The organism is Mesorhizobium sp. M5C.F.Cr.IN.023.01.1.1 (assembly GCF_003997585.1).
GTDB lineage: Bacteria > Pseudomonadota > Alphaproteobacteria > Rhizobiales > Rhizobiaceae > Mesorhizobium > Mesorhizobium wenxiniae.
Map to the genome: position 1 here is coordinate 1 of NZ_RZSU01000059.1, position 41,322 is coordinate 41,322.

A 41,322-nucleotide genomic window follows, 5' to 3' on the forward strand; every position below is an offset into this window, starting at 1 on the left:
GATTTTAGTCGCCTCCGCCTTCAGCGTAGCGATCCTTCCAACACCCCTCATCCGACCGAGCTGAGCCTGTCCTCGGGCTTGCCGGAGGCAAGACCCGTGGGCTCGGCCACCTTCTCCCACAAGGGGAGAAGGGGAGTCGGCACCAGCTACTTCAGCACCTTCCCGTCGGCCGCAAACCGGTAGGTCTTTGCCGGATCCGGCGTCGCATAAAGCGTGGCTCCCGGTTCGGCGTTGTAGGCGCCAAAAATGCGCACGGTGATCAGCCCGGCCTTCTCGCAGTCGAGATAGAGGTTGGTGTCGGCGCCGAGATGCTCGGCATGGACGACCGTGCCTTTCCAGGCGCCGGATTTCGCATCGACGGTCAGGTGCTCGGGACGGACGCCGATGGTCTTCGCCGTCTCACCAAGCCTGGCGCCGTCGACGAAATTCATCTTTGGTGAGCCGATGAAGCCGGCGACAAACTCATTGGCCGGCGAATTATAAAGCTCCATCGGTCCGCCGATCTGCTCGATCTTTCCGGCGTTGAGCACGACGATCTTGTCGGCCAGCGTCATCGCCTCGACCTGGTCGTGGGTGACATAGATCATCGTCGCCTTCAGCCGGCGGTGCAATTGCGCGATCTCCAGCCTGGTGTTGACGCGCAGTGCTGCATCGAGGTTCGACAAAGGCTCGTCGAACAGGAAAAGCTTGGGCTCGCGCACCACGGCGCGGCCGATGGCGACGCGCTGGCGCTGGCCGCCTGACAGCTCGGCCGGCCGCCTCGAGAGATAGGGTTCCAGCGACAGCATCGAGGAGGCGATGCCGATGCGGCGGTCGATCTCGGCCGCCGGCGTGCCCGCCTGCTTGAGGCCGAGGCCCATATTGTTCTTCACCGTCAGATGCGGGTAGAGCGCGTAGGTCTGGAACACCATGGCGATGCCGCGTTTGGCTGGCGGGGTTGCGGAGACGTCCGCCCCGTCGATGACCACGCGGCCCGAGGTCGAATCCTCCAGCCCGGCGATGACCCTGAGCAGCGTCGACTTGCCACAGCCGGAGGGGCCGACGAAGACGACGAATTCGCCATCGGTCACTTCGAGGTTGATGCCCTTCAGCACCTCGACCGGCCCAAAAGCCTTCTTCACATTCTCGATGTTCAGCGAGCCCATGGCGTCGTTCCTGTTCTAGAGATTGACTGGTCTAGAGTCTGATTGGGGCGCCGCTGCGAACGCTCTCGTCGGCGGCAAGGCAGACGGCGAGCGACTTCACCGCGTCGTCCATATGGCGGGTGAGGTCCAGATCCTCGCGGACCGCTCTGAGCAGAAAAGCCTGTTCGAGGTCGCAGAGATCCTGATGGCCGGGTTCGCCTTCCATCGACAGTATCTCATCCGGCTTGGCGAACTTGCCGTCCGCGCCGGTCGCCGCACTGTGCAGGCGGATGGTCGAGGTCTTGGTATGGGTGTCGATGTCGTCGGATTTGACGCCCTCTTTCATGACGATCGACACGCAGCCATTTGGCGAGATCACGTCCTTCACGAAGAAGGCTGTCTCCGAGATCATCGGCCCCCAGCCGGCCTCGTACCAGCCGACCGAGCCGTCGTCGAACAGCACCTGCAGGTGACCGTAATTGTACATTGTGGGTGCTATCTCGTTGGTCAGCCTCAGCCCCATGCCGCGCACCTCGACCGGCCGGGCGTCGGTAATCTGCAGCATGACGTCGAGATAGTGCACGCCGCAATCGACGATCGGCGACGTCGTCTGCATCAATTGCTTGTGCGTCTCCCAGCTATGGCTTGAGGATTGCTGGTTGAGGTTCATGCGGAACACGTAAGGGCCGCCGAGCTTCCGCGCCTCGGCGATCAGCCTGATCCAGGACGGGTGATGGCGCAGGATGTAGCCGATCACCAGTTTTCTGCCGTTGGCCTTGGCCGCGGCGACGACGCGTTTGGCATCCGCGACCGTCGTCGCCAGCGGCTTTTCGACGAAGACATCGCAGCCGGCCTCCAACGCCCTCACCGCATAGTCGGCATGGCTGTCGGAATAGGTGGCGATGCAGGCGACATCGGGTCTTTCGTCGCGCAGCGCCTCGTCGAAGGAGCGCCTTATATCATAGGTGGAAAGCTCGGCCGGCAGCGGCACGTCGGAACGGTTGACCAGAGCCGCGATCTCAAAGCCCGGATTGGTGTGATAGGCAAGCGCATGGCTGCGGCCCATATTGCCGAGGCCGCCGACGACGACGCGAAGAGGTTTTTCGGCGCTCACTTGACCGCTCCCGAAGTAATGCCGCGGATCAGTTGCCGCGAGAAGATGACGTAGAGGATCAGCACCGGCATGATCGCCAGCGACAATGCGGCCAGGATAGCGTTCCAGTTGGTGACGAACTGGCCGAGGAACAGCTGGGCGCCGAGCGTCACCGTCTTGGTCTCCTCCGACGGCGCCAGGATCAGCGGGAACCACAGATCGTTCCAGATCGGGATCATGGTGAAGACCGCGACCGTCGCCATCGATGGCCGGACCAGCGGCAGCACCAGCCGGAAGAAGATGGTGTATTCCGACAGGCCGTCGATGCGCCCGGCATTCTTCAGATCGTCGGACACCTGCTTCATGAATTCCGACAGGATGAAGACGGCCAGCGGCAGGCCTTGCGCCGTATAAACCAGGATCAGCGCCGTCAGCGTGTTGACCAGCCCGCTCGCCACCATCAGCTGCAGGATGGCGACGGTGCCTAGGCGGATCGGGATCATGATGCCGAGCGCCAGGTAGAGTCCCATCAGCGAATTGCCGCGGAAGCGGTATTCCGACAGCGCGAACGCGGCCATCGCGCCGAACAGCAGCACGAAGAACAGCGAAGCGACGGTGACGACAAGGCTGTTCTGGAAATAGTGGATGAAATCGCCCTGCCCGATCACGGTGGTGTAGCCGATGAGGTCGAAGGTTTTCGGGGTCGGCGGCGCCAGCGGTGTACCGAAGATCGCGCCGCGCGACTTGAACGAATTGACGATGACGATGATCACCGGAAACAGCGCGATCACCGTGTAGGTCAACAGCACCGCATGGGCGCCGATGGTGCGGGGCAGGGAACTGGTTGCCGTGCTCATGTCTGGCGCCTCAGAACTGGTAGCGACGCAGACGCGTCTGGATGAGGAAGAGGTAGACGCAGACGCCGCCGAGGATGATCAGGAACATCATGGTGGCGATCGCCGAGCCCATATTGGGGTCGCCGATTTGCAGCTGGAAGCCGAAGAAGGCGCGGTAGAGGAAGGTGCCGAGGATATCGGTCGAATAGTTCGGCCCGGCCAGCGCGCCTTGCGCGGTATAGATCAGGTCGAAAGCGTTGAAATTGCCGACAAAGGTCAGGATCGAGATGATGCCGATCGACGGCAGGATCAGCGGCAGCTTGATCTTCCAGAATTGCGACATGCCGGTGATGCCGTCGCATTCGGCCGCTTCGATCACCTCGTCGGGGATCGACAGCAATGCCGCATAGATCAGCATCATCGGGATGCCGACGAACTGCCACACCGAGATCAGGCTGAGCGTGGTCAGCGCATATTGCTCCTTGCCCAGCCACGGCGTGAACAGGCTTTTGAGGCCGACAAGATCCATCAGATTCGGCGCCACGCCCCACAACGGCGACAGGATCAGCTTCCAGGCGAAGCCGACGATGACGAAGGACAGGATCGTCGGCACGAAGATGGCTGTGCGGTAGAAGGCGGAGAATCTCAGCCGCGGGCTGGACAGCAGTGCAGCCAGCAGGACGCCGATCGGATTCTGCACGACCATGTGAATGATGAAGAACCAGACGTTATTGCGCAGTGCGTTCCAGAAATTGACCGACCAGTTGGGATCGCCGAACAGCCTGCGGAAATTTTCGAACCCGACGAAGACCTGAGCCTGGTCGATGTTGCGAAACAGCGAGAGCTGCAGCGTACCAGCCAGCGGCAGGATCATGATCGCCGTATAGACCAGCACCGCCGGCGCCAGGAAGACGACGATATGCCAGCGGAACGGTCGTTTCGGTGCTGCGGCCATGCGTTCGGTCCCCGCCGATCAGGTTCTTGCAATTGCCGCCATAGGGTGCGGCGCCTCTCTCCCCCTCGAGGGGAGGGTGCCTCGCGAAGCGAGGCGGGTGGGGTCGGCCGAGGCAGTGCGCCATCGTGTTTTCGATCGCGCCTTCCGGCAACGATCAGGTCGCAGCCTGCTTTCACCGACCCCCTCTGTCGCCTTCGGCGACATCTCCCCCTCGAGGGGGGAGATAGCGCTTCGCCGCGCTCTTACTTCGCCGGCTTATACCAGCTGTCGAGGCCGTCCTGCAGCTTCTTGGCGGCAGCTTCCGGCGTGACCGTGCCGTTGATGACGTTGGCCGATTCAACCCACGTCTCGTTCTCGAGGTTCGGCGTACCGCGCCCCAGGATCTGGTAGGTCGAGCGGATCGTCGACTTGCACTTGTCGCGCCAGGAGACGAATTCCTGGGCAAGCGGATCTTCCATCTTCACCGGGGTGGAGTTCAGGCTGAAGAAGCCCGGCAGCGCGTTGGCGTAGATGGTGGCGAAGTCAGGCGAAGCGACCCAGGACAGGAAGGTCTTGGCCGCATCGGCATTCTTCGAGGCTGCATTCAGGCCCATACCGATGTCGGTGTGGTCGGAGATGTAGCAGGTGTCGCCGGCCTTCTCGACCGGCGGCGGAAAGGCGCCCATCTTGAACTGCGCCTGGGTGTTGAACAGGCCGATTTCCCACGAGCCGGCCGGGTAGATGGCGGCGCGGCCGAGCGTGAACAGGTTCTGGCTGTCCGGATAGGTTTGCGCCTCGAAGCCGTCGCCAAGATAGGGCTTCCACTTGGCAAGTTCTTCATACGGGGCGACCCACTGCGGGTCGGTCAGCTTCTGTTCGCCCTTGATCAGCGCTGTCCGGCCATCCTCGCCTTTCCAGTAGTTCGGGCCGATGTTCTGGTAGCCCATGGTCGCTGCTTCCCAGAGATCCTTGGTGCCCATCGCCATCGGGATGTAGGTGCCGTCGGCCTTGATCTTGTCGAGCGCGGCGAAGAATTCGTCGCGGGTCTCCGGCACCTTGATGCCGAGCTGGTCGAAGGCGTCCTTGTTGTAGATGAAGCCGTGGATGACCGAGGCCATCGGCACGCAGAACGTCGCCTTGCCGTCGTCGGTCTGCCAAGCTGACTTGGCCACCGGAGAGAAGTTCTCCATGCCAGGCAGCGCCGACAGATCGGCGAGATTGCCCTTCTTGAAGAGTTCCAGCGACTTGTCGAACGGGCGGCAGGTGATGAGGTCGCCCGCCGAGCCGGCGGCGAGCTTGGCGCCGAGTGCGGCGTCATATTCGGTCGGCGCCGACGGCGCGAACACCACCTTGATGCCCGGGTTCTTGGCCTCAAAAGCCGGAATCAGCTTGTCCTTCCAGATGGCAAGGTCGTCGCCGCGCCAGCTTTCGATGTTGAGCGTTGCGTCCTGGGCGTAGGCCATTCCGGCGGAGCCGAGAATGCTGGTGCCGAGAAGAAGTGCCGTCAGTAGTTTCGTTGTCATGCTCAGTCTCCCTGTTGACCTTTTTCAGGTTCGGTTTTGAGAACAGAGGCTTTCTGCCCCATGCTCCCCTCGATCGCGGAAAGCGCCGGGCGCAGCTTCTGGCCGGTTCCTTCCAGTATCTTCTCGGCCGCATCGGCGCTGGCGGCGCCGGCGGCGAGCAGAATGGCAGTCTTGACGCCGCCGCCGCTCTTCTCGAGCAGGCGCGCCGCATCGTCCCTGTCGCGCCCGCTGATGGCGGCGACGATGCGTGCGGCGCGGTCGCGCAGCTTGATGTTGTCGGCCATGAGGTTGACCATGTAGCCGTCATGCACATGGCCAAGATGGATGGCGGCCAGCGTCGACAGCATGTTGAGCGCGATCTTCTGGGCGGTGCCGGCGCCCATGCGCGTCGAGCCGGCGATCAGCTCGGGCGGCGTTTCGAGCAATATGGCGATATGGGCCAGCCGAAGCAGCGGCGCATCCTTGTTGTTGGCAATGGCGATGGTCGCCGCGCCGCGGCGCCTGGCGTCCTCGATCGCCCTGACGGCATAGGGCGTCGAGCCGCTGGCCGAGACCGCGATCAGGCAGTCGCCCTCGCCCAGGCCGGCAGCGGCAACCGCGGCCGAGGCTTCATCGGTGTCGTCCTCCGGCCCGCCGGCCAGTGTCTGGAACGCATCGTCGCCACCGGCGATCAGGATGGCGATACGGTCGCGCTGAATGCCGAAGGTGCCAGGCAGTTCCAGCGCATCGGCCAGCGCCATCAGGCCCGAGCTGCCGGCCGCCGCGTAAGCGAGCTTGCCGCCGCTGTTCAGCCGGCTGGCGATGATTTCGGCCGCTTTGGCGATGGCGGGAATGGCGCCGTGCACCGCCTTGGCGGCCTCGATCTGCGCGTTGGCCAAAGAGGAAAGGATGGCGTCAGGAGCCTGGATGTCCAGCCCCTCGGCATTCTGGTGAAGCGCTTCGGTGCGCGTTTCGGCCATCCGCTTTCCCTCCAATCCAGAAAACAATACCAAAAAAATACCACTTGTCCACATGCATTAGCGATTTCCCTGCCTCGGAACTGGCTTCCTGGCAAATTGCGCAGGTTTTTCAATCATCTACGGCTTAATCTTTTTGAAACGGAAATTAACCCTTGGCTATTGGTATTTTATTGGTATTATCCGCCCGGAGGAGAAATCGTGTGAATCTCGTGCTTGGCATCGATGGCGGCGGCACCAGCTGCAGGGCGGCTCTGGCAACAGTGGACGGCACCGTCGTCGGCCGCGCCAAGAGCGGTGCGGCCAACATTCGTACCGATCTAACCGGCGCCAGGGCCAACATCGTCGAGGCGGCAAAACAGGCCTTTGTCGCCGCCGGACAAGACCCCGAAATGATCCCGCAGACCCCGGCCATCCTCGGCCTCGCCGGCGCCAATGTCGGAACCTACAGGCAGCAGCTCGAAGCAATCCTGCCGTTCAGTATCAGCCGTGTCGAGACCGACGCCGAGATCGCCCTGGAAGGCGCGGTCGGCTCCGGTGACGGCGCCATGGCCATCCTCGGCACCGGCACCGCCTATATGGCGCGCAGACAAGGCAAGTCGCGCGCCATCGGCGGCTGGGGATTCCAGGTCGGCGACCAGGGCAGCGGCGCCCGCATCGGCCGCGACCTGCTCGAACAGACACTGCTCGCCTATGACGGCATTCGCCAGGGATCGCCGCTGACACAGGCCATACTCGCCATCTTCCGCGACAATCCCGAGGATTTGGTCGAGTTCACCACCAACGCCAAGCCCGGCGATTTCGGCGGCTTCGCGCCCAAGGTCTTCGAGCATGCCGAAAAGGGCGATGTCGTCGCCAACTGGATCCTCGACAAGGCGGTCGCCGATGTCGAGGCCGCACTTGGCGTGCTCGATCTCGGCAGCAACGATCCGCTCTGCTTGCTCGGCGGACTGGCGCCGCTCTATGCACCACGTCTGTCGGCGCGCTACCGGGCGCTGCTGAAGCCGCCGCTCGACGATGCGCTGGGCGGCGCGGTGCAGATGGCGGTTCGTGTATTCTCGAGGACTGCGGAGGCGGCACGATGAGCGAAGCCGCCGACCAGATCTTCGCGACCCTGAAACACTCGGCGCAAAGCGGCGCACCGCTCTATCTGCAGCTCAGGAAGAGCATCGAGGACGCGGTCAATCGCGGCCTGATCGGACCGGGCGACGCGCTGCCTTCCGAGCGCGACATCGCCAGCAAGGCGGACATTTCGCGCGTCACCGTGCGCAAGGCGGTTCAGGACCTGGTCAAGGGCGGCATCCTCGTCCAGCGCCACGGCTCCGGTACCTTCGTCGCGCCGCGCATGGAGCGCGTCGAGCAGTCGCTGTCGCGGCTGACGTCCTTCACCGAGGACATGGCGCGGCGCGGCATGGCTGTCCGTTCAGCCTGGCTCGATCGCGGCCTCTATGCGCCCTCGCCGGACGAGATGATGGTGCTTGGCCTGTCGTCGAACGAGCTGGTGGCACGCGTGGCGCGCCTGCGCATCGCCAACGATACGCCGTTGGCGATCGAACGCGCCGCACTGTCGGCCAGCGTGCTGCCGGACCCGGCAGGAATTGGGTCGTCGCTCTATGCTGCGCTGGAAACAACCGGCAATCGACCGGTTCGGGCGGTGCAGCGCATCTCCGCCGCCAATCTCGGCGACGATGACGCGCGCCTGCTCGAAGTGCCGCCAGGCATTGCCGGGCTGCACATCGAGCGAATTTCCTATCTGGCGAGCGGCAAGGTTATCGAATTCACCCGCTCCATCTACAGAGGCGACGCCTATGATTTCGTCGCCGAACTCCGGCTGAGCGGGCCGGGCGAAGAGGGCCGGCCATGAGCGCGACGAGCAGCCAAAAGGGTGACACCCATATGCGGCGCGAGATCGAGGAGATCCCGGAGGCCACCGCGCGCCTGCTCGACGGCTCGGCAGCGGTGCTGACGGAGGCCGGGCGCGGCATTCGCGAGCGCGATCCGCAGTTCGTCGTCACCGTGGCGCGCGGCTCCTCCGACCATGCCGCCACCTTCATGAAGTATGCGGTGGAGCTGACCGCCGGCCTCGCCGTCGCTTCGGTCGGCCCATCGATCGCCTCGATCTATGGCGCCAAGCTCAAGCTCGGCGGCTCGGCTTGCCTGGCGATCTCGCAGTCGGGCAAGAGCCCGGACATCGTCGCCATGGCGCAAGCCGCGAGAGCCGGCGGTTCGCTGACCGTCGCCATCACCAACACCGCCGATTCGCCGCTGGCGCGGGCCTCCGATTATGCGATCGACATTCTGGCCGGCCCGGAACGCAGCGTCGCGGCGACGAAGACCTTCGTCAATTCGGCCGTCGCCGGCCTCGCTTTGATGGCGCATAGCACCGGCGACGACAAGTTGCTGGCGGCGCTCGCCCGTTTGCCGGAACATTTCCGCAAGGCGATCGCCTGCGACTGGATGGCGCTGGCCAGCGCCCTTGAGACGCCGAAATCGCTGTTCATCCTAGGTCGCGGTCCGTCCGCTGCGATCGCCAATGAAGCGGCGCTTAAGTTCAAGGAAACCTGTGCCATGCACGCCGAGGCCTATAGTGCTGCCGAAGTGATGCATGGCCCGCTGGCACTGGTCGGGCCTGATTTCCCGGTGCTGGCGCTCGCCGCCCGCGATGCTTCCGAGCCGTCGGTTGCCGAGGCCGCCGACAGCCTGGCGGCCAAGGGCGCGGCCGTCTTTGTGACCTCGGACAAGGCGAAAAGCGCTCAGCACCTGCCGCATGTCGCCACCGGCCATCCGCTGACCGACCCGCTGGCGCTGATCGTGTCCTTCTATGGCTTCGTCGAGGCCTTTGCCCGCCATCGCGGCCTCGATCCGGACACGCCGCCCAATCTGCGCAAGGTGACGGAAACCATATGAGCGACCGTTTTGCCCTGACTGGGGCCCGGATATTCGACGGCGACGACTGGCACGACGATGCCGCGCTTGTCGTGCGTGACGGCCTCGTCGAAGCCATCGTTGCCGTCGGCGCCGTTCCATCCGGTGTCGAGTGTATCGAAACCGGCGGCGGCATGCTTGCGCCGGGCTTCGTCGACCTGCAGGTCAATGGCGGCGGCGGGGTCATGCTCAACGACCATCCTGATGTCGCCTCGATCGAAACCATCTGCCGGGCGCACGCGCCGTTCGGTACGACCGCGCTGTTGCCGACGCTGATCACCGACACGCCTGCCATCACCGCAGCGGCGGTTGCCGCCGGAGCCGAGGCCGCACGGCAAAAGGTGCCGGGTTTTTTGGGGCTGCATCTCGAAGGCCCGCATCTGTCGATCGCCCGCAAGGGCGCCCATGACCCGGCGCTGATCCGGCCGATGCTGGATGCCGACCAGGCGATGCTGATTGCGACGCGAAGAACTCTGCCGGTGCTGCTGACCACGATCGCGCCGGAATCCGTCGACACCGTGCGTGTTTCGGCGCTCGCCGAGGCCGGCATCGTTGTCAGCCTCGGCCATTCCGACACCGGCTATGCCAAGGCGCGCGCGTTCGCCGATGCCGGCGCAACAATGGTCACCCATCTGTTCAACGCCATGAGCCAGATCGGCAATCGTGAGCCGGGGTTGGCGGGTGCCGCCATCGATACGGACACGTTGTTTGCCGGCATCATCGCCGACGGCATCCATGTCGATCCCGCCACCATGGCCATCGCGCTGCGCGCCAAGCAGGGTCCGGCACAAATTTTCCTGGTCACCGACGCCATGGCGACGATCGGCACGGATATGACCTCGTTCACGCTGAACGGCCGCACCATCTACCGCAAGGACGGCAGCCTGCGGCTAGCCGACGGGACACTGGCGGGCGCCGATCTCGACATGATCTCCGCGGTGCGCTTCGTCCACCGCGTCGTCGGACTGGACCTGTCGGAGGCGCTGCGCACGGCTTCGCTCTATCCGGCGCAGGCGATCGGCCAGTCGCACCGGCTCGGGCGTTTTGCCAACGGCACCGCCGCCGATATCGTTGCGCTGTCGGACGAATTGGACGTCAAGGGCGTCTGGATAGAAGGCGACAGGGTTTTCGGGGTCGGCGCCAACTGGGTGTAACCTTAACGTCAGCCGGCTTTGGCCGGAGCGTAGAGGTCCTTGTAGGTTTCGCGCAGCAGGTTCTTCTGCACCTTGCCCATCGTGTTGCGCGGCAGTTCGTCGACGAAGATCACCTGCTTCGGGTGCTTGAATTTCGCCAGCCGCCCGGCGATGGCGCCGACGATCTCGGCAGCGGTGATGGTCGAGGCCGGCGTCCGCACCACGATCGCGGTGACGCCTTCGCCGAAATCCGGATGGGCAACGCCGATGACAGCGCTTTCGGCGACGCCGGGCAGCGCGTCGATCTCGCTCTCGACCTCCTTCGGATAGATGTTGTAGCCGCCGGAAATGATCAGATCCTTGCCGCGCCCGACGATGTGGACATAGCCGTCGGCGTCGATCAGGCCGAGATCCCCGGTGATGAAGAAACTGTCTTCGCGGAATTCCGCCTTGGTCTTTTCCGGCATGCGCCAATAGCCGCCGAAGACATTGGGGCCCTTCACCTCGATCATGCCGACCTCGCCTTGGGCAAGTGTTTCGCCGCTCTCGGGGTCGGCGATGCGCAGCGCGACGCCGGGTAAGGGGAAGCCGACCGTGCCGGCGCGCCGCTCGCCATCATAGGGGTTCGACGTGTTCATGTTGGTCTCGGTCATGCCGTAGCGCTCGATGATCGAATGGCCGGTGCGCTGGCGCCAGGCCTTGTGCGTATCGGCCAGCAGCGGCGCCGACCCGGAAACGAACAGGCGGATGTTTTTCGCCGCTTGCCGATTCAAGCCGTCCTGCTGCAACAGGCGCACATAAAAGGTCGGCACGCCCATCAGCGCCGTGGCCCGCGGCAGCAGCGAGACGATGCGGGCCGGGTCGAACCTGGTTTCGAACAGCATCGAGGCGCCGGCCATCAGAATGACGTTGGTGGCGACGAAGAGGCCATGCGTGTGGAAGATCGGCAGCGCGTGGATCAAGACGTCTGCGGCGGTGAAGCGCCACTGGTCGACCAGAACCCGCGCATTCGAGGCGAGGTTCTCATGGCTGAGCATGGCGCCTTTCGAGCGGCCGGTGGTCCCCGACGTGTACAGGATCGCCGCAAGATCGTCCGGCCCGCGCACCACGTCGTGGAAATCCGAAGACTGCCGCGAGGCCTGATTCAGCAACGAGCCTTCGCCATTGCCGCCGAGCGTGACTGCGACAGCGCCCGATCTCTCCGCCAAGGTTCCGATATCGGCTGCCCGTGCCGGATCGCAGACGACCAGTCGCGGCTCGGCATCGCCGAAGAAGTATTCGAGCTCGGTCAGCGTGTAGGCGGTGTTGAGCGGTAGGAAGACCGCACCGGCACGCAGGCAGGCGAGATAGAGCAGGACCGCCTCGGGGCTCTTCTCGACCTGGACGGCGACGCGGTCGCCGGGTTCTACGCCCAATTGCAGAAGCGCATGTGCCAGTTGCGCGGACTGCGCCAGCATATCCCCATAGGTGATCGAGCGCCCGTCATCCGTCTCCATCAACAGACGCTCGGGCTCCGGCATCCCGGCGCGGAAAGCGTCGAACAAATGGTTGCTCATGCATCCCTCCGAGGCTGGGCAAGCGCCGGAAGCGGAGGTGCGGCCGGTCTCGCCGGTTTCGGCATCAGGCGGCGCACAGCGGGCGCGGCCGCCACATCGTTCCTGGCGGCGAACAGCTCGTGGTTCTTCTCGATATCGTCGAGCTTATAGCGATAATTGACCATCAGGCCATGCGCCTGACGTAAGGCGCGGGGCGACAGGTCGCCGAAAAGGTCGATGCGCTCCAGCCGCGCGCCATTGCCGAGATGGAACCGGGCGACCGGATCGATCACCTTGCCGGAGGCGGTGCGGGCTTCGAGGAAATACTGCGCCGCAAGAGGAAGCAGGGCCTGGCCCACGCGGTCGCGCACGGTAGCATCCGCGTGCCAACCCTGGTTGGCGACGAGGTCCAGCACTTCGGCGGCGGAGGGGATGGTTTCGGCCTGCTCGGCCAGCCAGCGGGCAAAGCCCGGCACCGGGGACAGTGTGACGAAATCGGTCAGGCCGGGAAGGTCGCGGCGCAGGTCCTCGACCACCTGCTTGATCAGGAAGTTGCCGAACGAGATGCCGCGCAAGCCCTCCTGGCAGTTGGAGATGGAATAGAACACTGCCGTCGTGGCCTGCCGTGGCTGCACCAGCGGCCGCTCGTCGGCAAGCAGTTCGGCGATTGTCGTCGGCATCGCCCGGGTGAGCGCGACCTCGACGAAGATCAGCGGCTCGTCACCGAGTTGCGGATGAAAGAACGCATAGCAGAGCCGGTCGTCGGGTTCGATCCGGCGGCGCAGATCGTCCCAGGTGTGGATGGCGTGCACCGCCTCGTAGCGGATGATTTTTTCCAGAATGTTGGCTGGCGTCGACCAGTCGATCCGCCGCAGCACCAGGAAGCCGCGGTTGAACCATGACGACAGGAGGTGCGTGAAGTCGGCATCGACGATGGCGAGATCGGGCGATGTGGGCAGCCAGGCAAGCAGATCCTGGCGCATGCGCACCAGCGTCTCGATGCCGCCGGGCGCCAGGTTCAGGCGACGCAGAAGCTCCTGTCTTGCCGGTTCGGCGGCATCGTGCAGGGTAAGTGCCGAGCGATCGTCGGGCGCGGCGCAATAGGCATCCACCGCGGCGGCAAGCTTGGCATGATCGGTGCCGAAACGATCGCGCAGCACATGCAGGAAAGCCAGCCTTCCGTCGGCGCCGAGGGTGCGCCAGCGCTCAAGGATTTCCCGGGCATAGGCGACGCCCGATGCCTCGCCCTGACTGGAAAGCAGACGGGCGCACAGACGCCCCAGGCTGTCGGCCGAGACCGGCTCGTCACCGCGAACGAGGTTCAGCATCATCCGGCCGCGATCGGCGATGGTGTTCAGCAGGTCAGCGAAGAAAGGGCTGCGGTTCATCGATCCGACCGTCGAAGAGGCGCCCTGCGGGAAGGTCCGAAGAGGCATGAGGGTGAGACACTAGAATATGGGACCGTATGTCAGGAGCACAAGCGCACCGGCGTCGGCCAACGAATTCCTGACCGGCTGACGAGACGGCGCGTTCTGGTAACGACGCCGGCAGCGTCAGCCGGCCGCCCGGTCGGCCGCTGTCCTGATCGCCTCGATGTTCCCCCGATAGGCTTCAACGCTGCCGCCCTTGAAGATGGCTGCACCGGCGACCAGCACGCTGGCGCCGGCGGCGGTGACCAAAGGTGCCGTTTGCGGCGAGATGCCGCCGTCGATCTCGATCCGGATCGGCCGATTGCCGATCAGCGCCTTCACCCGCTTCACCTTGTCGACGACCCCCGGAATGAAGGCTTGGCCGCCAAAACCCGGGTTGACGGTCATGATCAGGATCAGATCGAGCCGGTCGAGCACATATTCGACCGCCGATTCCGGCGTCGCCGGATTGAGCGACACGCCGGCCTTCTTGCCGAGGTTCCTGATCGTCTGCAGCGAACGGTCGAGATGCGGCCCGGCCTCGGCATGCACTGTAATGCCGTCGCAGCCGGCTTCGGCGAAAGCCCCCAGATAGGGGTCGGCCGGCGCGATCATCAGATGGCAGTCGAAGAAGGCCCTGGTGCGGTTGCGGATCGCCTTAATCACCGGTGGGCCGAAAGTGATGTTGGGCACGAAATGCCCGTCCATGACGTCGAGATGGATCCAGTCGGCGCCGGCCGCCGCCACCGCCTCGACCTCGTCGCCGAGCTTCGAAAAATCCGACGCAAGCACCGATGGCGCGATCAGGGTTTTTTTGCTCATGATCCGGCCTTTCCAGGCGCCCGAGGTTGCGGGCGCATCGTCTGGGTCGACTGCTAGACCATGATCCCGAAAAGGGGAAGCCGGTTTGTTCCTGGCGCTATGGCGTCCGATGTCGGCGCCAAGGCCGGCGGGGCCTTGTGGGTGCGAATGGTTAGTTCAATATGCTGTTGCGCGCCGGATTCTGCTGTCGTGGAATTCGTTGCTTTTGCCTCGGCACAAGCTGTTGCAGGATGTCCGGGTTCAAGAGGTTCGGATTGATCTCCAAGCCCGGCCTTCTGCGGATCGGGGTGCATTCCGGAAACTGGCCGACCGTCCCGACCGGGCAGCGCCGGTTGATTATCGGTTGGCACCGGCCGTTGATCAGCCGTGAGCCAGGCGCACACTCCAACTGCGGCCGGCGGCATGCGCCTCTGATCACCTCGGTCCCGCGCGGGCAGACACAAGCGCCGCGCTTGTTGTGGACCTGGCCCCGGATGGTGCACTGTTCAACGGTCGGCTTCTTGACGATCGGCACGCAGGCCCTGCCCTGCAGTTCCGTCCGTCTCGGGCAGACGCAGTCGCCGTTCTTGGTGCGGATCTGACCGGGCAGCAGCTTGCACAGGCGTGCCGGCGGCTCGTCGGTCGACACGCACCTGCGGTTCTCCAGCTTGGTTCCGCGCGGGCAGGCACAACGCCCGTCGGTGGTCCGGATCTGGCCCTTGAGCGGCAGGCAGCGCTCGTTCGGCTTCGGTATGATGACCGTGCCGCCACCCGACGAGCACTCGCCGTTGCGGAAAGTGGTGCCTTCCGGGCAGACGCACCGGCCGGCGTCGTTCATGACGAGGCCGGCCGAGCACTCCTTCTTCACCTCACGCTTGATGGTGAAGGGATGGCAGGCATAGGCCTTGCGATCGCCCTGCACATTGGCCGGGTCGCGGGAGAGCACTTCGCCCGCACCTCGCACCGGCGTGTCGGGGGACAGCACGCCGACGCAGTTCTGGCCGCTGACGGTGCCCTGCAGATTGGCCAGGCGGCCGTCGTCGGGAATGATTACGGTCACACGGTGAACGTGGCCTTCCCCGGCGCCAAGCGTCAAGTTGGCGATGCAGGACGCAGGCAAGGTCGCCGGTTCCGGTTCGCAGCCGAAGGGCGGGTCGATCGATGTGATGGTAATGCCTTCCAGCCGGCCTAGGCCTTCGACGCCGATCGCATCACCGATCCGAACCGGACCGGAGAAGGCGTTTTGCCCATCGTTCGCGATGGTGATCTCGAATGAGCAGGGCCGGCCGATCCGGCACTCGGCATCACCGGTCTTCTCGACACGGATGGTCGAGACGCCGCCACCCTTGGCGCAGGCCCTGCCGATCGGATAGACGATGTCGTCTCCCGGCGCCGGGCCGTAGGAGCCGCGTGCGCAGTTCTCGAACGCGCCATTGCCGGCAACCGTCACATCGAAGTGGCGGCTGGTTCCGGGCGACATGACGGCGCCGGGAATCTGGCACGACAGCGTATTGGCCGGAACCGGTCCGCACGCCCATTCCGCGCCGTCAGGGATGACGGTCTGGATCTGCACGGGCGCTCCGCCGGCGACCAGCGTCGCGGCATCGTTGACCCGCACCGGGCCGGTGGGGGGAGCGGTGCCGGCGCTGATGACGGTGATGCGGCAGGTGACGGCCGCAGCACCGGCCAGCGCTCCGCCGCACAGCTTGGTGATGCGCATGGCCGGCTTGCCGCCATCGGGATGACGGATGCGTTGCTTGGCGCAGGCCCGGTTGTTGGTGAGGTCGCTCTCACCGGGGATGGCCTTAACCTCAGCGCAGTTCTCGACGGTGTCTGGACGGTAACCGGCCGGCATCACCGCCTTGACGAAGATCGGCGTCGACGCGCCCGGCGGGAGCACGGTGCCGACATTGTCGCAACGGAACTGGCCGGGGCCGTTCGGTCCGCATGTCCAAGGCGGGGTAGGGCCGAAGCTCGATGATGCCGGCGCGCCGCCCAAATAGGTGTCGGTGACCGTCAGCGGCCCGTCATAGAGCACGCTGCTGTTGTTGATGATGTCGATCACGAAGGTGCAGACACCATCGGCCGTGCAGACCGGGGTGCGGGCGCGCTTCTTCAGAATCAGATCGACCTTCTTTTCCACCGGTGGCCGGCAGTCGCGGTCACGGTCGCCACGCCGGCAGATCGGGATCGAGGCGCAGCCGCGGTCGTTTTGCTGGCTGCCGAACAGCGGCTTGCCGCCGGCCCCATAATTAAAGGCGGCACAGTTGCGCAAGACGCGGCCTTGCCAACCTGCGGCCGGCTTGAAGCCGAGCTTGAGGTCGACGGAGGCACCCGGGTTGAGCGTGGTCGCTGGATGGGTGCAGGTCATCGGGGTGGCCGCCGGCGCACAGGCCCAGGGCGCATTCGGTCCTGAATCGAGTGTGGAGCCGGCCGGCAAGATTACCTCGTCGAGAACGATCTTGCCGTGATACGGCCCGGCGCCGACATTGGTGATCCTGATGGTGAAGTCGCAGCCGCCACCCATCGTACAACGCGGGACATCGGCGCGTTTTTCGACTTTCAGATCCGGTTCCTTGTCCTTGGGCGGGCACCTCTTGTCACGTGGAATGACGATTTCGATCGTCTGCGTGCAGCACAGGCCCCAGCCCTCCTCCGGGCCGGCATAGGTTTCGATGCCGGTGACGACGAGGTGGATGACGTCGCCGGGTGAGGCACCGACGATCTTCCAGTCGAGCACACCGCCGCCCGCCGGCACCAATTGCGTGTCGGGGACGATGGTGATCCCGGGTGTCGTCGTCGAAAGCTGCACCCATTTGCCACCCATCTCGGCGCCGACCGGCATGTGATAGATGAAGGCGCCGCCGCCGGGTACGCAATCGACCGTGCCTCGTTCCACCTTGAAGCAATCCTTGCCGGGAGGTGGTGGCGGCGGGTTGCATTTGGTCAAGTCGATCTTGATCGAGGTTTTTTCGCCGGTGAGGAAATTGCCGTCGTCCGGCTTGGCCGAGTCCTGCGACGGGATGATGGTCCCGGTGCCGGGTCCGACAGTCATCTCGATAACGCCCTGATTGTCGATGGTCGCCGGCGAGGCAAACGCCGCATGGTCGATCCTGGCGGTGATCTGGAAATTGATGATGCGCTCGTTGGGGGCGCCGACGCCGTCGAGATCGGAGGCGGAGATCCGGAAATCGGAAACACCAGCCGTATCGTTCGGGTTTGCCGACGTGCTGATCGAGGCACCGGGCAGCGGTCCGCCCGACGCATCCGTGCCGTCGCCGGACACATGCACGCCGACGATCCGCAGGCCATGCGGAAGCTGGTCCTTGAAGTCGATCCTGGCATTTTCCAGCGCGGCCACGAGGCCTGGGTTGGCAAAAGCCTGCGGCTTGCCGCGCAGGCCGAAGCTCAGGGAATATACGACATAGTCGCAGCCTCGTTGTCTGCCTTTCTTGGTGAAGAAAGGCACGACCCGGCCGGGCCGCGGATTGACGATGCGCGGATTGTCGAGGTCGAGCCCGAAATCCGGACTGGCGGTTTCGAGCGGACCGGAACGGGCGGGCTTGTCGATGTCGGCCCGGCTGGTCTGGACCGGAACCACGTCCTGGGCGAAGCCTTGCGCCGGGGCCAGCATGGCGACCGCGATCCCCGCTGCCATCAGCCAGCGCGCACCGCGCCTGGCGAGTGACAGCGGTTTCATGATCGTCGCAAGCGGGGAAATTGAAATGCTCATCTCCCCCTCCTCAACGTTCGCAGCTGACGGCTGGGGTTCTGAGCGGCACGGTCATCTTGCAGCAAGGGAAGTAGCCGCCCCTATCGCGGTCGGACTGCCTGTAGAAGCAGAGCCCGACGTCGACCGTGTCGCCAGGATAATGGCCGGTGATGCCGATCGTGTAGGCCGTGCCGGGAGCGTGCGATTGGGGTGAAATCACCCCGACGTCTGATGTCCTGGACAAAGCCTTGATCGAATCGCTGCCAAAGCCGGCAGGGTCGCGGAGATGGAGCTCGGCCTCGAGGCCGGAGGGCGTGCAGAAGTACCTGACATCCTCGACGTCGAGGCAAGGAGGCACGCCACCGGGGGGCGGAAAGTCGGGCGGATAGAAAGGCGGTAGGTAACCGCCGCCCGGTATCTGCTCGTAATAGCCGGCACGGCCCTCGCAGGGGTGCCAGACCTCGACGTCGCCGACATGAGCTTCAACCTCGGGGTCTTCGAAATAGCCGTCGAAGTCGACGAACCATGAGCCGAAGGGCGGGATGTTGGCCGGCCTGACCAGCGCCGTCGGCGTGATCTGCACGCCGTGCATGGCGAGCGGCCCGCCGCCGGCAAGCTGTTCGGCAAGTGCCGGGTTATCACGCAATTTGTCGCCGGTCTTGACCAGCGTCTCAGTGCAGACTGAAGTGTCGAGATTGCCGTCAGCGTCATAGCCATATTGCAGGTCGAGGCCGCCGGCCGACTGCTGGTTGTCCTCGGGGAAGCCGATTACATAGTCCTGCGGCATTTCCACCCAGATTGATTCAGTCGCCGGATCGTCCGGGTTTTCGCGCCAATAGCGGATGACCTCCCCTTCGCCGGAATCGGCGAACCGGCTGTAGTCGTAGCGGTTTTCCACCGGGCCGCGCTGCGCCAGGTACATGAAGCCGCTGATATCGAAAGCGATATCGGTGACGACGTGGTCCTTGTCGGCCTTGACTGTCAGTTCCCAGCGCGGGTCGCCGGCAAAGCTGCCGTCGCGGGCGATACCCACCGACCAGATCTCGGCCTTTTCACCAACCGAATAATAGAGCCGGGCGCCATGATAGGCGACGGACCAGACGCGGCGCTCATCCTGCGTATAGCCCCAGCTGTCGGGGTCTTCGCTGTCGAAGGCAGCGCCCTCGATGTCCATTGCCGAGCCATCGTCGGCAAGCGGGGCTAGCCGGTGCGCCGGGCGCCCGGCAACGCCGTGGTCGAACGTGTCGACCAGGGCTCCGTTGGCATCGATGCGATGGATGAGACCGGTGTCGAGGTCGCTGGCGAAGAACTGGCGGTGGATATTGTCGAAGGTGACGTCGCCAATGCCGGGACCGCTGTTGGTGTCGATGTCGGCGAATTTGCTCACTTGGCCGGTAATGCCGTCGATCTTCCAGATCGTGCCCGGTCCGCCGCCGTTCTCAGTGCCGAACTGGCCGTCCATGAAGGTGGCGCCGGCAGCACCGCGACGCTGCCGCTCGGGACGACCGTCCGCATCTTCGTCTGATGTGACAATGCGGATGCCGTGCAACGAGGTGGCCCCGGCATAGAGGTTCGGAATGCCTGAGGGAGCGCCATCGCGGACACCGTCGTCATAGGTGATGGCGAACACCTGGCCGATCTGCCCGGCCGTCACTTCGAAGGGTGGCGGCGTGAAGACGAGCTGGCCGGAGGCCGGCCCGCCCAGCCTCGAAACATCGAAAACGCGCAAGGTTGCACGCGTCGTGTCGATAAAGGTTTCGTCGACCGGCTCGACGCCCGGCGGCAGGCCTTCTTCGAAATTGGGGTCCTCTGCGAAATTGGAAACCTGTTCGAAATCAGGAATGACGGTACCGGAAAATCCGGTCACCGCCATTGAGCCTGGATGGATGATCTGCGTTTCCTGCGCCTGGACGGCACCGCCAAACCACAGGGTGGTAGCGAGCGCCAGCGCCAGAAAGCCGCTGGCTAGTTGCATCGCTTGGCGCAAACGGCCAGCACGAGAGCGCACGAACGCGCCGTGGTCGCAAGACATAGGATTCCCCCCGCGGGCGACGGGAGAAACATCCGGCGTTTCCGCGCAAATCAGGGCAAGGCGCGGCGTTCCGGCACGTTTTTCCCTGATCGAATTGTCTGCTTTCCTCGTAGTCACGATATGCCGGCACTTACGCGTGGTCAACGGAATCAGCGGAAAACCTGGCGTATCGACCCCGTCGTAAAAGCGGTGGTCGCGCCGAGTTCCCGGAGACCGCGAAGGCTCTGGATATCCAGTCATAGGGCTTTCCTTTCCAGGGCCGCACCATGCAGCGCACCTTGGTGTCGGTCGCGAACGGATGCGGAAAGGTTCATGGGAGCCATGGCCGGAGAACCCCGGCCGGCCCAAGAAAAGGATGTTGGATGCCTTGCGCAGAATGCTTGCGCGCCGCGCAGCCTGTTCTTATATACGCGCCAAGCCGTTCGGCGCCGGAATGCCGGTTGCCGAAGCGGAATTTCTTGTGAACAGGGGCTTTCGTCGGAACGCCTGTACGGGTCCTGAGAGCCTGCTTAGCGGAGAGATTAGAAAAATGGCAAAAGTAATCGGTATCGATCTGGGGACCACCAACTCCTGCGTCGCCATCATGGACGGCAAGGAATCGAAGGTCATCGAGAATGCGGAAGGCGCGCGCACGACCCCTTCCATCGTCGCCATCAACAGCGACGGCGAGCGCCTCGTCGGCCAGCCGGCCAAGCGCCAGGCGGTCACCAATCCCGAAAACACCATCTTCGCGGTCAAGCGCCTGATCGGCCGCCGCTATGACGATCCGGTGACGGAAAAGGACAAAAAGCTTGTCCCCTACAAGATCGTCAAGGGCGACAATGGTGACGCCTGGGTCGAGGCCGGCGGCAAGAAGCAGTCGCCCAGCCAGATCTCGGCAATGATCCTGCAGAAGATGAAGGAAACGGCGGAAGCCTATCTCGGCGAGAAGGTCGAGAAGGCGGTCATCACCGTTCCGGCCTATTTCAACGACGCCCAGCGCCAGGCCACCAAGGATGCCGGCAAGATCGCCGGCCTGGAAGTGCTGCGCATCATCAACGAGCCGACCGCGGCCGCACTTGCCTACGGCCTCGACAAGAAGGAAGGCAAGACTATTGCCGTCTATGACCTTGGCGGCGGCACGTTCGACATTTCGGTGCTCGAAATCGGCGACGGCGTCTTCGAGGTGAAGTCGACCAATGGCGACACCTTCCTCGGCGGCGAGGATTTCGACATGCGTCTGGTCGAATATCTGGCGGCCGAGTTCAAGAAGGAACAGGGCATCGACCTGCGCAGCGACAAGCTCGCCCTTCAGCGCCTCAAGGAAGCGGCCGAAAAGGCCAAGATCGAGCTGTCGTCGACGACGCAGACCGAGATCAACCTGCCCTTCATCACTGCCGATGCCACCGGTCCCAAGCACCTGACGCTGAAGCTGACGCGGGCGAAGTTCGAGAGCCTGGTCGAGGATCTCGTCCAGCGCACGATCGATCCCTGCAAGGCGGCGCTCAAGGATGCCGGCCTCAAGGCCGGCGAAATCGACGAGGTCGTCCTGGTCGGCGGCATGACTCGCATGCCCAAGATCCAGGAGATCGTGAAGCAGTTCTTCGGCAAGGAGCCGCACAAGGGCGTCAATCCGGATGAGGTCGTCGCATTGGGCGCCGCCATCCAGGCCGGCGTGCTGCAGGGCGACGTCAAGGACGTGCTGCTGCTGGACGTGACGCCGCTGTCGCTTGGCATCGAGACGCTGGGTGGCGTGTTCACGCGGCTGATCGAGCGCAACACGACGATCCCGACCAAGAAGAGCCAGGTGTTCTCGACGGCCGAGGATTCACAGTCGGCCGTGACCATCCGCGTCTTCCAGGGCGAGCGTGAAATGGCCGCCGACAACAAGGCGCTCGGCCAGTTCGACCTGGTCGGCATTCCGCCGGCGCCGCGTGGCGTGCCGCAGATCGAGGTCACGTTCGATATCGACGCCAACGGCATCGTCAACGTCTCGGCCAAGGACAAGGGCACCGGCAAGGAGCACCAGATCCGCATCCAGGCGTCTGGCGGCCTTTCGGACGCCGACATCGAGAAGATGGTGAAGGACGCCGAAGCAAATGCCGAGGCCGATAAGAAGCGGCGCGCACTGGTCGAGGCCCGCAACCAGGCCGAGGCGCTGGTGCATTCCTCGGAGAAGTCGCTGAAGGAGTATGGCGAGAAGGTTTCCGAGGCCGACCGCACGGCGATCGCCGATGCGATCGCGGCGCTGAAGACTGCTGCCGAAGGCGACGACGCGGCCGAGATCGAAGCCAAGACCCAGGCCCTCGCCGAAACCTCGATGAAGCTCGGCCAAGCCATGTACGAAGCTTCGCAGAAGGAAGCCGCGGAGGCTGACGCCAAGGCGGATGCCGCCAAGGACAGCGACGTGGTGGATGCCGATTTCGAGGAAATCAACGAGGACGACGACAAGAAGAAGTCGGCCTGAGCGGTCTGACGGCAGATTATCGCAGAAAGCCCGGCACAAAGCCGGGCTTTTTTGCAACTCTGGCCCGAAAAAGTGCGGGCCTGATCGAAAAAATGCGAGCAAGCCCGCGTCGACACTGGCATCCAGGCGCCATCGCACCTAAATCGGAACAGCGTGCCGGCAAACGACGCAACAAAGCTTCAAGACGTTGAATATCCGGACTGCAGGAAAAGATGAAAGCTGATTTCTACGAAACGTTGGGTGTGAAAAAGGGGGCCGACGAGAAGGAGCTCAAGAGCGCTTTCCGCAAGCTCGCTATGCAGTTCCACCCCGATCGCAATCCCGGCGACCATTCCTGCGAGCACAAGTTCAAGGAAATCAACGAAGCCTACGAGACGCTGAAGGACCCGCAGAAACGCGCGGCCTATGATCGTTTCGGCCACGCTGCCTTCGAACAGGGCATGAATGGCGGCGCACAAGGCTTCGGCGCTGGCGGCTTCGCCGACATCTTCGAGGATATTTTCGGCGACATGATGGGCGGGCGCCAGCGCCGATCCTCAGGCGGGCGCGAGCGCGGCGCCGACCTGCGCTACAATATGGAAATCACGCTTGAGGAGGCGTTTACCGGCAAGACAGCACAGATCCACGTGCCGGCCTCGATCTCCTGCACAGAATGCTCCGGCAGCGGCGCCAAGCCCGGCACCCAGCCCGTCACCTGCTCGATGTGCAATGGCCATGGCAAGGTGCGCGCCACGCAAGGATTCTTCTCGATTGAGCGCACCTGTCCGCAATGCCAGGGGCGTGGCCAGACCATCAAGGAGCCGTGCCCGAAATGCGCCGGCCAGGGCCGCGTAACCGAGGAGCGCTCGCTGTCGGTCAACATTCCGGCCGGTATCGAGGACGGCACCCGCATCCGCCTTGCCAACGAGGGCGAGGCTGGCCTGCGCGGCGGCCCGTCGGGCGATCTCTATATTTTCCTGGCGGTCAAGCCGCACGAATTCTTCCAGCGCGACGGCGCCGATCTCTACTGCAAGGTGCCGATCTCGATGACGACGGCAGCGCTTGGCGGTTCCTTCGAGGTGGCGACGCTGGACGGCACCCAGACGAAAGTGAAGGTGCCGGAGGGTACCCAGAACGGCCGCCAGTTCCGCCTCAAGGGCAAGGGCATGCCGGTGCTGCGCCAGCACAATGTCGGCGATCTCTATATCCAGACCGCGGTCGAGACGCCGCAGAACCTTTCCCGCCGGCAGCGCGAGTTGCTGGAGGAGTTCGAGCAGCTTTCCTCGAAGGATAATTCGCCGCAGTCGAGCGGCTTTTTCGCCCGCATGAAGGACTTTTTCGAAACCTTCGGCGAGCGCTGATGCCTATTCTCGCCAATCCGGTGTAGAGTGCAATCAAGGCGAGGCTTACCTAGCGTCCTCAACATCTTATACCGGCGTCCGCCTTGCCTTGAACCCCGTAGCTGCTAAGTAGCCTCTCGGGGGAGCGTTCAGGAGAACTTGCATGGCACATGGTCCCGGACTGCGAAAGGCGCTGGCGGAAAAGTTCGACGACGAACTGAAGTTCTTCAAGGGCTGGATCGACAAGCCGAAGGCGGTCGGTTCGATCGTGCCGACCAGTTCCATCACGGCCCGCAAGATGGCCTCCGTCGTCAACCCGAACTCGGGCCTGCCGGTGCTCGAAGTCGGGCCTGGCACCGGCGTCATCACCCGAGCCATCCTCGCCCAGGGCGTAAAGCCTGAAAATCTCTACGCTGTCGAATACTCCCCCGATTTCGTACGCCATCTGCGCCAGCTCTATCCCGGCGTCAACGTCATCGAGGGCGACGCCTTCAATCTCGATGCGACACTCGGCGACAAGAGCGGCCTGACCTTCGATTCGGTCGTCTCCGGCGTGCCATTGCTCAATTTCCCGGTCGCCCAGCGCATCGCCTATGTCGAAAGCCTTCTCGACCGCATCCCGACAGGCCGCCCGATAGTGCAGCTGACCTACGGCCCGCTGTCGCCGATCCCGCCCGGCCGCGGCGACTACACGGTCGAGCATTTCCATTTCGTCATCCGCAACATCCCGCCTACGCAGCTGTGGATCTACCGGCGCGCGGCGCATTGATCAGTATTTGGGATTTGAGACGTGCCTGGCCTATACCTGTCGGCTGACAATGGGGGCCAATGGCAGTGATCCCGAAAATTCTCGTCTTCGCCGGCTCGATTCGCGCTGGCGCCTACAGCGGCAGGACCGCCGATGTGGCGCAGAAGGAACTCGCCCTGCAGGGTGCCGAGGTAACCCGCATCTCGCTTGCCGACTATCCGCTGCCGATCCTCGACGAGGATTTGGAAAAGGAGGAAGGCATTCCCGAAAACGCCATCAAGCTTGCCCAGCAGATCGCCGGCCATGACGGGCTGCTGATCGCGACGCCCGAATATAACGGCTCGATTCCGCCGCTGCTCAAGAATACCATCGACTGGGTGAGCCGGGTGCGCACAGATGGCGGGCGGTCGTTCAGGCCGTTCACAGGCAAGCCCGCCGGCCTTTGTTCGTCTTCCAAAGGACATTTCGCCGGGGTACGCTGCATCAACCATTTGCGCGCCGTGCTGGTGCGCTGCCAGATGGAGGTGGTGACGCCGGAGTGCTCGGTGCCGGAGGGCGGCAATGCCTTCGACGAGGACGGGAATTTCAGGGACGAGAGACTGCACAGATCGATGGAGCATCTATGCCGCACGCTGATCGAAACCTCGCGCATGCTGTCGACGCGGATCGAGGCGTGATCCAGCAACGCGCCAGCACCATGCAAGACAGGCTGATCGTCGGCCTCGACGTGCCGACGCTGAAGGAAGCCGAGAAGGCGGTGCGCGAGCTCGACGGGATCGTCTCCTTCTACAAGATCGGCTATCAGCTCGCCTTCGCCGGCGGCCTCGATTTCGCCCGCGAGCTCGCCAGCGGCGGCACCAGGATCTTCCTCGACATGAAGCTGCTCGACATCGACAACACGGTGGCCAAGGGTGTCGAGGCCATTGCCAGGATGGGCATGACCATGCTGACGCTGCACGCCTATCCGAAGACGATGAAGGCAGCGGTCGAGGCCGCCAGGGGCAGCGATCTCTGCCTGCTTGGCGTCACTGTGCTGACCTCGATGGACGAGCAGGACGTGATCGACGCCGGCTATGAACATGACCCGCATACGCTGGTGCTGAGGCGCTCCGAACAGGCGCTGCATGCCGGCATGGGCGGCATCGTCTGCTCGGCCGAAGAAGCGGAAGCCGTGCGCCGGATCGTCGGGCCCAACATGGCTGTCGTCACGCCGGGGATACGGCCCAAGGGCAGCGACCATGGCGACCAGAAACGCGTGGTGACGCCGGCGCAGGCGATCCGCAACGGCTCCAGCCATCTCGTCGTCGGCCGGCCGATCGTCGGCGCCGCCGACAGGCGAGCGGTCGCGGAAGCGATCCTTGACGAAATGCGCTCGGCCTGACAATTCGGAGAAGAAGCATGCCCAAGGGATACTGGATCGCCCGCGTCGATGTGCGCGATGCGGAAGGCTACAAGGACTATGTCACTGCCGCCAAACCGGCTTTCGATCGATTCGGCGCCATTTTCCTGGCACGAGGCGGTGCGCATGAAAAGGCAGAAGGGCCTGGCCGCGACCGCAACGTAATCATCGAGTTTCCGTCATTGGCTGCGGCGCACGATTGCTATCACTCGCCGGAGTATCAACGCGCCGTGACGATCCGCCAGAAAGTAGCCGACGGCGAGATCGTGCTGGTCGAAGGGGTTTAGTTCGACCGCCGCGGCGCGCGTGGTCTCATCGGAAATGCAGGCGAGCATGCACCTGCAGCGATCAAACCGAATGCAGGATGTAAAGCTTGCGCGTTTTCTCGTGGATGGTCCATTCGCCCTCCCAGCCAAGCGGCAGAACAAGCAATTCGCCGGGTCCGACATTTTTGGCCGCGCCCTCGGGACCGTGCAGCGTCACGCGGCCTGAGACGATGTGGCAAATCTCGGAATTCGTGTCGCGGCGCGCGGTGAACCGGCCCTGCGAACATTCCCAGACACCGACCTCGATCTTGCCATCATCCGAAGTCCAAAGCGTGTTGGCTGCTTCCAGCTGATGGCCTTCCACCGAGGTCGGTTTCGGCTGAGGCTCACCGAGGTCGATATGCGCAAGGTGGGCGAAGGTCTTGAAGTCGATCATGCTGTATATCCTCGAGGTGACGCGGTTCAATGCCCGGTGATGCGGTCTGCCAGGGCCGCTAGCCGCGATGTGCGCGGCAGCCCCTTTGCTTCCCGCTCGTCGGCAATCCGATAGAGCTGATACATGGAATGGACGCCCAGCCAGCGCAGCGGCTCCGGCTCCCATTTGCGCACGGTTCGATTGACCCAGGGAAGCCGCGTCAGCTCGGTGTCGTTGCCCAGCACAAGATCCCTCAATGTGCGTCCCGAGAGGTTCGAGGTGGAAACGCCGAGGCCGACGTAGCCGCCTGCCCAGCCTATTCCGGTCTGCTTGTCAAAGCCCACTGTCGTGCACCAGTCCCGCGGCACGCCGAGCGTTCCACACCACGCATGGTCGAGCTTGAGCCCCTTGGTCTGCGGCAGAAGCGTCGTCAGTATCTTGTGCAGCTTGTCGATCGTCGCCTGCTGGGTGACGCCTCGAACGTCGGTCTTCGAGCCGAACCGATAGGGCACCCCGCGCCCGCCCATGGCAATGCGTCCTTCACGAGTGCGCTGGGCGTAGCAGTATGTGTGTGCGGCGTCGCCGAGCACCTCGTAGCCATCCCAGCCGATTTCGCTCCATCGCTTTTCGGATAACGGCTCGGTGACCACTATGGCGCTGTTGAGCGCCAACCAAAGTCTCTCGTGGCCGGCGATTCCCGCAGTGAAACCCTCGGTCGCCCGCACGATCTTTTCCGCGCGCACCACGCCTCGGCTGGTTATGACCTTGCCTTTTTCGATCGACAGCACGGTTGTCTGTTCATAGATCGGCACACCGAGGCGCTCCACTGCCTTGGCGAGCCCCTGCACCAGCTTTGCGGGCTGAACCCGCGCAACCTTCTTGATGACGAAGGCGCCGCGCGCGTCGTGCACCGCTATGCGCCGACGCATCTCGGCTGCATCGATATACCCCACACGTTCGTCAGTCAGCTCCCAGGATCTGGCATGGGCATACATCGCCTTGGCGCGCTGCTCCTGCGCCTCGTTGGTAGCGACCAGCAGTTCGTCGGTACGGCGAATGTCGGCGTCGATGCCTTCGGTTTCCGCAACCGATATGACCTCGTTCACCGTGCCCGTCATTGCCGCCTGCATGGCGATGACTCCAGCGCGCGAGGTTGCCTTCTCATATTTTTCGCGCGACCATGAGAATCCGCCGGACAGCCAGCCGCCATTGCGTCCCGAAGCACCGAAGCCGGCGAACTCCTTCTCGACGATGACAATGTTGAGGTGGGGCGCTGCCTGCTTCAGATAGTAGGCGGTCCAAAGGCCGGTATAGCCGGCGCCGACGATGCAGACGTCGGCCATGATATCGCCCTGCAGCGGCGGCCGATAGCCGGGCACGCCGCCGATGTCGGCATACCAGAATGAAACGTCGCCGTTCTTCTTCACGTCCATTGTCGAGGTTTTCCCAGATAGGATTCAGGTCAGCGTGAAATCGGCGTTTTCATCGTCCGCCAACAGCTTCACGTCGCTGCCCGCGAATACGAGATCAACCTCGTCGCCGATGGCGAAGGTCTCGGCGTCCAGCGTAGAGCGCACGATCGCCTTGGAGGTGTCGGCCAGTACGACCTCGTATTTGGAGCCCGATCCGAGGTAAATGGCCTCTCCGATGCGCCCGGGCAGGGTGTTTCGATCCTGTCCGCCCTTCCCCCGCCTGGCGAGGCTCAGCTTCTCCGGCCGCAGCAGCATCACGGGTTTGGCGCCATCGGAAAGGCGTTTGGCGGCGGCCACTTTTCGTCCGGCTATGTCGATGGCGGTCTCGTCGCTGGAGGTGGAGGCCGCGCCACGCAGTATCGTCGAGTCGCCGACGAACTTTCCGACAAACAAGGTCTCGGGCTCGTCGTAGAGTTGGCGGCCGGTGCCGATCTGCTCGATGCGCCCCTGGTTGAACACGGCGATGCGGTCCGAGAGGACCAGAGCCTCCTCCTGGTCGTGCGTGACGTAAACGAAGGTGGTGCCCAATTCGCGGTGGATCCGTTTGATCTCGAGCTGCAGCCATTCACGCAGCTTCTTGTCGAGCGCGCCGAGCGGCTCGTCCATCAGGAGCAGCGGTGGGTCGAATACGATGGCACGCGCCAGCGCGACGCGCTGCTGCTGTCCGCCGGAGAGTTCGCTGGGGAAGCGGTGGCCGAAATCCGCCATCTTCACCATGTCCAGGGCCTTGCGCACCCGGGCCTCGCGATCGGGATTGGCGATGCCGCGCAAGGTCAGCGGATATGCGACGTTCCTGCTGACCGTCATGTGCGGGAACAGCGCGTAGTGCTGGAAGACCACGCCGATGTTGCGTTTGTGTGCCGGTACGCCGATGACGCTCTTGCCGCCGACATCAAGTGAACCCGAACTGACTTCGGTGAAGCCGGCGATGACGTTGAGCGTGGTCGTCTTGCCCGAACCGCTGGGCCCGAGCAGCGTCATGAACTCTCCCGGTTCGATGCGCAGCGAGACCTTATCGAGAGCGATGAAGCTGCCATAGTGTTTGCTGACGGATTTGAGATCGATGGCTGCGCCGCGGGTCGATGGTGAGGCCATGTCAACGTTTTCCCTGTCTCGAACCGATCAGCAGCCCCGCCCCGATCACCAGCGACGTCGTGATGAAGAGCAGCGTGCCCACCGCCGCAACAGTGGGATCGGCGTCCCGGGTGATGCTCGAGAAGATCTGGACCGGCAGTGTCTTCAGGTAAGGGCTGGTGATGAACAGCGCGACGATGATCTCGTCGAATGAGGTGACGAATGCAAACAGCAGGCCCGACAAAATGCCCGGTGCGATCAGCGGCAACGTCACCGTCCTGAACGCCGTCAGCCGGGTCGCGCCGAGGCTGGCCGCAGCAGTCTCCAGCCGTTTGTCGAAGACTTCCAGGCTGGCGGAGACGGCGATGATGACGAACGGAACGGCGAGCATGGTGTGGGCCAGCACGAAGCCGGTCATGGTGCCGACCAACCGCGTATCGAGATAGACCGCGTAGATTCCGACGGCGAGCACCACCCCCGGTACGACCATTGGCGTGATCAGCAGAGCACGCAGGACGCCGCTGACGCGGCTCTTCATGCGATCGAGGCCGAACGCCGCCAGCGTGCCGATGACGGTGGCGAACACCGCCGTGACGACGGCGACCTTGAGCGAACCGACCAGGCTCGCCGACCATTCGGGGTTGGTGAAAAAGTTCTGGTACCACTGCCAGGAAAAGCCGGATGGCGGAAAGGCCAGCGACTTCTTGTCGTTGAACGACATCGGCACGACTACGATTGTCGGTGCGACCAGCCAGACCGCGACCAGCAGGCAGAACAGACCGAGCAGGATTCGACCGGGCCGTTTCATCAGCGTCTCGAGCCCGTCTTGTGCGGTTGCCGCGACAGCGGTGCTGCAAGCGCGAGCAGGACGAAGGTCGCGATCAACAGCACCACGCCCATCGCACCGCCGCGACCCCAGTTGAGCAGGCTGAGCACCTGGTTCTGGATCAGGGTCGAGAGCATGGTCGAACGCGGACCGCCGAGCAGCGCGGGCGTGATGTAGAACCCGAGCGCAAGAATGAACACGATGATGGCGCCTGCGTAGACGCCCGGAAGCGAGAGCGGCAGATAGACCTGGGCAAAGGCGCGCGCCGGGCTCGCGCCGAGGCTTCGTGCCGCCTGCATGAGCCGCAGGTCGATCGTCTTCATCACCGAATAGAGCGGCAGGATCATGAACGGCAACAGCACCTGCGCCATGCCGATCACCACGCCTGTCTGCGTGCGGATCAGCTTGACCGGGCTGAGGCCGACTGCCCGGATGACGGAGTTGATCACGCCGGAATCCTGCAACAGGATGACCCATGCGAGGGTGCGCACCACGCCGCTCACCCAGAACGGCACCAGCACGCAGAGGATGAGGACGAGCCGCATCTTGGGTCCGACTGCGGTCATCACATAGGCATAGGGATAACCGGCAATGAGACATACCAGCGTCACCCAGGCGGAGATCGCGAAGGTCCGCTGAAGTACGGTCAGATTGACCGGTGTGCCGAAGAACCAGGCATAGTTCTGCCATCCCCATTGCGGTTCGGAAAAGCTTCGCAAGGTAACGATGGCGAGCGGCAGACCCAGGCAGATGACGAGCAGCAGCAGCGCCGGCGCGACGAGCCAGAAAGCCTGTCCACGAAACCAGCGCCGCCGGTCGTCTGCCGCGACAGCCGGAACAATGTTCCGGCTGTCGATTGCTCTCGTTGCCACGGTGCCGGACCTAGTTGCCCGCCATCAACGCGTTCCACTTTTCGTTCGCCACCTCAAAGTTCTCCACCCAGAACTTGATGTTCTGCTGGTAACCGAGCTTCAGCTTGTCCGGCGTGTTGGTCATGAACGCCGCGGTGATCTCGTCCACTTCGGGCTTCGCGTCCTTGTGGATCGGCGTATACGAGGTGGTTTTTGCAAGCGTCTCCTGCGCGCTCTTGCCGACATAGGCGTTGATCAGCGCATGCGCCGCGTCGGGGTCCTTGACGCCCATCGGAATGGTCATCTGGTCCATCACGACCAGCCAGTCCTGCCACGCCGGCGTGTACTTCGCGCCGTTCTTGACCGCGGTCATGGCACGTCCGGTCCACATCGCGATCATGTCGGCTTCACCGGATTCGGCGAGCTGCTGGGAATCGGCGCCGGTCTTCCAGAAGATCGTGTCCGGACCGAGCGACCTCACCTTCTCGATACCCTTGTCGATGTCGGCCACCGTCATGTTTTCCACTGAGCCGCCGGCTGCGAGCAGCGCCTGCTCGATGATACCGCCGGACAGATCGCCGCTGCCCTCCAGAGCGCGCGAGCCCGGGAACTTCTCGACGTCGAAGAAATCTCTCCAGCTCTTGGGCGGATTATCCTTGTACTTCTCGGTGTTGTACATCAGCACCACGCCATAGTTCATGGCCGGCACACTGCATTCGCTGATCTGGCCCTGTGGAATGTTGGACGTGTCGATCTTCGAGAGGTCCAGCTTCTGGAACAGCTTGCCGCAATAAACATAGGGCGCGAAATCGCCGGTATCGACAACGTCCCAGGTCACATTGCCGGACTCGACCTGCGCCTGCAGTTTCGAGATTTCGGTTGGCCCATCGCTGAGCAGCGTCACACCAGACTTGTCGACGAATTCCTTTAGCGCGGCGATCTGACCATCCTGATAAATGCCTCCATACGAGACGAAGGTAAGCGTCTTGCCCTTTAGCGAGCCCTCGGCCACCTCGCCCGCCACGGGCTTGCTCTGTGCAAGCGCTGCGGTGGTGATCATTAACAGCCCGAGTGCGGCCACCTGTCCGATCTTGGTCTTCATAGTTTTATCTCCCATTTATGTGCACCCGCATTAGTTCGGTTCGCCCGGCTGCGAGCCTTGTCCGGGCGTGTATCGATTGAGTTCCGCCGCGCCGCTGGTCGGGGGCGCGATGATCCAGAGCACCTGCGCCGGCGTCTTGCCGATGTTTGCCGTGCGATGCGGCGTCGAGGTTGCGTATTCGATGCTGTCGCCCTCGTTCATGACGAAGCGCTCGTCTGCCAGCGTCAGCTCGACTGTTCCCTTCAGAACGACGAACATCTCGTGCTTGCCGCCATGCGTGTAAGCATCGTTACCGGTCGAACCGCCGACGTCGAAATCCCCCGAATAAACCTCGAATTCATGGATCGGCCGCCGCGACAGCAACGTCTTTCGACAACCGTGGCTGATCGGTAGCAGGGGGCGGTCGCCTCTGGTGAGCACCTTGTGGAACCCACCTTCGGTCTGCTCGAACAGGTCGTTGATGCCGAGATCCAACGCAGCCGCGATCCGCATCAGGGTGCTGGCGCTGGCGCCGCTCAGATTGCGCTCGAGCTGGCTGATGAAGCTCGCCGTCGTGCCGACCATGTCGGCCAGCTGCCGAAGCGAAATGCGTCGGGCCGTGCGAATGGCCTTGATCCGCCCACCGACATGCTTCGCTTTGTCCGCGTCCGCCGCTGCCAGCGCGGCCACGTCCGGGGATGTCGCAAGGTCGACTTTCACCGAGTGCCTCCTTCACTTAACACCCTATTAAGTGAGGTGCCGGAACGCAAGCGATTTGTCGAGAGACGATACGACCCTGGGTCGCCGGGGGCAGCTTCACGCAGGATTTCTGCTCAGGACGCGGCCATTCGGTTAAAACGGTTCGCCGCGGTCTCGGCCATCGCATCGGCGAGGCCCATCTCCCATTGCGTGCGGCAATAGGCGCGGAAATCGAAGCAGGGCAGGCCGGGGCAGACCTCGAACTCGATAAGATGGACGCTGTCGTCGGCTTCGACCCGGAAATCGATGGAAAATACATCTCGCAGGCCGAGCCCGGTCATCAGGCTTTGCGCGATCCGTCGGATCTTTGCATCGGCTCGCGGCTGGCTAGTGGCGACCGGCAGCAGCTCGGGCTCGGCGTATGTCCCTGCCGCCCTGGCAGCCTCGCCGGTGTCGCCATAGAGCGCCAGGCTGTCCGCCATGGTCTGGAAATCACCGCCCGAATCGACAAAGACGATGCCGAGCGCCTCGACGCCGGTGTCCGGCTTCAGACCCAGAAAACTGGCGCGCACATTGCGCCCGGCGACATAGGGCTGCACGACGACGTCGTCGCGGTAGGCGGCGAAGACGCGCCGGCTGAGTTCCAGCGCATGGCCAAGATCGGAGCAGCGCGAGTCCGACCAGATGCCGATTTTGGCGCCCAGCCGGTTCGGTTTGACGAACCAGCCGGCGGGCGAAGCCGGCGGTTCGACCAGCCAATGACCGTCGCGGGCCAGACCGGATTGCGGTACCGGCAGGCCGAGCGCGCCAAGCACGGCGCCGGAGCGGAACTTGTCCTGGCAGAGCCCAAACAGCGCGTCATCGGCGCCTATCGTCTTCAGGCCGTTCAGCCTTGCCAGAGCCGGTGCTGCACCGCCGCGGAAATAGGCGACGCCATCGGTCAGCGTCCAGACAAGCGTGAACTTTGGGCCCTCGCCGGCGAGAGCGCTCGCTGCATCGTCGAGCGCCACTGGAACAAAGGACAGGCCGCGCGTGAGGCAGGCTGCAGCCAGCGCATCGAACTCAGAGGCGATGTCGGTCGATTGCGCCAGATAGGAGGCGATTTCGGCGGCGCGCGCCGCCACGTGGCCATCGGCAACCAGCCGGTCGAAGCAGGCCTTTTCCGGCTCATAGACAAGGATCAGCTTCGGCTTTCGGCTTGACATGAGATGAACGATTCCCGGGGATGAACGGGTCCTGGCAGCGCGATTACCTACCATCGCACGGCGAATGTATCAGGCCTTCGCGGAAAACCGACGTCAGCCGGACGCCTGCGCGACAGTGCTGATGCGATCTTCTTGTTTGACCATGATCTTTTCCGAACCGAAGGTTCGCGATCATTGGTCTAGGCGATCAGCACGCGCGGCTCGAAGCGGCCGTTGACTGGAATGTCGAGCAGAAATGTCATGCCGGCTTGCGGGTCCAGCAGGCGCTGCTTCTCATCCTTGCCCGACCAGGCTGAAGTCACCGCCAGCCGGTCGGCATTCCTGCCGACAAAGGCCGGGCAAGACGGTTGCGTCACCGGCATCGCGACCGAACGGATGAGCTTGCCATCAGGCCCGTAGGCTTCGATGACGCTGCCGCCCCAGCAGGCATTCCAAAGAACACCGTCGCGATCGAGCACCGAACCGTCGATATAGCCCTTGGCCTTGCGGTGATCGATGAAGACCTTCGGCTCGCCAGCCGGCAGGCCGGTCGCCGGATTGCAGGCGACGCGCATCAACAGGCCGGTGCTGGTATCGGTGTAACAGGCGACCGTTCCGTCCTGGGAAAAGCAGATCGAGTTCGACACGGTGATGTCCGAATAGAGCCGACGCAGTTCCCCCTTGAAGAACCAGTAGATCGAGCCGGCGGCCTTTTCCTCACCCTTGCCCATCGTGCCGACCCAGAAGGCGCCGCAGGGATGGACGCGCGAATCATTCGAGCGCGTCATCGGATTGTCGGCCTCGATCGCCGTGTGCAGCGTCATCTTGCCGGTCGCGACGTCGCGGACATGCAGGCCGGTTTCGGTAGCGATCAATTGTCTGCTGTCATCGATGACGGCGATGGCGCTGGCCATCTGACCAAGCTCGTGGATTTTGACCGCACCGCCGGAAAGGCGCTTCTCCAGAAGCTGGCCGTTGACGATGTCGAACCAGTAGAGCGTATCGGTGGCGGGGTCATAGCTCGGGCCTTCGCCGAGCTGGCAGACATGGTCGGAAAGAACAGAAACGATGGCTTCGTTCATCGCACTGCTCCAAACGCCGCATCCCAGGCGACGACTGCGGCCTGTGCTCGCGTTGCCACCTCATCCACGTTCATACCAGGCTTGAACAGGCTTGAGCCGAGGCCGAAGACGCTGACGCCAGCGGCTTTGTAGCCGACAAAGTCCTTTTCTGACACACCACCGACCGCGCCGAGCAGCATATCGGACGGCAAAACCGCGCGCATCGCCGCGATGCCGGCCGCGCCGAGCACGCTGGCCGGGAAGAATTTCAGTGCCGAGGCGCCGAGCCGGATCGCCTGGAAGGCTTCGGTCGGGGTGAACACGCCGGGCATCGTCACCATGCCGTAATTCATCGCGCGGCCCATGACTGCGGTATCGATATTGGGGCTGACCAGCAGCCGCCCGCCGGCATTGTGAAGTGCGTCGACATCGGCTGATGTCAGCACAGTCCCGGCGCCGACCAGTGCCGTCGCCGGCAGCGCCTGCACGATCTTCGCGATCGAGGCAAACGGTTCCGGCGAATTGAGCGGCACTTCGATTGCTTCGATGCCGGCCTCGAAGATCGCCCGGCCAATAGCCACCGCCTCGTCCGGCTTGAGGCCGCGCAGGATGGCGACAAGCCCGCGCCCGAGCTTCGGAAATGGTGCGGTCTCGGTCATGCTACAATTCCGCTTCCGGCTATCATGCCATTTTCGCGCGCGGCCTCGATCAGGCCGGCACGCACAGCTTCGTCGGCATCGACGGTCCGAACCGCGAGTCCAGCAAGGCCTAGCGCCTCAGTGTAGAGCGCGCCGAGCGCGCCGGAGGCAATCAGCACGACGGACGACCCGCCTTCCCCATAGCGGCGACTGGCCGAGGCGATCTCGCCGCCGATCAGCAGACCGGACAGGCAAGCAGCGGCATCGTCGGGTTTCAGATCGTGAAGCAGGCCCGCGGCGCGGATCGAGAACAGTCTCGACGTGACATCGCTGACGTCGGCAAGCGCTTGCTCGCACCAGCGCCGGAAAAACGGATTGCCTGGTGCAACCGGCTGAGGCTGCTCGCCCAGCGAATGGCGCAGGATCGAATGCGCCGCCAGCACCGAAAACAGCTCGCCGGTCGGCCACGTGCCGAAACCGGCAACAGCGCCGTCCTCGACCAGAACCCATTTCGAATGGGTCCCGGGCATGCAGACGAGATGGCGACCCTTTGCCGGCAAACCAGCGCCGGCAAGCTGCGTTTCCTCACCGCGCATGACGTCGGGTGCGTCGGCCTGGCGCTGGGCAAGCCCCGGCACGATGCGGATGTCGCGGCGCTGGCCGGGGATGCGCGCAGCGCCGGCAAGGATGGCGCCGATCGGCGCCGGCACGGTGACATAGGGCGCCTCCAGCCAGCCCTGGCGCGAGCCGGCCATGCCGCAGATGATGACAGGCATCGCTTCCGGCGCGCCCATCGCCGCCAGATGTCCTTCGAGGATGGTCGAAAACCCGGCGGCCTGCGCGGTAATCAGGCCGTCGTCGCCGCGGCGCTCGGCAATGACGTTTCCGGCCTCATCGACCAGCCAGACCCTGAGACGGGTTGTGCCCCAATCGACGGCGGCAACGGCCGGCACCTTGCTCGGAAATCCTGGGCTCACAGGAAGCCCCCATCGACGATCAGCATCTGTGCGGTCAGCATCCGTGAAGCGTCCGACGCCAGGAACAGCACCGTGCCGACAATGTCTTCCGGCTGCATCACCTGCTTGATGCATTGCTTGGCAACGTGGGCGGCGAGCGCCTGTTCGGTGACCCAGAGCTCCTTCTGCCGCTCGGTGATCACCCAGCCGGGTGCGATCGCATTGACGCGAATGCCGTCGGCGCCGAGCTTGCCGGCAAGCCCCTTGGTCAGGCCGACGATGCCGGCCTTGGCGGCGGTATAGGCCGGCATATCGGGGTGGTTGATCAGAAACGACGTCGAGGTGAAGTTAATGATCGAGCCGCCGCCGGCGCGCTTCATGCCCGGCGCTACCGCCTGAGCGGAGAAGAAATGCGGACGCAGGTTGACCGCCTGGTTGTTGTCCCAGAATTCCACGGTGACGTCTTCCACTGCGTGGCGATCATCAAGTGCTGCATTGTTGACCAGCACGGTGACGTCGCCATGTGCTTCGGCCGCCTTGGCGGCTGAAGCCCGCAGCGCCTCGACATCGCGTATGTCTGTCTTGAGATAGAGAGGCCGGCGGCCGAGATCCTTCTCGATGCGGTCGGCCAGCGCAAGGCTCGGGCCATCGGCGATGTCGATGAAGGCGACCTTTGCCCCCTGGCGTGCAAAACCCTCGGTCAGCGCCGCGCCGATGCCGGAGCCGCCGCCGGTGATCAGCACCGAAGCGCCCTCAAGGTCGGCAAAGCGTGCCGATGGCAGCATGATTTCTTCTCCGCAAAGTCAAAGTGCCACAGCGTCCCTTGCGAGTCCCAAAAGGACGCGCGGCGCTGTGGTCTGGCCGGCGCGCATCCTATCCAGCCATGTCTGGGGAGCAAGGGTGAAAAGCAAATTCGTGGGCTTATGTCTGACAAAAAGGTGGCCGCATCGCAGCGGCAGCGCAACCGGTCGCTAGATCGCCTTGGATCGCAAGGTGCCGCGGAGCGAATTGCGCAAATAGCCGAGCGTGGCCTCGGCATGGACCCGTCTGGCCTGCGCCTCGCTTTGCCTCCAACTGAACCGACAGACGCCCAGCTGCAGCAGGCAATCATCAAAATGTCGCGATTGGCAGATGACCGGCGAGGTTGTACACGCAAGCACAGCTGCCCATCCGATCCGCCGGAGATCCGCCATGCCTCTGAAAATCGCCGTCCAGATGGACCACATCTCCACCGTCTCGATTGCCGGCGACACGTCTTTTGCGCTGTCGCTCGAAGCGCAGCGGCGCGGCCATCAGCTGTTCCATTATACGCCCGACCGGTTGTCGCTGCGCGGCGGCAAGGTGTTTGCCCGCATCGAGGAAATGCAAGTCCGCGATGAGAAGGGCAATCACTATTCGCTCGGTGAAGAAGTCCGCACCGACCTGTCGGAGATGGACGTCGTCCTGCTCAGGCAGGATCCGCCGTTCGACATGAACTACATCACCACGACGCACATACTCGAGCGCATCCATCCCAAGACACTGGTGGTCAACGACCCGGCGTGGGTGCGCAACAGCCCGGAAAAGATCTTCGTCACCGAATTTCCCGACCTGATGCCGGAAACGCTGATCACCAAGGACCCGCTGGAGGTCGCCGCCTTCCGCAGGGAGTTCGGCGACATCATCGTCAAGCCGCTCTACGGCAATGGCGGCGCCGGCATCTTCCACCTGCACGAGGCCGACCGCAACCTTGCCTCGCTGCTCGAGATGTTCGGCCAGATGTTCCGCGAGCCCTATATCGTGCAGCGCTACCTGATGGAGGTGCGCAAGGGTGACAAGCGCATCATCCTGATCGATGGTGAGCCGGTCGGCGCCATCAACCGGGTGCCGGCCGAGCATGATTCACGCTCCAACATGCATGTCGGCGGCCGCGCCGAAAAAACCGAACTGACGGCGCGCGAACGCGAGATCTGCGCCCGCATCGGCCCGTCGCTGAAGGAGCGCGGCTTCATCCTCGTCGGCATCGACGTGATCGGCGACTACATGACCGAGATCAACGTGACGTCGCCGACCGGCATTCGCGAGGTGAAACGCTTCGGAGGCGCCGACATCGCCAGCCTGTTCTGGGACGCGGTTGAGAACAAACGCAAGTAGCGGCCATTGCTTGGCGGAACAGCGTTTTTCGAACCGATAGCCGATGCAGCGCCATCGGAACGTAGCGTTCCATTGTTCCCGTAATGTTCTTGCCTTCGCCCGAAATCTATGGTTGTCTCTGGTAACGCCGTTCGCGGCATGATCGCATGGGCTTCGGGCGAGCTCATATCCGGGGGCAGAGAAATGGTTGCGCGGGTCCGTACGGTCGCTTTCCAGGGCATCGAAGCCGTGCCGGTCGACGTGCAGGTGATGATCGCACCGGGCAAGGTCAACATGCACATCGTCGGTCTCGGCGACAAGGCGGTTGCCGAGAGCCGGGAGCGGGTGCAGGCGGCGCTGCATGCGTCGGGCCTGTCGATGCCGTCGAAGAAGGTCACGGTCAATCTGGCGCCGGCCGACCTGCCCAAGGAAGGCAGCCATTAATTCTATCAACCATTTGATATTGCAAGATTTTATCACTAAAAAGCAGTGTTACTCACGAAATGCTCACTGGAACGGCTTCGGTTTTGTCCTTTCTAGCCCTGGCGATCAGGCCAAAAGTTCCTTATCTATCGTTTGAAATCGGCGAAATTCACGGATTTTTCTTGACTCTCATGATAACTTCGCCGAATCACCACTCGGGAGCGGCGACCGATGGCCATATTCTTGACAGTTCTGGGCGGCGTATCTGCCGCCATTTTGTTGGCGATGTCAGCGATTCTACTTCGTTCAGGGATCATTCATCTCGCAACGCGGGCGGACGTCGCTCGCGATGCAAGAGCCCATTCGCTTGGTACTGCCACTACCGTGATCAAGGGTGAGGTGGACGCCTATAAGGGTTCAGGGAAGCGGGACGCCTCTGTGGCGGCCGGCTTGGCACACTATAGGAAGCCGAATCGCATAATGCTCCAGGGCCGTGTGTCTGATGAGGTTCTTGAAACCTTAGTCTGAAGCCGGGGGGCATGTGGCTAAGTTTTTTGGCTGGATCCCGAACGTCGCGGGGAAGCTTTCGTTCACCTTAAGCGGCACGTCGGCGTACCCGCGTCAGTTTTACCACTCAACAAATATCGGCGCTGGTGGCCGAGTCTTCGTTGGCTTCCAGCATAGAAATCTCTCCGACACGACCATCCCGTTTCTGACAGATTGGCCGTTCCTACGGAGTTGGGTTGACAGTATCGTCTTCAACAAAGACGGGAACTTCGTTTTCCTCTGCTGCATGAAGATTTCGACCGACGGCGAGCGAGCTGTAGGCCTTATCTATGCCTTCAAGAGAGCCGTCTGGCGCGAAATATTTGAAACAATCGCCGGGCCCGTTGAAGCGGCTGCAACCTGGCCAGATGATAAAGACATTCGTGACGTCTTCGACCAGAGAGCTGTCGGACGGAGCGCCTACTGCGCCGATTTCACCATTCAGCGAAATGGCGTGACGGAAATTGATACTGTGGAGTTTCGCGACCGCGATGGCAGCTCGGATGAGCTCGAGCACGCTTTCGCCGCGCAATCATACTTCTGCCTCCGCGATCTGCTTCACACACACCGATTCCATTCGCCATCGTCTGACACCATTATTGACGTATACCGAGACTTTCCAACGCTGAAGCGGCAGGTCAATTTTGGCCTAATGCGGCGCGCATTGTCCGCTCGCCGAGTACAAACCGTAGAGGCACACCAGAGAGCGATCGGAATTATCTCATATCTCCGCGCGTTTAGAGAAAATATAATGACCCAGCAGGAGCGCGAGAAACTGCATTTCTCTCTCGAGGCGGTGTTGGCGTCGATTCAAGCAGCAATACCCATTGTAGCCGCAAAGGAGAAGTACTCTCTTCGAGGTCGGCTCGACCGATTCAGAGCATGGGTAATCGGAACTGTAGCTATATTGTTTAGCTATGCGTCTCTAATCAAGGACAGCAAGGTTCTAGTTCCAGATAACCTCTCTTGGTTTAAAGAGATATTCGCTTTTATTCAGGAACAGTTTGGATTTGCGTTAATCGCGATAGTGCTTTTATTGATTTTCGTGCAACTTCTGCTCTCCGTCAGGATTGAAAAGAGAGATGCTATCGTCCGAACGACATCGCGGCTTGCTCTCGCATTTCCCGTGAGGCGATTTGCTATCTTTGAGATCGTTCTCGCGATGGTGTTGCTGGCTACGTCACTTGGGATCATGGCCTGGCTGTTTCATACGGTGCTATCAATTAAGTAGAAGGCCCGCCACCGTGAGGCAGCGATCGCAACGTAGCCGAGGATGAAATGCGCAAACTCCTAAGCAGTTTCCCGCCATTTTCTGATCCGAAAGGGTTCTTCTGGTGTGGTGCGATCTGCTTCGGTCTCGTGGCCGGCAGTCTTTTCTGGCTCGGTTCGCCATTGTCACTCCCGTTTGGGGCGATCGCCGTGGCGAGCGTAGCACTGGCCATCCTGTTCAGCGTCACGGGCAGGACATAAAAGAACCCGCCACCGTGAGGCAGCGGGGCCATGTCGCAAACTTTGCGACTTGATCAGTGGCGCTCTGCCGGTGCTTCGAGAATTTCGAGGAATATGCGTTGGCCGTCTCGCTCGGCCTTTCCTGGAATGGTGTAGCAGCCCCGCACGATGACCTCGGCGATCTTCAGCATGTCCGATCGGCTTCCGACAAGCTTGGTCACCACGGCGTTTTCAGGACTGCCATCATAGGATCGCTGCGACACGAACAAAGTCAGCCTGAGATTGTCGCCCATGAACTGGAGCGGGCCGGCGCCGGTCACGAACGTGTCAGAGACGCAAAAGGG

At 63.2% G+C, this 41,322-nt stretch carries 37 protein-coding genes and 1 pseudogene; 14 read left to right on the top strand and 24 right to left on the bottom strand.

Annotated features, from left to right (window positions below; all coding sequences use genetic code 11):
• Positions 1–146: 146 nt before the first annotated feature.
• The 6 genes from EOA78_RS21895 to EOA78_RS21920 form a co-directional block, all read right to left on the bottom strand.
• Complete coding sequence (locus EOA78_RS21895; protein WP_127316936.1) at positions 147–1,145, bottom strand: ABC transporter ATP-binding protein; 999 nt, start codon at positions 1,143–1,145, stop codon at positions 147–149.
• 31 nt (positions 1,146–1,176) lie between these two features.
• Positions 1,177–2,238, bottom strand: coding sequence for a Gfo/Idh/MocA family oxidoreductase (locus EOA78_RS21900; protein ID WP_127316937.1), 1,062 nt, complete (start codon positions 2,236–2,238; stop codon positions 1,177–1,179).
• Positions 2,235–3,074, bottom strand: coding sequence for a carbohydrate ABC transporter permease (locus tag EOA78_RS21905; protein ID WP_127316938.1), 840 nt, complete (start codon positions 3,072–3,074; stop codon positions 2,235–2,237). Before EOA78_RS21905 ends, EOA78_RS21900 begins: the two co-directional genes overlap by 4 nt.
• A 10-nt stretch (positions 3,075–3,084) precedes the next feature.
• Positions 3,085–4,008, bottom strand: coding sequence for a sugar ABC transporter permease (locus EOA78_RS21910; protein ID WP_127316939.1), 924 nt, complete (start codon positions 4,006–4,008; stop codon positions 3,085–3,087).
• A 242-nt stretch (positions 4,009–4,250) separates the two neighbouring features.
• Entirely contained in the window at positions 4,251–5,510 is a 1,260-nt protein-coding gene (locus EOA78_RS21915; RefSeq protein WP_127316940.1) for an ABC transporter substrate-binding protein, read from the bottom strand.
• A gap of 2 nt (positions 5,511–5,512) precedes the next feature.
• Complete coding sequence (locus EOA78_RS21920; RefSeq protein ID WP_127316941.1) at positions 5,513–6,469, bottom strand: N-acetylmuramic acid 6-phosphate etherase; 957 nt, start codon at positions 6,467–6,469, stop codon at positions 5,513–5,515.
• A 200-nt stretch (positions 6,470–6,669) separates the two neighbouring features.
• On the opposite strand from EOA78_RS21920, the gene EOA78_RS21925 reads away from it, so the two are divergent.
• The 4 genes from EOA78_RS21925 to nagA are packed head-to-tail and all read left to right on the top strand — an operon-like array spanning position 6,670 to position 10,545.
• Positions 6,670–7,551, top strand: coding sequence for an N-acetylglucosamine kinase (locus EOA78_RS21925; protein ID WP_127316942.1), 882 nt, complete (start codon positions 6,670–6,672; stop codon positions 7,549–7,551).
• Positions 7,548–8,330: a GntR family transcriptional regulator gene (locus EOA78_RS21930; protein WP_127316943.1), complete on the top strand. Its 783-nt coding sequence runs from the start codon at positions 7,548–7,550 to the stop codon at positions 8,328–8,330. Before EOA78_RS21925 ends, EOA78_RS21930 begins: the two co-directional genes overlap by 4 nt.
• Positions 8,327–9,373, top strand: a complete 1,047-nt coding sequence (locus EOA78_RS21935) for an SIS domain-containing protein (protein ID WP_127316944.1) — start codon at positions 8,327–8,329, stop codon at positions 9,371–9,373. Before EOA78_RS21930 ends, EOA78_RS21935 begins: the two co-directional genes overlap by 4 nt.
• Positions 9,370–10,545 carry an N-acetylglucosamine-6-phosphate deacetylase gene (gene nagA / locus EOA78_RS21940; RefSeq protein ID WP_127316945.1) on the top strand — a complete coding sequence of 392 codons (1,176 nt, stop codon included), beginning with the start codon at positions 9,370–9,372 and terminating at the stop codon, positions 10,543–10,545. Before EOA78_RS21935 ends, nagA begins: the two co-directional genes overlap by 4 nt.
• An 8-nt stretch (positions 10,546–10,553) precedes the next feature.
• Here nagA and EOA78_RS21945 read toward each other — a convergent pair whose 3' ends face one another.
• From EOA78_RS21945 to EOA78_RS21965, 5 genes are all read right to left on the bottom strand, one after another.
• Positions 10,554–12,080 carry a malonyl-CoA synthase gene (locus tag EOA78_RS21945; protein ID WP_127316946.1) on the bottom strand — a complete coding sequence of 509 codons (1,527 nt, stop codon included), beginning with the start codon at positions 12,078–12,080 and terminating at the stop codon, positions 10,554–10,556.
• Complete coding sequence (locus tag EOA78_RS21950) at positions 12,077–13,447, bottom strand: malonyl-CoA decarboxylase (RefSeq protein WP_127316947.1); 1,371 nt, start codon at positions 13,445–13,447, stop codon at positions 12,077–12,079. Before EOA78_RS21950 ends, EOA78_RS21945 begins: the two co-directional genes overlap by 4 nt.
• Before the next feature lie 165 nt (positions 13,448–13,612).
• Entirely contained in the window at positions 13,613–14,290 is a 678-nt protein-coding gene (gene rpe / locus EOA78_RS21955; protein ID WP_127316948.1) for a ribulose-phosphate 3-epimerase, read from the bottom strand.
• Positions 14,291–14,441: 151 nt separating this feature from the next.
• Positions 14,442–18,002 carry a hypothetical protein gene (locus EOA78_RS21960; RefSeq protein ID WP_127316949.1) on the bottom strand — a complete coding sequence of 1,187 codons (3,561 nt, stop codon included), beginning with the start codon at positions 18,000–18,002 and terminating at the stop codon, positions 14,442–14,444.
• 10 nt (positions 18,003–18,012) lie between these two features.
• The gene (locus EOA78_RS21965) at positions 18,013–19,956 is read right to left on the bottom strand and encodes a hypothetical protein (RefSeq protein ID WP_245477637.1); all 1,944 of its coding nucleotides are present in this window, start codon (positions 19,954–19,956) and stop codon (positions 18,013–18,015) included.
• A gap of 586 nt (positions 19,957–20,542) precedes the next feature.
• On the opposite strand from EOA78_RS21965, the gene dnaK reads away from it, so the two are divergent.
• From dnaK to EOA78_RS21995, 6 genes are all read left to right on the top strand, one after another.
• Positions 20,543–22,459: a molecular chaperone DnaK gene (dnaK, locus tag EOA78_RS21970; protein WP_127316951.1), complete on the top strand. Its 1,917-nt coding sequence runs from the start codon at positions 20,543–20,545 to the stop codon at positions 22,457–22,459.
• A gap of 212 nt (positions 22,460–22,671) precedes the next feature.
• Entirely contained in the window at positions 22,672–23,799 is a 1,128-nt protein-coding gene (dnaJ, locus tag EOA78_RS21975) for a molecular chaperone DnaJ (protein WP_127316952.1), read from the top strand.
• Positions 23,800–23,941: 142 nt separating this feature from the next.
• Positions 23,942–24,547, top strand: a complete 606-nt coding sequence (gene pmtA, locus EOA78_RS21980; protein ID WP_127316953.1) for a phospholipid N-methyltransferase PmtA — start codon at positions 23,942–23,944, stop codon at positions 24,545–24,547.
• Between the two features lie 59 nt (positions 24,548–24,606).
• Positions 24,607–25,203 carry an NADPH-dependent FMN reductase gene (locus tag EOA78_RS21985; protein ID WP_127316954.1) on the top strand — a complete coding sequence of 199 codons (597 nt, stop codon included), beginning with the start codon at positions 24,607–24,609 and terminating at the stop codon, positions 25,201–25,203.
• A 20-nt stretch (positions 25,204–25,223) separates the two neighbouring features.
• Positions 25,224–25,907, top strand: coding sequence for an orotidine-5'-phosphate decarboxylase (gene pyrF, locus EOA78_RS21990; protein WP_127316970.1), 684 nt, complete (start codon positions 25,224–25,226; stop codon positions 25,905–25,907).
• 17 nt (positions 25,908–25,924) lie between these two features.
• Positions 25,925–26,212, top strand: a complete 288-nt coding sequence (locus tag EOA78_RS21995; RefSeq protein WP_127316955.1) for a DUF1330 domain-containing protein — start codon at positions 25,925–25,927, stop codon at positions 26,210–26,212.
• 61 nt (positions 26,213–26,273) lie between these two features.
• On the opposite strand, the gene EOA78_RS22000 is transcribed toward EOA78_RS21995, so the two are convergent.
• The 12 genes from EOA78_RS22000 to EOA78_RS22055 all read right to left on the bottom strand — a co-directional run bounded on the left by EOA78_RS22000 (position 26,274) and on the right by EOA78_RS22055 (position 37,233).
• The gene (locus EOA78_RS22000; RefSeq protein ID WP_127316956.1) at positions 26,274–26,627 is read right to left on the bottom strand and encodes a cupin domain-containing protein; all 354 of its coding nucleotides are present in this window, start codon (positions 26,625–26,627) and stop codon (positions 26,274–26,276) included.
• A gap of 26 nt (positions 26,628–26,653) precedes the next feature.
• Positions 26,654–28,039: an FAD-binding oxidoreductase gene (locus tag EOA78_RS22005; protein ID WP_127316957.1), complete on the bottom strand. Its 1,386-nt coding sequence runs from the start codon at positions 28,037–28,039 to the stop codon at positions 26,654–26,656.
• 24 nt (positions 28,040–28,063) lie between these two features.
• Entirely contained in the window at positions 28,064–29,173 is a 1,110-nt protein-coding gene (locus EOA78_RS22010) for an ABC transporter ATP-binding protein (RefSeq protein ID WP_127316958.1), read from the bottom strand.
• Between the two features lies 1 nt (position 29,174).
• Positions 29,175–29,960, bottom strand: a complete 786-nt coding sequence (locus EOA78_RS22015; protein ID WP_127316959.1) for an ABC transporter permease — start codon at positions 29,958–29,960, stop codon at positions 29,175–29,177.
• Entirely contained in the window at positions 29,960–30,850 is an 891-nt protein-coding gene (locus tag EOA78_RS22020) for an ABC transporter permease (protein WP_127316960.1), read from the bottom strand. The genes EOA78_RS22015 and EOA78_RS22020 overlap by 1 nt, the downstream gene beginning before the upstream one ends.
• Before the next feature lie 10 nt (positions 30,851–30,860).
• The gene (locus EOA78_RS22025; protein ID WP_127316961.1) at positions 30,861–31,931 is read right to left on the bottom strand and encodes an extracellular solute-binding protein; all 1,071 of its coding nucleotides are present in this window, start codon (positions 31,929–31,931) and stop codon (positions 30,861–30,863) included.
• Positions 31,932–31,961: 30 nt separating this feature from the next.
• Positions 31,962–32,630 (bottom strand): XRE family transcriptional regulator, encoded by a 669-nt coding sequence (locus tag EOA78_RS22030; RefSeq protein ID WP_127316962.1) that lies wholly within the window; start codon positions 32,628–32,630, stop codon positions 31,962–31,964.
• Between the two features lie 113 nt (positions 32,631–32,743).
• On the bottom strand, positions 32,744–33,814 hold the full coding sequence (locus EOA78_RS22035) for a D-alanine:D-lactate ligase-like protein (RefSeq protein ID WP_127316963.1): 1,071 nt from the start codon (positions 33,812–33,814) through the stop codon (positions 32,744–32,746).
• Between the two features lie 179 nt (positions 33,815–33,993).
• Entirely contained in the window at positions 33,994–34,875 is an 882-nt protein-coding gene (locus EOA78_RS22040; RefSeq protein WP_127316964.1) for an SMP-30/gluconolactonase/LRE family protein, read from the bottom strand.
• Entirely contained in the window at positions 34,872–35,513 is a 642-nt protein-coding gene (locus EOA78_RS22045; protein ID WP_127316965.1) for a 2-dehydro-3-deoxy-6-phosphogalactonate aldolase, read from the bottom strand. The genes EOA78_RS22040 and EOA78_RS22045 overlap by 4 nt, the downstream gene beginning before the upstream one ends.
• Positions 35,510–36,469, bottom strand: coding sequence for a 2-dehydro-3-deoxygalactonokinase (locus EOA78_RS22050; RefSeq protein WP_245477638.1), 960 nt, complete (start codon positions 36,467–36,469; stop codon positions 35,510–35,512). Before EOA78_RS22050 ends, EOA78_RS22045 begins: the two co-directional genes overlap by 4 nt.
• Complete coding sequence (locus tag EOA78_RS22055) at positions 36,466–37,233, bottom strand: SDR family oxidoreductase (protein WP_127316967.1); 768 nt, start codon at positions 37,231–37,233, stop codon at positions 36,466–36,468. Before EOA78_RS22055 ends, EOA78_RS22050 begins: the two co-directional genes overlap by 4 nt.
• A gap of 406 nt (positions 37,234–37,639) precedes the next feature.
• Between EOA78_RS22055 and gshB the strand changes: the two genes are divergently transcribed.
• From gshB to EOA78_RS36095, 4 genes and pseudogenes are all read left to right on the top strand, one after another.
• The gene (gene gshB / locus EOA78_RS22060; protein ID WP_127316968.1) at positions 37,640–38,581 is read left to right on the top strand and encodes a glutathione synthase; all 942 of its coding nucleotides are present in this window, start codon (positions 37,640–37,642) and stop codon (positions 38,579–38,581) included.
• A gap of 183 nt (positions 38,582–38,764) precedes the next feature.
• A pseudogene (locus EOA78_RS22065) lies at positions 38,765–39,001 on the top strand (magnesium chelatase domain-containing protein); the annotation flags it as partial.
• A 523-nt stretch (positions 39,002–39,524) separates the two neighbouring features.
• Positions 39,525–40,760, top strand: a complete 1,236-nt coding sequence (locus EOA78_RS22070) for a hypothetical protein (protein ID WP_127316969.1) — start codon at positions 39,525–39,527, stop codon at positions 40,758–40,760.
• A 47-nt stretch (positions 40,761–40,807) separates the two neighbouring features.
• Positions 40,808–40,999, top strand: a complete 192-nt coding sequence (locus EOA78_RS36095; RefSeq protein ID WP_164783873.1) for a hypothetical protein — start codon at positions 40,808–40,810, stop codon at positions 40,997–40,999.
• Positions 41,000–41,052: 53 nt separating this feature from the next.
• Here the strand turns inward: EOA78_RS36095 and EOA78_RS36100 are convergent.
• A partial coding sequence (locus EOA78_RS36100; protein ID WP_164783874.1) for a hypothetical protein occupies positions 41,053–41,322 on the bottom strand: 270 nt, incomplete at its 5' end.

Excerpts from the sequence above, each read along its gene's own strand:
- EOA78_RS21895 (WP_127316936.1), bottom strand. The coding sequence starts at position 1,145 with ATGGGCTCGCTGAACATCGAGAATGTGAAGAAGGCTTTTGGGCCGGTC.
- EOA78_RS21905 (WP_127316938.1), bottom strand. The coding sequence starts at position 3,074 with ATGAGCACGGCAACCAGTTCCCTGCCCCGCACCATCGGCGCCCATGCG.
- EOA78_RS21910 (WP_127316939.1), bottom strand. The coding sequence starts at position 4,008 with ATGGCCGCAGCACCGAAACGACCGTTCCGCTGGCATATCGTCGTCTTC.
- EOA78_RS21915 (WP_127316940.1), bottom strand. The coding sequence starts at position 5,510 with ATGACAACGAAACTACTGACGGCACTTCTTCTCGGCACCAGCATTCTC.
- EOA78_RS21920 (WP_127316941.1), bottom strand. The coding sequence starts at position 6,469 with ATGGCCGAAACGCGCACCGAAGCGCTTCACCAGAATGCCGAGGGGCTG.
- EOA78_RS21930 (WP_127316943.1), top strand. The coding sequence starts at position 7,548 with ATGAGCGAAGCCGCCGACCAGATCTTCGCGACCCTGAAACACTCGGCG.
- EOA78_RS21935 (WP_127316944.1), top strand. The coding sequence starts at position 8,327 with ATGAGCGCGACGAGCAGCCAAAAGGGTGACACCCATATGCGGCGCGAG.
- nagA (WP_127316945.1), top strand. The coding sequence starts at position 9,370 with ATGAGCGACCGTTTTGCCCTGACTGGGGCCCGGATATTCGACGGCGAC.
- EOA78_RS21945 (WP_127316946.1), bottom strand. The coding sequence starts at position 12,080 with ATGAGCAACCATTTGTTCGACGCTTTCCGCGCCGGGATGCCGGAGCCC.
- EOA78_RS21950 (WP_127316947.1), bottom strand. The coding sequence starts at position 13,447 with ATGAACCGCAGCCCTTTCTTCGCTGACCTGCTGAACACCATCGCCGAT.
- rpe (WP_127316948.1), bottom strand. The coding sequence starts at position 14,290 with ATGAGCAAAAAAACCCTGATCGCGCCATCGGTGCTTGCGTCGGATTTT.
- EOA78_RS21960 (WP_127316949.1), bottom strand. The coding sequence starts at position 18,002 with ATGAGCATTTCAATTTCCCCGCTTGCGACGATCATGAAACCGCTGTCA.
- EOA78_RS21965 (WP_245477637.1), bottom strand. The coding sequence starts at position 19,956 with ATGCAACTAGCCAGCGGCTTTCTGGCGCTGGCGCTCGCTACCACCCTG.
- dnaK (WP_127316951.1), top strand. The coding sequence starts at position 20,543 with ATGGCAAAAGTAATCGGTATCGATCTGGGGACCACCAACTCCTGCGTC.
- dnaJ (WP_127316952.1), top strand. The coding sequence starts at position 22,672 with ATGAAAGCTGATTTCTACGAAACGTTGGGTGTGAAAAAGGGGGCCGAC.
- pmtA (WP_127316953.1), top strand. The coding sequence starts at position 23,942 with ATGGCACATGGTCCCGGACTGCGAAAGGCGCTGGCGGAAAAGTTCGAC.
- EOA78_RS21985 (WP_127316954.1), top strand. The coding sequence starts at position 24,607 with ATGGCAGTGATCCCGAAAATTCTCGTCTTCGCCGGCTCGATTCGCGCT.
- pyrF (WP_127316970.1), top strand. The coding sequence starts at position 25,224 with ATGCAAGACAGGCTGATCGTCGGCCTCGACGTGCCGACGCTGAAGGAA.
- EOA78_RS21995 (WP_127316955.1), top strand. The coding sequence starts at position 25,925 with ATGCCCAAGGGATACTGGATCGCCCGCGTCGATGTGCGCGATGCGGAA.
- EOA78_RS22000 (WP_127316956.1), bottom strand. The coding sequence starts at position 26,627 with ATGATCGACTTCAAGACCTTCGCCCACCTTGCGCATATCGACCTCGGT.
- EOA78_RS22005 (WP_127316957.1), bottom strand. The coding sequence starts at position 28,039 with ATGGACGTGAAGAAGAACGGCGACGTTTCATTCTGGTATGCCGACATC.
- EOA78_RS22010 (WP_127316958.1), bottom strand. The coding sequence starts at position 29,173 with ATGGCCTCACCATCGACCCGCGGCGCAGCCATCGATCTCAAATCCGTC.
- EOA78_RS22015 (WP_127316959.1), bottom strand. The coding sequence starts at position 29,960 with ATGAAACGGCCCGGTCGAATCCTGCTCGGTCTGTTCTGCCTGCTGGTC.
- EOA78_RS22025 (WP_127316961.1), bottom strand. The coding sequence starts at position 31,931 with ATGAAGACCAAGATCGGACAGGTGGCCGCACTCGGGCTGTTAATGATC.
- EOA78_RS22035 (WP_127316963.1), bottom strand. The coding sequence starts at position 33,814 with ATGTCAAGCCGAAAGCCGAAGCTGATCCTTGTCTATGAGCCGGAAAAG.
- EOA78_RS22040 (WP_127316964.1), bottom strand. The coding sequence starts at position 34,875 with ATGAACGAAGCCATCGTTTCTGTTCTTTCCGACCATGTCTGCCAGCTC.
- EOA78_RS22045 (WP_127316965.1), bottom strand. The coding sequence starts at position 35,513 with ATGACCGAGACCGCACCATTTCCGAAGCTCGGGCGCGGGCTTGTCGCC.
- EOA78_RS22055 (WP_127316967.1), bottom strand. The coding sequence starts at position 37,233 with ATGCTGCCATCGGCACGCTTTGCCGACCTTGAGGGCGCTTCGGTGCTG.
- gshB (WP_127316968.1), top strand. The coding sequence starts at position 37,640 with ATGCCTCTGAAAATCGCCGTCCAGATGGACCACATCTCCACCGTCTCG.
- EOA78_RS36095 (WP_164783873.1), top strand. The coding sequence starts at position 40,808 with ATGCGCAAACTCCTAAGCAGTTTCCCGCCATTTTCTGATCCGAAAGGG.